Consider the following 41274-nt stretch of genomic DNA (forward strand, 5'->3'; position numbering starts at 1 on the left):
CTAAATGGTATCAATATCTTTTTAGATGATAATCAGTTAAACTTAGGAGTTTGGGCAAATGATGAGGGAGAATGGTTAAATTTTACTGTGGAAACAGGAGAAACCTATCATACAATCCTTACTTTTGATAATGGTATTCTTACGGGTTATGTTAATGATGAAAATATAGGTAGTGTTAATTTAGATTTTGATAGTATTCCTACCCACACAGCAGGTATCGGAATCGCCCAAATGAATGATGATAGTCGATTCAGTAATGACGAAAGTGCAAATGATAATGATTATTATTTTCAAGGAATTGTTGATGATGTTTATATTTATGATTATGCAGTAGAAATAAAAGATGCGATCGCATCTTGGGGTTTAGGAGAAACCTCTGGAGATGTAGCAGTAAATGAGGGGAGTATTGGCAGTGATGTTGATGGTAGTTATCAAAATAGCCCAACTTTAGGAGTTTCTGGTTTGGCTAATAATAGCGATACTGCTGTCGAGTTTGACGGAGTTGATGATGGTATTTTTATCCCTGATAATGAACAGATTAACACAGGTGGTTCTTATTCTGAACGCACTATCGAGTTATGGTTTCAAGCTAATAGTTTAGACGGAAGACAGGTTATCTATGAAGAAGGAGGCACAGCTAATGGTATCAATATCTTCTTAGATGATAATCAGTTAAACTTAGGGGTTTGGGTAAGTAGTGAAGGAGAATGGCTTAATTTTCCCGTTGAAGAAGGAGAAACCTATCATGCAATTCTCATTTTTGATAATGGTATTCTCACAGGATATGTCAATGACGAAAACATCGGCAGTGTAGAAACCGACTTCACCTCTATTCCTGCCCATAGTGGTAATATTGGTATTGCCCAAATGAATAACGATAGTCGATTCAGTAATGATGATAGTGGCGAAGATGAAGGGTTTTATTTTCAGGGTGTTATCGATGATGTATCGATTTATGATTATGCAATCAAATTCAATGCCTCATTGAAAAATCAAAAAACTTTCCTGACATATAAACTAATCAGTCAACCAACCGATACCGTTACTATTAATTTATCCTTAGATGGAAATGGAGAATTATCCACCAATACTTTAACTATTTCTCCTGATGAATGGGCAACCCCTCAAATAATAGAAGTCAACGACATCAAAACAGATTCAGTTGTTACTGCTAATTTGAGTAGCGATGATGAAAATTATGATGGTTTAAATTTAGACACTAATATTATTCTTGCCGATAATACCATCACCGAAATTAAAGTCAGCGAAGGTGAAGAAAATCAATTACCAACTTTTAACCCCATTGTCAGGTTAGCTTCTTTGGGTAGTGTAACGGAAGATAATAACCGAGTGGAAGGATTCCGTCTTAGTTTAGATAATCCCACTGATACAGATTTAACCATAACTTATCAAGTTTCTGGCACTGCTACCTCTAGTGAAGATAACGAGGATAATTATGATTATGAAGCATTGAATGGAGAAATAACAATCAAAGCAGGAGAAACAGAAGCAGTTATTGGTATTAATCAATTTGATGATAATGTGGTTGAAAATGACGAAACAATTATTGTTAGTTTAAATTCTGGGGATGGTTATGAGTTAGATAGTGACTCTCAAACTGCCACTTTAACTATTAACGATAATGACACCGCAGAAATTAATTTAGTTACCGAGTCTTTCCTTAGCAGTATTAATGTTGATGATGAATCTTTATTAAATATTCAACTCCTTTCCCTTGATGAAAATGGCAACGCTGTATTTGATGTCAAGTTAACCAGTCAACCGAGTGATACTGTTACTGTTAATTTAACCGACAGTCTTAACGAAAATTCTGATACTGTTTCTTTAACTTTTACCGTTGATAATTGGAATGTTTCTCAAAATCCTACATGGGAAGGTTTAACGGAAAATACTGATAGCAATGACTTTACCTATCAAATAGATGTTTTAACTACCAGTGATGATAGCGATTATGATAATCAAACCACAGAAATTCCCATTACTACCAGTCTTTATAATCAAAATATTGATTCTATTGTGACGGTTGAAGGAGAAGAAGGGGTAAATATTCGCTTAAGGCTTAATAGCCAACCCACCGATGATGTCACTGTTAATTTATTAGAGTCAACCATTGATGAAAGTGAAAATGAATTTTCTGCTACAAGTTTAACTTTTACTCCTGATGATTGGAATACTTATCAAACCATAACTGTCACTGGTATTGATGACGAAAGAAGCGATGGTGATATAACTTATACCCTCAGATTAAGCGGTAGCAGTGATGATAGTAACTATGATGATTTGATTGAATATCTAACCATTACTAATGAGGATATTAATGATAATCAAGTCACTGACGAGTCACCGACTGAAGATGAAGATACTTTGTTAGTTAAATTGAGTGTAATTGATGATGGAGAAATAGCAGAAGATGATGAAGATACTCCTGCACAATTATTAGTTAGTCTCGAAGATGGAGAAGTTGCACCAGAAGGGGGTTTAAATGTCCGCTATTCGGTGTTAGATTCCACTGCCACATCAGGGGTTGACTATCAACCTTTAGAATGGTTTATTGAACAAGTAGGCTCGGAAAATCCCTTTGAAGGTGTTGACGTTGGTACTTTTAGTGATTTATCCTTAATTGACATCGACAATGACGGTGATTTAGATGCTTTCATTGGTAATTCATACGGTGCGATCGAATTTTTCAAAAACTACTCTATAGAAGATACAGGATTAGCAGGGGTTGCTAACTTTGAAGAAGAAATAGACGAGGATAACCCCTTAAGTGGTTTTGATGTCGGCAGTTATAGCAGTATTGATTTTGTGGATATAGATGATGATGGGGATTTTGATGCTTTTGTCGGTAATAGTAATGGGGAAATAATTTTCTATCAAAATACGGGGGATGAATCTTCTGCTATCTTTACCCTCATTACTGGTAGTGGTAATCCTTTTGATGAAATGAGTGTCGGTGGTTATGCTGTGCCTAGTTTTGTCGATATAGACAGTGATGGTGATAAGGATGTTTTTATTGGCAATGAAGACGGCGAAATAATTTTCTATCAAAATACAGGGGATGAATCTTCTGCTATCTTTACCCTCATTACTGGTAGTGATAATCCCTTTAATGGTTTAGAATTAAGTGATCGCACTTCACTGAGTTTCATCGATATAGACGAAGATAACGACTTTGATACTTTTATTGGTAACGGCGATGGAGAGGTATTTTATTACAATAACACTGGTAACTCTGTTGAAGCGACTTATGTTGAACAGTCAGGCATTGCCAATTTATTTGTAGATGCAGAAGGAGAAACCGTAACAGACTTTGGTAGTAATATTATGCCAACATTCGGGGATATAGATGATGACGGTGATTTAGATGCCTTTTTCGGGGAAGTTTACGGTAGGGTTTTATACTATCAAAACTTTGCTAATAATGAAATTACCATTCAAGAAGGAAGTGATAGTGCTATTATTGAAGTCTATCCCATCGCCGACAATGTTGCCGAAGATGATGAAACCGTCACGGTAATTTTAAATACCAATAGCGGTTACTATTTAACTGCCGAAGAAGGTATTAGCGGTACAATTACCATAGTTGATAATGACACCCCACAGTTAATTATTACCGATTCACAAGGCAATCAAATTACTGATGATGATAGTTTCACCACTGCTGAGAATGACTCTACTACTCAAAGTTTCCTTTTATCTTTAGCTACTCAACCCACCGCCACCGTTATTGTTTATATTAATAGCAATGATGAGGGCGAAGGAGTTTTAGATACTGATACTCTTTACTTTACCACCGATAACTGGAGTCAAACTCAAGAAGTAATTTTAGCTTCCGTTGATGATGTTATTGAAGATGGAAAGATTAGCTATCAAATTGTAACTAATGCCGTCAGTGAAGATGATGTTTATGACGATATTCAAACCCAACCTATTAATATTAGCAATCAAGATGATAATGATACTGCCCAAGTAATAGTTACTCAAATAGATGAATATACTTACTCTATCGAGTTGGCAACTCAACCCCTAGGGGATGTTTTTGTCACTATGACACCAGATAATCAAATTGCTTTAAATAATCGAGATGCTGGAATCTTTCTCACTCTTACCTTTAACGAAAATAATTGGAATGATAGTCAAACAGTAGTTGTTAACGCTCAAGATGATTATGACATCGAATATAACCACAATGCAGAAATAGAATTTACTGTTAGTAGTAATGATGATGAAGTTTATAACGAAATTACTCCCCCAGAAAATATAGAGGCTTTAATCTTAGATAATGATAAACCCACCGTTAATATTACCGTTGGCGATGGAGTAGAAGAGGAAGCATCCCCCGGTTATTTCACCATTACCCTTAGCCAACCAACTCCTAACAATAATGATGGTGATACTGGTTTTGCTATTAATTATCAAATCTTAACCGATGAAAGCACAACTACTAACGGGGGTGACTATCAAGAAATTCTCGAAACGGGTGTAATTTATATTCCCGCAGGAAGCAACAGCAGTAATTTATTTATTCAACCCATTGATGATTATTTAGTAGAAGGTTTTGACATTCTGGTGACAACTGCCTATGACTCTGATAGCGGTGAGGTAAGTTTAATTATTGATGATGAAGATATTGATAGTTACACCATACCCGCAAACAATCAATTAACTTTTAGTAATGGTGTTATTGCCACTCTCCCTGACGCTATAACTCTCAGTAATCAAGAATCAAATACCGTATTTGTGAATTTATTAAATGGGGATGATATTTCTACCACCGACACCACCAGAGTTGCAGGGGAAAATCTTACCATTCAGCTATCCACAGGAGATACTTATGGGATAGATAACAACCGCAGTGAAGCTATTTTACAAATCATAGATAATGATACACCGGGGTTAAGAATAGTACAAAGAGGCGATCGCACCCAAGTAACTGAAGGCAATACAGGCATTATCCAAATATCCTTACTCAGTCAACCCACCCATGATGTAACTATTGCCTTTACTACAGATGGTGAAATTGAGGAGATTTCCAGTTTAAACTTTACTCCAGATAACTGGTATCAACTCCAGTCAATAGATATAACTGCCATTGATGAGAATATCGCAGAAACAGATAAGTTTCATTTTAGCACCCTTGAATATTTATTAACCAGTAACGATGATGACTATAATAACTTAGAAATCGCACCGCAAATACTTTACATCCAAGATAGACTCCTAGACACCGAAAACACCTATAAAGGTGTAGAATTTGCCTTAAATGCCCTACAAAAAGCCCAAGATAAACTTAGCATACCTATTTTAGGTCAATTAGAAGGAGTTGTACCCGATTTTATTGAATTATTCAAAGATGATTTAATTGAAAATATACAAACTACCAGTCAATTAACCACTTGGCAACTAGAGCAAATTTTACAAGATATTCTCAGTGATTATGGAATATCCGTTACCACAGAAATTACCGATATTGATACCACGTTTACGGTAACAGTTAGTGAGTCTTATGAAGATGTTACTTTTGAGGTTGCTGATGACTTGGGAATGTCGGCATTAGGAATGAGTTACGAAGGCACAGTTGTCGGGGATATTAGTTATGACGGCACTTTAGTATTTATTCTTGGGAAAGATGGCACATTTTATCTTGACACCGAAAACACCATCTATGATGTGGATGTGGATTTAGAATTAGAAGAATTAGAAGGCAGTGGTAGTCTAGGTTTTGTTAAAGTTGACTTTGAAGATGATCCCGATACAGAAAGTTTCTTAAGTTTAACAGGTACGGTGCAACTTACGGACGAAAATTTTGATGATGATGGATTACTTAGCCCAGAAGAATTAGCCTTAATTTCCTATACCGCCGAAAATGACACTCAAACTTTCTTTGAAGAATATACTAATTATGACTTACTCGGAGATGCTGCATTGGGTTTGTCAGCTATTGGTAGTCTCGATCGCACCATTTACTTCCCTACCTTCAATTTTGATTTATACGTTGATTTTCCTCTCTTTAATTATGCCGATGAAACAGTCTCCGCCGCCGATGAAAGTGAGTTTATTGTCGAGATTAATGACTTACAGTTAGACTTAGGTACTTATGTTAGTAATTATTTCGTTACATATTTAGATCAAATTGACAATCAATTACAACCCATTTACCCCATATTAGACACCTTTAATACTGATACAAAATTCCTCAGTTATTTAAAATTAGACGATTTATATGACTATAACGACGATGGAAAAGTATCTTTAGCAGAATTAACCTTTAAACTATTAGGGGGTAGTGGCGAAGCAGATAATCTTTTTGAGTTTTTAGATAATATTGAATATTTAATTAACCTAGTCAGACTAGGGGGAGAAGCCGTCGATAGTTATAGCCTCAATTACTATGATGGCAAAAGCACAGAAGGAGGAAACACAGGAGAAACCACCGAAGATGACGACAAAGTAGTAGAAACCTACGCCATAGATTTAGGCAGTTATGAAATTACCATTAATGCCGCCAGTGTAGAAGATGATGATACCGTAGTTGATTTTATCAGAGAACCAGACGCAGTAATCGAACAAGTTGAACAAACCGAAGAAGAAAACCTACAACCCACCGTTGACTTTATTACCGCAGTATATAACACCCCGGGTTTATCCATTCCCATCTTAGAAACCCCTGAAATAGTCGCCCAAAAATTATTATTAGGGCAAGATACAGACTTACTAATCTATGATTTTCCCGATGCAGATTTTGACGTTAACTTTGACGTTACCGAAATCGGTTTAGAGGCTTTGTTACCAGATTGGGGATTAAATGCAGTTTTAGAATTTGATTTAGGTTTGACATCTAATCTCTATTTTGCTTATGATACTGTGGGATTATCTGAATGGAGAGACTTAGGATTTTCCGACGATAACTCTATCAGAGTAGCAAACGGATTTTACCTGAGAGATTTTAACGAAGATGGAGAAGATACCAACGAATTGCAAGGGCGTTTTGGGGTTGGTATTGGCTTTGAAAATAATCTCATCGTTGCCAAAGCGAAAATGACGGGAGGTGTGCAAAGCGATGGTAACATCAAAGTCGAATTCATCGACAATGGCGAAGATACTGGCACAAATGATGGTGTTATTCGTTTCTTGGAAGTGGTAGAAAATGATTTTTCGGGGTTGCAAGAAAACTCAGAGGTAGAAGTCGAGGTAAGTGGCGAAGTTGAAGGATTTTTAAATGCAGAGGTAAAAGTTGGTGTTGATGCTGGTTTTTACGAGGTGATGGAGACAGTTTTAGATATTGACGTAGCTACTTTTCCTTTGTGGAATGTAGAAAATTATATTGCTTTAAGTGGGACAGGCTCTCAAAGTTATTTAGATAATGCTACAGTTTATTTTGATGCTAATTTTAACGGCATAATAGATAATGATGAGCCTAACACCATTACTAACCCCGATGGTAGCTATCGTTTAGATATTCCTCTGGCAATTTTCGATACAAATAATAATGGCATACTTGATATTGATGAAGGGCGTTTAGTCTTAACCGACGGTATCGACTCCTCTAGTGGTTTACCCCTCGAAATACCTTTCTTTACCCTTAGCGACGCTTCTATGGCTACTCCCTTGACTACTTTAGCAACTATCTTAGTAGAAAATGGAATAGATGTAGAATCCGCACAAAACACCATCAAACAAATCTTTGACCTACCTGAAGATATTGATTTATTCAATTATGATCCATTATTAACTATTGCTGATGGTGATGAAACGGCGAAGGAAGTTTATCTCAACCATGTCAAAATATCGGCTTTACTGCAAATGTCCGTTGATGTGGTTAACCATTTAACCATTAACCCTCCCAATGAAAGTCACATAGTTGAATATGTTGCAGAGATAATTGGCGACTTGTCAACGTTAGATTTAACTAACTCTGAAGAGATTAAGATAGAAATTCTCTCAAAATTACCCACCTTACCCCTACTCGAACATCTAAAAGATAGTATCAACCTGAATACAGTTTTCGATGTAGCCTCTCAATTATTAGCACAAACAAATCAGGAATTGAAGGAAATTGCGGAGAATACTCCCTCAGAGAGTTTAATATCAACTATTGCTCAATTAAAAGAAAAATACTATATTGACTTACCTGCCATCATTGCTGAAATTGGGGATGGAGAAAAAACCATCATCCAAACTCAAGAAATTGAAGATGTTGTGTTAACTCAGAATCAAACATACAGTCAAGATTTAAGCAGTAATTTTATTGATATTTCTATTGATGATCAAATTACCTACTCAGCCCAAAACCTACCCGATGGTTTAACACTAAGCGATACTGGTATATTGCAGGGAACTGTCACAAACTCAGCAAAAGGTGATTATGAGGTTAGTTTAACTGCCACAGATTCTGAAGGAGAAAATTTGATGACAGAATTTTCTATTTCTGTAACGGGTACGGAAGATAACCTTTTAAATACTAGCATCTATCGTTTTCGCACTGGTGAGGCAACTTATATTTATGTCGCCGAAGAAGAAAGACAGCATATATTACAAGATAAATATAATTTTGTGGAAGAAGGAGAAGCATTTAAGGTGGCATTGGAAGATAATGAAAACCTTGAACCCATTTACCGCTTCCGTAATAATGACCTTGGGGCTACTTATTTATATGTGGGAGAAGAAGAGCGTCAAAGCATCAAGCAGAATTATACAAACTTTATAGAAGAAGGTTTAGCATTTTATACTTATGGTGCGGATACACAGCAAGGGAATGATATTTATCGTTTTCAAACTCAACCCGGAGGGTATATTTTTGTCGGAGAATCGGAAAGAGAAAATATTTTACAAAGTTACTCTTATTTTATGGAGGAAGGAGTTGCTTTTGAGGTTGCCTAGGATTGCTTTAAATATTATTAAAATATTATTTTTCTTGAGTTTGATAAATCTCAAAACCAATGATTTTTGGTGCAAATGAGTTAAGCTCTGCCTAAAATTTGTTATGATTACCTAAAATCTTCAGGAAAAAAGTCCCTAATACTTTAATACCCTAAAATTTTTGCTAATGGACTATCGAAGACTGGAAAAAATAAAGCAAATTCTCCAACAAAGACAACCTGATTTAACCTTAATTACTGATAATGTCAACAACTTCCGTAACTTGTCCGCCATAATACGCAGTTGTGAAGCGGTAGGGATGATGGAAGTTCATTTAGTTAATAATCAACAAGAACAACTATACTTAATTAATAAAGTAACTGCGGGTGCAGAACGATGGTTAACACAAACTAGGCATTCTAGTATTGTGACTGGAATTAATCACTTAAAAAAAAGGGGTTTTACTATTTATGCTACTCATTTGAGCGATCGCACCTTAGATTATCGTAAAATGGATTATACAAAACCCACCGCTTTTGTTGTAGGTTCAGAAAAAAAAGGTATCAGCGAAGAAGCCTTAGAAAATGCTGACTATCATATTAGTATTCCAATGATGGGAATGACACAATCATTAAATGTTTCTGTTGCCACTGCTATTATTTTGTTTGAAGCACAAAGACAAAGAGAAGAAAAAGGGTCTTATCAACAACTAAGAATTTCCCAAGAAATTTACGAGAAAACTATTTTTGAGTGGGCTTATCCGGAAGCCGCACTCGCTTACAAAGCTAACAAAAAACCCTATCCACCACTAACAGACACTGGAGAAATCAATCGAGATTATAAATCCAGTAGAGCATCTTCTTGATGAGTTTTGATTACACAGTCAGAGGTGGCATAAGCCTTACAAGTAAGGAAAAATCCCGCCTCAATTTCCTTATCTTTAAGGAAGTCATAATCGTGATTAACGCTACCTTCAACGATTTTCGCCGTGCAACTGACACAAACACCAGCACGACAAGAGTAAGGCAAGTTAAAACCCTGTCTTTCGGCGGCATCTAAAATATACTCATCTGCATTGACTTCAATCACATTATCAATGCCTTTTTCTTCATTTATTAATCTTATTTTATAACTATTTGCCATCGCAATAACAATGATTATTTTCTTAAAACTCGATATTTTATCTTAATGCTCATTGATCCCCTAATTTCTAATTTACTTGATAATATTAAGCAATCTTTACAATATTTCACTTGATTTGAAATATACTCAACTAATTTCAATAATTTTATTAGGGTTAGACAAACCTGATTTAATGATTACTTGAGATTTTTTCACCCCGAATTGTTTCGCAATGACGGTAATTAATTCCTGATTAGCTTTACCATCGATGGGGGGCGATTTAAGGTTAACAAGCCAAGTATCATCTTCTTTTTTTTCGATGGTTTGTTTTTTCGATCGAGGTTTTACTTTCACACTAATTTTCATGGGATATACTTAGAACTTAATAGTAATATATTACTAATCGTGAATTGAACCATCTGGCATAATTGCACCATGTAAAATGGCATCATCAAAAATTGTACCTGTTATATCTGCCCCTGTTAAGTCAGCATTGATTAAAATTGCTCCTGTAAAGTCGGCATAGCTAATATCTGCATTACGGAAACTGGCAGAAGTTAAATCCGTTAAAACCTCGTCATTATCAATTCTACGACAAAGATGCGATCGACATAATTTAGCACCGTCAAAATTAGCTTTATATAATAATGCTTGAGAGAAATTTGCATAGCATAGCAGTGCATCTTTAAATATTGCTTCGGTTAAATCTGTACGATGATCATAGGAAAAACGAAAATCTGCATCAACTGCGATCGCATCTGAGAAATCAGCCTTTTGTAAATTAGCACCGCAAAACATAGTTTTAATTATATTCGCATTATGTAAATTTACTCCCTGTAAGTGAGCATTACTTAAATCTGCATCCCTTAAAATCGTTTTTGACAAATTACTATAGCTTAAATCAGTACCCCATAAAATAGCTTCACTTAAATTCGCCCCCGAAAAATTGCCGTAAGAGAAATTGCTCAATCCTAATCTTGTTTGTCGAAAATCTGCCCCCGAAAAATTAATCTCCCTTAAATCTTCTTTCAGTATCTCTCCCTCAATGAATTTGATCCCTTGAAAATCCCTTACTCCATGTTTATATTGATCTAAAATCTCTGAAATCTCAATGGTCATAATACGAAATAATATTTTCTTAATCGGCTATATTTATATATCTTACTCAGATCTTGAGCATTTATTGTACCAATTCAATTGTTACCTATTAATTCGATAGCCCACATTTGGAATTTTCTTGGTCAATTTCTTTTTTTAACTCCGAAGAAACTCCTAATATTGCATCGTGATAAAGATAGTCAAATTCCCTCTGAAAATGTTGAGCAATAAGAGGATTATAAATAACTAATAAGGTTTCATCGTTAATATTATTTGCAGAATTAGACCAGTTATGAGAGCCTGTGATTACGATATAACGGTCAACTATAGCAAATTTATGATGTAACTTATCTCCCAACGGTAAACGAGGAATGCCGACAGTTTCTAATGGTTGTCGCCAAGGATTATTATTATTCTCATAAACACATTTTCTTGAAAGGGCAACCCCCAACAAATCAAGTCCTTCACTATAGTATTGGTAAGCAAAATTAGGATCAATTAAAACCCTTATTTTTACTCCTGCTAAGGATTCTTTTTCAAGAGTATTTGCTATTTCTTGATCACTAAAAACAAATAATGCTAAATCAATAGAACTATTCGCCTTTGCTAATTCCCTAGCAATAATACCATTACTACTATTCTCCCAAAGAGTTGATCGACTATTAGGAGAAAATTTTACCACAATAGAACTACTGCCAATATTTACTATGTTTGTGCGTCTTTCGGGTTTATTTAAACCAAATAAGCTATCCTTCTTTTTTCCTACTCCATCACCCCATAAGTAGTTAAATTCTTGAGTAAAAATTTTAGCCATTTCTTGACTATTAAATACAATTAAATGATTTGTATTTCCCCTTGTTTCTTGATTATCAAAATCTCCATGAATACCACTCAGAGTGAAATTTGCTGAACCTGTAACAACTTTTTTTTGATCAATAACAACAAATTTATGGTGCATTAAACCACTGCCCTTACTGCCATCTTCTGTATCATCGATGATGGGTATATTCGCCCTTTTTAGAATTGCTAAACCATGATTATTCGGCAACTGACTTAAAGGTTTATTATAATTATTTTCCGTGACAATTCTTATTTTTACACCCTGCTTTTTTTTCTCTACAATCACCCTTGCTAATCTTGCCAAATTTAATTCTTGAATCGCTATATCAATAGTTTGATTTGCACTATTAATTTGCTCAATTAAAACTGTTTCTAAATCATCTCCAAATCTTTTAATTTTACGATAAGGTTCTTCATATTCTTTTCCCTTCGCTTGATTATGATTAAAATAAACTTGGATGCTTTCCTCTTGAGCTAAAGGTGGCAATTTAGGTGGAGAATTATGACAACCACCCAATACTATTAAGCTAAAAATTAGACCTAGGGGAAAACTAATTATTTTAAGCATTTTAACTATTGTTTATTTTCTTAAAACGCTAATCGAGATAATGTATTTTCTAACATTGAAGGAAAACGATTATAATATTTTTGATTTAATGGGGAAGGATGAGGTAGAGGATAAATAGTAACATTTTTCTGATAGGTTTTTCCTTTTTCTCCTATGGTGGATATAGTAATATTTAAGCTACTTTCATAACGAGAATCACCTTTTGACCAAAAGGCATTAAATTCATCTTTATTACTATAATATTCAAACCACTTAAAGGCTTCTGTACCTAAAGTAATTATCTGTGTCCCTTGCCAATAAATAACTAATAACTGCTCGATAAAAGGTCTAAATCTTTTTTTTACTTTCATGGCATAGGCTTTATTTTCTGGTGGTTTATAAGGTACTGTATTGGTTAAGATTAAGCGCTCTTTTATAGATGCTAATTTTTCTTCATTAATTAATTCTTCTTGGTAAATAGCCTTATAAAAACCCTGTCTTACCAATTGCCCTGCCGCTCCAATTAAAGGTTGTCCTGCTTTGACTTCATCCCTACCTAAATCCCTACCGAAAAAACAAATATTACTCTTTAAATTGCCATAATATAAAATTGGCTTAGTGGGATCTTTTTCACAATTTCTATATACAGGAATATCTATAGGAAATTCTTCTCTTTGAGCTTCTTTTTGAATTTGATCTATTAATTGTTCAATGGGTTGCATTCTTCATTTAGATTTAAGTTTTTAACAAAAATAAACAAATTTATTTAATAACTTGCAGATTTTTGATTTATTTGTATGATTTCCTATTCCCTATTCCCTTTTAATTAACCTAATAAACTTGTAAATAAGGCTTTTCCATCCACAAAACCTAATGCGGAATCACTTGCTCTTTCAGGATGGGGCATCATACCTAAAACGTTACCTTTTTTGTTAGTAATTCCTGCAATATTTTTACATGATCCGTTTGGGTTAGATTCAGAGTTTATTTCTCCGTTTTCACTGGCATAGCGAAACAATATTTGTCCGTTGTCTTCCAATTCTTGAAGGGTATCATCGTCAGCATAATAGTTACCTTCCCCGTGGGCAATGGGAAAACACACCACTTGAGATGATTGATAATTTTTTGTCCATATAGAGTTATTATGTTCTACTCTTACGGGAACTTGATCACAAATAAAGTGTAAATCTCGATTACGGATTAATGCCCCCGGTAATAAGCCTGATTCGGTTAAAACTTGGAAACCGTTGCAAATCCCCAAGACATATTTTCCTGCTTCTGCGTGTTGGACTACACTTTTCATCACTGGGGAAAAACGAGCTACAGCACCACAACGAAGATAGTCTCCGTAACTAAATCCCCCCGGAATTATAACTACATCTAAATCGTCAATATCTGTTTCTTGATGCCATACCATACGGGTAGGTTGATTTAAAATTCCTTCTGTTACCATGGCAACATCGCGATCGCAATTTGAACCAGGGAACACTATTACACCAAATTTCATTTATCTTTTTCCTCTTGATTTTATTCTTCGACGGGGATTAACTCGAAACAATAGTTTTCAATAACTGGATTAGCTAATAGTTGATCACACATAGCGTGTAATTGTTGATCCGCTTCTTCTTTATTGGCGGCAGTAATACTCAATTCTATATATTTCCCAATACGCACATTTTCCACCCCCTGATAACCTAATTGATGTAATCCAGACTCCACTGCCGTACCAGCAGTATCTAATACAGATGGTCTAAGGGTGACATAAACACGGGAATTGAATTTTTGACTCATGGATGCAGTGTGAATGAACAGTTAATATTATTACATTTTATAGCCGTTCGGGGTAAAAGTTAAAGGTTTTGAATGTAGAGGATAGGGGTTCGGAGTTGAGAAAGAGGTGTCAGGTGTCAGGTTGCAGGTTGCTGGTGTTGGGGTATTAGGGGATTAGGGTTGGTTAGTTGTTAAAACCTTCAGGAGAAGGAGGTGCGGAAGGAGTAGGAGGTTGAGAAGGCATTGTGGGGGCTGTGGGATTACTAGGGTTAGGACTGGGATAGTAGGGATTAAAACCAGAATAAGGATCAACGGTTTGAGTTGGAGCATTAGATTTACCGGGTAAAGTGGCTAAAGCAACGCGATCGCCTCCTACTTCTTTTAACATATCTAGCACCTCAATTACTTCACTATAACGAACATCTTGGGAAGCATGAAGGACCATTAAACCAGTGGGGTTAAGACTATGATAATTTTTAATAGCACTGTACAATTGTACCTGACTGACCGGTTGTTTTTCTAAATAAAGCTGACCTTGATTATCTAAACTCACCACCAAAATTTCGCGCATTTGAGGAGTACCTGTAACCGCTTTAGGCAGATTTAGGCTAATTGCTTGTTGACGAGAAAAACCCACCGCCGCCAAAATGAAAAATGTCAAAATACAAAAAATAACGTCAATCATCGGTACAATCTCAATTCTTACCTCTTGATGACTTTGAATATCCTGCCATAATTTGAAAGGTTTAGCAGGAGATTTTTGCGATTTTGTAACAACTTTATTCGGAGTTGATTCCGTGTTTTGAGTGGGTACAGACATATTTTTATCATAATGGTAAATTCATAATAATTTTAGACTTTTTTTGAAAAAATTAATCTCATTCCTTTCTCTGCTCATCTTCTTTTCTCTTTAATATCCCATCCCCCAATATCCCAAACTCAGAAAATCGATATTAGCTTAGAAGTGTTGATCCCCCCCCCTAGCAAAATATACTCCTATATAGTAAAGTGAGAAAGTGAAGAAATAAGATCAAGTTCGCAATTTATGATGAAGTTATCTCAAGCTATTGCTCAACAAATCAAGAATTGGTTTCCTGCACAAACCGTCTCTGCCCATTGTGATGGTCCTTGTGGAGTTTATGATCCTGCTTCTGCTAGAATCACCGCCGAAGCTGTACTTTCCATGACCAAAAAAATTCTTGCCTTAGATGCACCTGCACCTGGTGCTAGTCCTGCCGAAGTTGTAGCGTATAACAATACTCTTTCTCGCTATATCGCCATTAAAGAAGAACAGGCACAGAAAACCAAAGAAGATTTATTAATTTTGTGGACTGATTACTTTAAACCTGTACATTTAGAAAAATATCCTGACTTACACGATACTTTCTGGAAAGCAGCTAAATTATGTTCCGCTTGTAAAGTAGAAGTTAGTCTTCAACACGCTGAAGAATTAATGGTGGCAGTGGAAAAAATCCATAGTATGTTCTGGGCTTCTAAAGAGCGTGATGTGACTTTCTACAAAGCTAGTTAATAATTTTATCTTGATTGTAGATAAAAAATAATGCAGTCAGAAATACCCCATTGCAGTTTTATTGATTTCTTACTGCTATTGACTAAGAGGAGGCGTAGATTTAGGGTGACAGGTCTATCTATGCTTCCTTTGCTCTCTCCTGAAGAAGAAATTATTATTGACTCTTACTATTACCGTAATTTTTCTCCTCAAGTTAATGACATTGTTATAGTTGAGCATCCTTTACAACCTCAACTCAAAATAGTTAAAAGAATAACTCAAATTATTGGGGATAAATATTTTATTATTGGTGATAATCAACTTTTTAGTACTGATAGCAGACACTTTGGCTTAATTAGTCAGAGTTTGATTGTTGGTAAAGTAATCGCTCGATTTCCTTAAAGTCTTTTAAAGTTAAAGATTCGTAAAAAAATGTTAACCTAATAGAATAGAATGTTAAACCATAGTGTATAGAGCAGATTAGTAAGGAAATTATTATCAAGAAATATGGCAGGTGACTATTACGAAATACTAGGTGTTTCTCGGAATGCAAGTAAAGATGAAATCAAGTCCGCCTATCGCAAAATGGCGCGCAAATATCATCCAGATGTAAACCAAGACCCGGGAGCAGAAGAACGTTTTAAAGAAATTAGCCGTGCCTATGAGGTATTATCAGATCCTGAAACTAAGGCTCGATACGATCGCTTCGGAGAGGCAGGAGTTGGTGGTGCAGGAAGTGGCGGCGTAGGTTTTGATCCCACTGATATGGGCGGTTTTGCCGATATTTTTGAAACTTTTTTTGGTGGTGGTTTTGGCGGTGGTACAAGTACCCAAACCCGTAGACGCGGCCCGACAAGAGGAGATGACTTACGGCTTGACTTACGTTTGAAATTTAGAGAAGCAGTTTTCGGTGGTGAAAAAGAGATCAAAATCCCCCATTTAGAAACCTGTAGTAGTTGCAATGGTTCTGGGGCTAAAAAAGGTAGCAGTGCAAAAACCTGCGGAACTTGTGGCGGTACTGGTCAAGTACGTAGAGCTACTCGTACTCCCTTTGGTAGTTTTGCTCAAGTGTCAACCTGTCCTACTTGTAATGGTGAAGGACAAATTATTGAGGAGAAATGCGATTCCTGTGGTGGCCAAGGAAGAAAACAGGTTAACAAAAAATTAAAAATTACTATTCCTGCAGGGGTTGATAATGGTACTCGTTTGCGAGTGAGTTCTGAAGGGGATGCTGGTACTCGTGGAGGTCCTGCGGGAGATTTATATGTTTATTTGACGGTGGAATCTGACTCTCATTTCCGTCGTGAGGGTATTAACATCTTATCTGAGATTAGTATTAGTTATTTACAAGCAATTTTGGGCTGTAAGATAAAAGTACCTACTATTGATGGTGATTTTGAGGTGCAAATTCCTGCAGGTTTACAACCGAATACTGTTTTAACTTTAGAGGATAAAGGTGTACCAAAATTAGGTAATTCCGTCAGTCGTGGGGATCATTTATTAACAGTAAAAGTTGACATTCCTACTAAAATTAGTGGTGAGGAAAGGGAATTGTTGGAAAAATTAGCTCAAATTAAGGGTGAACATACTTCTAAGAAAGGTTTTGAGGGTTTCCTTGAAAGCATTTTTCATAAATAGCTATTTTTCCCTAAGTTAGAGAATTTGATTAGGAAAATAGTTAGTTATTAGGTTAGCAATTAGTTGAGGTATTAGGGAAAGTGTTGGGAAAGGCAAATGTATCGTGTTTCTTGTTTAGAACTTACTTTTTCTTTTTTATATGGCTCAGTTATTAGATTTACGTGGCACTCCTTGCCCGATTAATTTTATTCGTAGTAAACTACAGTTGGAAAAAATGTCTCAGGGTGAAGTTTTAGAAATTCATCTTGATGGTGGTGAACCCATTGAGCAAGTTCCTAATAGTTTATCGATGGAAGGTTATGATATTGAGGGTATTGAAGACAAGGGAGAATATTTCGTTTTATCTGTTCGTGCCTAATATGTCTGAGTTCGATGAAAAAGGTATTGAAAAATAAGGCGTTGAGAGTTATCACCGAGCAAATTTCACCAGAAAAAATAATTAAACTTAGGAAAAACTCGTATGAAATTAATTTATTCAGCTTTTTTGTTAATAACTATGACTTTTAACTACGAACCCCGAACTCCGAACTCCGTTAATGTCTATGGTTAATTCTAATTCTGCAAATATTACTGAATCTGATTTAATTCAAGGCACTGTTATCGCTTCTCAGGCTAATTTTTATCAGGTTCGTCTTGACAGTAACGAAAGTCTTTTGTGTACACGCCCCACACGGTTAAAAAAAATCGGTCAATCGGTGTTTGTAGGCGATCGCGTCTTGGTAAGATCTACTGAATTTGAAAGAGGCGCGATCGCATCTGTTTTACCTAGAGAGACAGAATTAGAACGTCCTCCCATTGCCAACGCTCAACAGATTTTGTTAGTATTTGCCCTAGAAGAACCCACTTTAGATCCAGTACAGTTAAGCCGTTTTTTAGTTAAAGCTGAATCCACAAAATTAAAACTATTACTTGGTTTAAACAAAGTTGATCTAATTTGCCCTGAAAAGCAAAAAGCATGGCAAGAAAGCCTTTCTGAGTGGGGTTATGAGCCTTATTTTTTCAGTGTGCAGACCCATCAAGGAGTACAATCTTTACAAGAAGTTTTAGCAAACAAAATTACTATCTTGGCAGGCCCTAGTGGAGTAGGTAAATCGAGTTTAACATCTTTGTTAATTCCTGAAATTGAGGTGAGGGTAGGGGAAGTGTCAGGAAAGTTGCAAAAAGGCAGACATACCACCCGTCATGTTGAGTTATTTGAGTTACCTTCTGGGGGATACATCGCAGATAGCCCCGGTTTTAATCAACCTCATTTTGATTTTAGTGTAGAATCTTTAGTTAATTATTTTCCTGAAGCAAGGGCAAGATTGGCGGAAAATACTTGTAAATTCCATAACTGCATTCATAAAGATGAGCCTGATTGTGCAGTTAAAGGAGATTGGGAACGTTATTCATATTATCTGAAATTTTTAGAAGAAGCGATCGCATTTCAACAAGCTACTGCCCATAAAAAGGATGAGGAATCCACAGTAAAAACGAAATTTAAAGCCAATGGGAAGAAATATACTGAGCCAAAGCTAGAAAGTAAGAAATATCGTCGAGTTTCTCGTAAAGTGAGTAATCAAAAATTAGAAGACTTATATAACCTTCAAAATCTCGATTCTGATGAGTTAGAGTAATTACAGAAATAAAAGAAACCATTAAAAGTTTATGACAATTGCATCTACTCAAATAAAAGGATTAACCTTAGAAGAATTTTTGCAACAAGATTATATTGATGAATCCCCTGCTTATGAATATATTGATAATCAGATAATCAGAAAACCTATGCCTAAAACTCATCATAGTCGTATTCAACTAAAATTAGCTAGTCTCATTGAATCTGCCACCTTAAAGGGAAATAAAGTCATGGCTTTTACTGAATTACGTTGTACTTTTTGCGATCGCTCCATCGTACCAGATATATTAGTCGTAGAAACAGAAAAAATTCCCCTAGATGAAGATGGAGAATTAGAGAATAATGCCATCTTTTTTAGTCCTATTTGGACTATAGAAATTTTATCACCGAGTCAAACACCAACTAGAGTAATTGATAATATTTTATTCTGTTTAGAAAACGGCCCACAATTAGGATGGTTAATTGATAGTCAAGAAAAAATAATTATGGTATTCCAACCAGAAAAACCCCTTAAAATTTATCGTCAAGATGAGACATTACCTATTATCGAAAACATTGATTTATCCATAACTCCTAACAATATATTTTCTTGGTTAAAAATAAAATAGCTTACTTTATTGCATTGAGTATGATAGATTTTGTGTCATTTTTTGGATGTCTATAAGGATAGAAAATAAAATTATTTAAAGATATGATACCAAAAGTACACTGCTCGATCTTACATTACCAAATTTTGGGTTCAAACTCAGAAGAATTAAGAATCGTCATATTTTCTCCCGATTGAGTCAGTACAAATAAACCTTGATTGTAAGCATAATTTGCCACTTCATCGGTGACAACCATCGCCGCTACTGCCCCCAATGCTCTCATATGTCGATAACGAGGCATTAATCTTTTAAATTTCTCTAACCTTTCTAAATGTTCATCCACATCCCTTTGTGTTAATTTACTTTTTACTTCCACTAATACAACCTCTGTGTCATTAACCACTAATAAATCAATTTCTAAACCCTCATCTTCTCTTTTAACGGCTACATCGGATTGTAATTCATGGACATCTATTCCTCTTTCTTGAAATAAGCCAACTGCCGAGGGGCGCACTTGCCATTCTACAAATTCTCCTAAACGATTACCCAGTTTTCCTATTTGTTGATTAACTTGTTTGATTTGGCGATCAGTTTTTTGAGATTGTTCTTTAAGAATACGCTCTGTTTCTTGAAAGCGTTTTTCTGTTTCTTTTTGGGCTTGTGCTAATTCCGCTAATAAACGCCAAACATCATCTGCGGTTGTGGTCATAAATTCTTAATTTTTCATAACTCTTTTGTTATCTGATTATAACTCAACAATAAACAGTCCCTTAAAAGATAAAACCCATTACTTTCTTTCTAAATATTTGATTTAAATCTTTTCTCTTAACTGAACATTAGGCAACCTGGATGGATAAGGTTTCAATAATATCCTCATCATTGAGAGGGATTGCTTTGCCTTGTTGTTGATATGCCTATATCATCTCATTTAAAGCATCTTATAACATAAAACGGCATTTTGTTAAGAAATAATAATTGGTTTATATGGACAAGAATTTGTTTTGCGTTTACAATAGGTCGAACTTTTTGTAATCTTGTTGCAAAAAAAAACATTTATAGTTTCATGAATCAATCAAAATGCAATTAAAATTATCTCATCGTCTCGTTACTCTTTCTTTAACCTGCTTTACGGGCGCAGTTTTTTCTCCAGAAATAAAAGCCCAAAATGTTGATATTTGAGGTGACAACTGGGGTTTCAAAAATGGAGAGCGTTACAATCGTGGCAATAGTCGTGGCGGTTGGGAAGAAACCAGCAAAGGATTCGATCTCCGTATTGAAAACTACGATAACAACACCACTACTAATCAATGGGGTAACAGAAATAGTCGTTCCCAAGATCATCAATCTGGTAACTGTGATACTGGTAACTGCTCTTATTCTAGCTCCTACAGCACTAACTCCAATAGTCACTCCCGTACTCGTAACAGACGCTGATTAACGGTACTTAAATAAAAAAGCACTAGCACTCAAGCATTATCTTTCAAACCTTACAGATTTAAAAAATACAATAATATTTACAAATGAGAACTTTTAATATATATCGCGTTGATGGTTTGGTTAAAACGCAGTCTCAGTTAAGCCTTGCTGGATCAGGTCCTGACATCTATTTCCTCGATGATGGCGACTTAGGGGTAATTGACTCATTTCACGTATATCTCAGCAATATAATGGGCGGAGATGCCGATCTGCGACTTTACAGAGACAGATTTCCTTTCGGCGAGTTTGACTCTTCTGACGAACTGGTTGCTAGTTCACTCAACAGTGGTGAGGAATCAGAAGTGGTCAAGTACTTTAATACTGCAGGAGGTAAGTATATTGCAGAGGTATCAAACTTTAGTGGTTCTGTATCAAATTATACTTTGAGCGTTGCAAGGCTTGACCCATTTGTAATGGGTGACCGGATGCAATTCGCCACCATTACGCCCACCAATAGTGTTGAAGATTCTGAAACGGTGGGTGCTCCTCGTTATGCGGTAAGTTTTTCAAATGTTACATGGGAGATAAAAAAAACTTCAGCTGGCAATATCGATGTGTCTTTGACATCCGATTATTCTGAGGCACAAATGAGAGCAAGAATTTATCAAGACACAAATAATAATGGCATTTTAGATAATCAAGACTCCATTATTACCGAAAGAAACAATACTAGGAATGCATTTATAACAATAACAGATGCTGATATTAGTCCAGACCAAAGTTTTTTTGTGATGGCAAGTCATCAAGAGCCTTCATTCTCTGGTTTTGATGTTTTACTTTCTGCCAGTTACAGCAACGATACTCCAATCAATCCAGATCCCACAAACCCCACAAATCCTACAAATCCGCAATTTGACACTCCTTTAAATCGTTTCCAAAATAGTAGTGTACCCGGTACATATTTATTTGCTGGAGAGGAAGAAAGTCAAAGCATTCGCCAAAATTTTTCTAATTTCGCAGAGGAGGGATTTGCATTTAGTGTCAGTTCACAACCCCATCAAGAGTTAATAGTCTTTAATCGTTTCCAAAATAGAAATCTACCCGGGACATATCTTTATGCGGGTGAGGAGGAAAGTAGAAGTATTCGCCAAAACTTCCCTAATTTTGTGGAAGAAGGGGTTGCATTTTATGCGTTTAGCGGTGATGCGAATCGTGGTACAGACTTTTACCGTTTCCAAAATACTCAGCAACCCGGCACTTATCTTTTTGTAGGGGAAGAGGAGAAAAATAGTATTCTGGCGAATTTCCCTCAATTTGTTTTAGAAGGTATTGCTTTCGAGGTTTTATCCTAAATCTATTTCTTAAGAGTTAAATCTTGGTGCGAGCATTGGCAGACGGAACTTCCATCACGAAGTTGAAAGATGCGTGCAGCGTAGCTGTGCCTTTGGCATCGCACTTTTTCCAGCTATGTTACACAAATCTTAACTATTTTTTTGCTCAAATTCAGATGAAGTCATATTTTCTCTTGATTGGGGCTGTAGATTGGGTAGAGGAAACGAAACCCAACTTTTATGATCTTTAGGTTAGGTTTAATTTGTGATAAAATAATGGGAATTCAATCTATAAGAATTTCATGTCATATAAAGATATTATTACTATAGAATCAGGAAAAAGAAGTGGAAAACTTTGTATTAGGGGAATGAGAATTACCGTTTATGATGTTCTTTCCTATCTCGCTTCAGGAATGACTTATGAAGAAATATTAAACGATTTTCCCTATTTAACTAAAGAAGATATTTTAGCTTGTTTAAGTTGTGCAGCCGATCGTGAACGTCAAACTCTTTTGGTGAATTAATGAAATTGCTTTTTGACCATAATTTATCACCACGTTTAGTTAATATTATTAGAATTCTCCATGAACTTAAACTAATTCGATTTTTGATTTTATTATAATTTTATTTTTACAAAACTTCATAAAACTTGATATTAGTTTTTATTTAAACTTCCACTAAATCAATATAAGTAGGATTTGGTAATGATTCCCCTTGGGCTTCGTAGGCAATAATTAAGGATTCTAAGGCTTCCTCTCCATTAGCTACTGCCTCAGTATAAGTATCTCCATGAGTACGCCATTTTTGCCCTACAAAATCGGGAAAACCCACTAAAAAACAGTTGTCTTCATCACTCCATTGAATCACCATTTGATATTTATATTTACTCATTGTTACCTCCTTTTGTTACTTCTAAAATAGCTATTTTAATTAATTTTTCTTGATATTTTTTAGCATCTGCACCGTCATTACCTGATAAAGTGATTTTTCCTAGATAGTTTTCATGTATCCAGTTAGTATGACTACCTTTACCCGGTACTTGTTTAAAACCTGCTTGGATTAAGATTTTCTTTAATTCTCTAACTTTTTTAGGCATTTACAAAATTATTACTAATTAATCGATCGAACCCTCTACGCAATATAATAGCGTGGGTTAAACATTATCAATCTCTTTTTCCCAATTAGACCAAACCTTAACTAAGGTTTAAAACTTTTTATCTAATCCTTTTGATTGACTGTGATTCGATCGAACAAATTATGACGTTTGACAGGAATTGTTATATTATCGTTAGTATAGATTGAATGATTACCACCTTCTCTTAAAAGATAAAAACCATTACCCTCTAAATATTTGATTAAATCTTTTCTCTTGACTGACATTAGGCAACCTCAATCGATAAGGTTTCAATAATATCCTCATCATTGAGAGGAATTGTTTTACCTTGTTGTTGATATGCCAATATCATCTCATTTAAAGCATCTTCTAGCAGAAAACGACATTCTCTAAGACTTTTTCCTTCTGTAATGACTTCTTGCCATTCAATTATTTGCCCCATATACCCCGAAGGAATTTTTGTATATTTAGCAGTGTATTTATATCTCATAAAATATTTTGTTTTCCAAAAAACCTAAAATAATCCCTATCTTTATCTTTTATTGACAAGGATTTTACTATAGTTTGGGTTGAACAATATCCAACCCTTTGTTAACTTAATCTAACTGGCTAATAACCCACTATGTCTTAATAATGCCTCAGTTTTCGGCTCTCTACCTCGGAATTTTTTGAATATTTCCATCGGTGATAGACTACCTCCCAAAGCTAAAACAGTATCACGGAAACGTTGCCCAACGGTTTTCACTTCCTCTTCATTCTCTAAACCCACTTCCTCAAAAGCAGAAAACGCATCCGCACTCAAAACTTCCGCCCATTTATAGCTATAGTATCCCGCCGCATAACCTCCTGCGAAAATATGCCCAAAGCTACACAAGAATCTGTCTTCTGGTAACGGTTTCATCACCGTCGTTGTCTCAGAGATGCGATCGCGCAATTCATGGGGAGTTTCGCCACTATTCGGTTGATAACGGGAATGTAACTCTAAATCAATGATACTGAAATGTAATTGACGTAACATTGCAGAGCCACTCATATAATTTTTAGAGGCAACTAACTTATCGTAATAGTGAGAAGGCAGAGTTTCCCCCGTTTCATAGTGTTTAGCCATACCAAAGAGGGTATTTTTCTCCAAACACCAATTTTCCATAAACTGACTAGGTAACTCCACCGCATCCCATTCCACATTATTAATACCTGCCGCACCGGGGTAATCAATAACCGTTAACATATGTTGTAAACCATGCCCAAACTCATGGAAAAGGGTTTCCACATCCGCAAAAGTCATCAAACTAGGTTTACCATCCACTGGAGGAGTTTGATTACAGGTTAAATAAGCCACAGGTAAACGATTAACCACCTTGCCATTAACTTCAAATTTTGCCCTACCCAAACAGTCATCCATCCACGCGCCTCCCCGTTTCTCTGCAGGGCGAGAATAAGCATCTAAATAGAAATGGGCGATAACCTCATTATGATCATTGCTGACTTGAAAATATTGCACATCCTCATGCCAAATAGGGGCTTCTCCATTAGCCGGGGTGATAGTGACACTGAAAATCCGTTTTGCTAACCCAAATAAACCATCTAATACTTGATTTAAGGGGAAATAGGGGCGTAATTCTTCCTCAGTGAAGTTAAATAACTTTTCTCTCTGTTTTTCTGCCCAATAACTCACATCCCAGGGTTGTAAATCATCAGTATTAGCAAATTCTTTTAATTGGGCTAACTCCTGTTTTGCACTGTCAAAACTAACAACTCTCAATTCTTCCAAGAGTTTTTCCACAGACTCCACATCGTCAGCCATCTTTTTGGCAAGACTCACTCCAGCATAGTTATCGTAACCCAAAAGATTAGCTAATTCAAGACGCAAACTCAAAATTTTATCAATGAGAGGATTATTGTCATATTCTCCTCCTCCTGCTCGACTAATAAAAGCCCGATAGACTTTTTCCCTTAAATCCCTTCTTTCACTGAATTTGAGGAAGGGTACATAACTAGGATAATCTAAGGTTATCACCCAAGGACCGTTTTCGGCGGTAGCATTTTCTTCCCCTTCATTTTTGGCGGTTTGAGCGGCCAGACTGAGTAAACTAGGAGGCAATCCTGCTATTTCTTCGGATGTAGTTAGCTTTAACTTAAAGGCTTTAGTGGCATCGAGGACATTATTAGAGAAATTAGTGGATAATTGGGCTAATTCTAGTTGAATTTCATTAAAACGCTCTTTTTTCTCTCCTTCTAAGGCAACTCCCGACAATTCTGCTTCTTTAATGGCTGATTCGACAATTCTTTTTTGAGCGGAGTCTAAGCTATCCCATTGTTGAGAATCTCTGAGGGCAACGAATCCTTTATATATCGGCTGACTTTGGGCGACTCGATTGGCAAATTGTACTAATTCTGGTTGCACTGCTTCATAAGCCTCTCGCAATTCGGGGCTATTTTTCACCCCCATTAAATGCCCAATTATACCCCAAGTCCAACGCAATCTTTCTTCTATCAGGTTAAGGGGAATCACTAACCCTTCCCATGTGGGTTGAAGGTTATTTTCCAATTCCTGCACTTGGCTTTCTAATTCAGGTAAAAGCTGTTTAACCGCAGGTACAATATGCTCTGGTTTAATGTCGGGAAAAGAAGGTAATCCTTCGCCTTTGAGTAAGGGATTATGATTGCTCATGAAATTATATGATTTCTAATTTTTTGCTAATTAAGATTCTTATTTCTATTATTAACAAATATTAACTGTGTTTCGCTGATGTCTTTGGCTTTTGCTCTTTCGCACATGGGTGATGTAGAATGTACCAGAGTTGTAAATTAAATTTTAAATAGACTTTTCCACTAAATTAATTATTTATGGCAGGACATAGTAAATGGGCAAATATTAAACGGCAAAAAGCCAGAGTTGATGCCAAAAAGGGTAAGACTTTCACTCAACTTTCAAGGGCTATAATTGTAGCGGCTCGTAATGGTATTCCTGACCCTGATGGTAATTTTCAGTTGCGCACGGCTATAGAGAAGGCAAAATCGGCGGGGATTCCCAATGAAAATATTGAAAGAGCGATCGCAAAAGGAGCGGGGACATATAATGATGATAGTATCTTAGAGGAAATTAGATATGAAGGTTACGGTATTGGTGGGGTAGCAGTATTAATTGAAGCCTTAACAGATAATCGGAATCGCACGGCGGCGGATATTCGTGCCGCTTTTAGTAAAAATGGCGGTAATTTAGGGGAAACAGGTTGCGTTAGTTGGATGTTTGAACAAAAGGGAGTAATTGTTATTGAGGGGGAATTGGAAGAAGATAATTTATTAGAAGTTTGTTTAAATGCTGATGCCCAAAGCTATGAAATAATTAACGACGAAGATTATCAAGGGGCGGAAATTTTTACTTCGGTGGAAACTTTAGAACAAGTTAACTCTTTTTTTCAAAATCAAGGGTTTAATGTTAAAGAAACGGAATTGCGTTGGATACCAAATAATTATATAGAGATTAACGATCCAGAACAAACTAAATTTTTACTGCGTTTGATGGATGCTTTAGAGTCTTTGGATGATGTGCAGAATGTAACTGCTAATTTTGATATTCTCGACTAGAAATGAAGCAAAGAGTAAGGGTAATTAACAATTAGTAATTAGTAACTTCAGCACTTTATCCCTCTTTTGTCAAACTCCGCAAACATTTGCAATTTCTGGATTCTGGAACTATTGTATATTAAGTGATTGAACGAATATTTAATAGTATGAAATCGCTCAAAACTTTAAATTAAGAAATTTAACCATGTAGTATATTTTGAGCCTTAGTTACCAAGCCATTTGAAAATATTTAATAATAGTTAAAATCGGAAACTGAGAAAAGAGGGATAATAGCATTATTTTTCATCAAGGGATGATGTTTTTTCTGGGCATGGTCTCGGTTAATCTTCTTAGTCATGAAAAGTAAGAAAAATCAAATACTCTTAAATAGTAGAATTGATAAGGTTTTGAGCTATTTATTAAGTTTTATTGGCAAGGTATTAACTTTTTGCTCATTTATTTAACTTCTAGCTAATAGAGTTAGAATGAATCAATTTCAATACCCCCAACTTCTAATTCTGATATTAACCTATTCTTAACCGATTATTTCTTCATAACAATATATAATTATGGAAGTATATGAACATTTACTATATCAATACGACTACTTAATCAAACTTTTAAGACAAAGTAGTTACAAAAAAATTATATCCAATACTAAATCTATATAATAATTACCTAATATGAATAACTTATCTTCCTCTGACTTTTACGAGGACGTGGTTTTAAGGGCGGAAAACGTTGACGTTTACTATGGTTCTCATAAGGCTGTAGCTGGGGTTAATTTGGATATACCCAAGAATAATGCGATCGCATTTATTGGTCCTTCAGGATGCGGAAAAAGTACAATTTTACGTTGTTTCAACCGCATGAATGACCTTGTAGCTAGTGCGAGAATTAAGGGAAGAATTACCTTTAAAGATAAAGATATTTATGGCAAAAATATTGACCCCGTATTGGTTAGAAGTAGAATTGGAATGGTATTTCAAAAGCCCAATCCCTTTCCGAAATCTATCTATGAAAATATTGCATGGGGTGCTAGAATCAACGGTTATAAAGGGAACATGAATGACTTAGTTGAAGAGTCATTACGCAAAGCGGCTTTATGGGATGAAGTCAAAGATAAACTGCGTCAAAGTGGTTTAGCCCTTTCAGGAGGACAACAACAGCGTTTATGTATTGCCAGAACTATTGCTCTACAACCAGAAGTAATCTTGATGGATGAACCTTGTTCTGCTCTTGATCCCATTTCTACCCTAAAAGTAGAGGAATCTATTCACGAATTAAAAAGAAATTTTACCATTGTCATCGTTACCCATAATATGCAACAGGCTTCAAGGGTTTCAGACTATACAGCTTTTTTTAATGCTAGGAGTGTGGAAGGAGGTAGTGGTAAGCTAGGATATTTAGTAGAGTATGATCAGACGGAAAAAATATTCCAAAATCCTGCGGAAGAAGCCACTCAGGAATATGTTAGTGGGCGTTTTGGTTAATAATAACTAAGATTAGGCAAAATTATAGAATCAATTATTAATTTGAAGGTGTCAGGTATCGGGCTTCAGGTGTCAGATAAAAAATATTGGCTTATTGATTTTCTTACTTTTCATACCTCTAATGTGAATGAGATATATACGGTTAAATCCCAAGGGCAATCCTGAATTTGCTTCGTAGTACGCATCTTAAACCATCTCACCATTTTTTATATTTCCTGTAGTTATTAATAAAAGTTTATAAGGTTTTTTCCTAAGAATAAATGAATCTAAAAAATCTTTGTCTTTAGTAACAACAATATATTGATATTGACAAGAAAGTTCATTAATTTCCTCATCTTGGGTTGTATTTTGTTTTGGTAAATCAAGGGTGTGGATTGCCTCTTGCTTTAAATCAAGAAAAAGAGAGACTAATTTTTTTGGTAATTGAGCATCTATTAGAAATTTCATTATTTAATCAAAGATATACTTTTTACCTGCGTTAATTTGGTGGCAAAAGATAAAACGGCTAAAATATCTTCTAATTCTAAATCTTCGTAGTCTAGCAAAATTTCTTCTGTTGTCATCCCCGCACTTAATAATTACAAAATCATTTCCACAGGATAACGTAAGCCTCTGATACAAGGTTTACTATGACAAATATAAGGATCGATCATGATACGTTCTATGGATTCCATTTTCTACTTATTAGTAAACTCTAACATCATTTCATTATATCTGATGCGGCTCGATCGCACACCACACCCTCATAAGCACGCTCGCACCCCTTAACGACATCAACATTACTTCATAAGAACGATCACACCTTCAACCATATCAAAATTACTTCATAAGCTCGATCCCGAAGGGATCTGCTGCGCAGCGCGAACCCTTAACCACATCAACATTACTTCATAATAAGTGCGATCGCAACAGTAGGAATTATATTGAGAATTAAGAACATAATTTTAATAATTCATTATTAATAAAAACCTGATAATTGATTCCTTGTTTTTCCGCTTCATTTTTTGCCCAAGCAATAATTTTTGGGTTTATTTTTAAAGATACTAATTCATAATCATCATCCTTCGATAGTACAATATATTCATCGCCAAATTGTTTCTGAATGGCAATTTTTGCCTGATTAACTTCTTCTGGTGTAATTCTTCGAGCTTTAGCAAAAGGAAACTCAGTATTATTGCTCATATTGTCTTCTCTCATTTTTCGTTGCTGATCTGGCACTAATAATTCTTATTTTATCATTTCTGATAGTATAAACCACAATTAAAAGACGACCTTTATAAGACTCCCCGATAATCCACTCTCTTTCTTCTTGCCAAGAATATTCAGGATCGGGAGCGATTAATGCTAAAGTATCCATCCATACTGTACTTGCTTCCTCAAAAGAAATTCCGTGTTTTTTGATGTTGATTTCGTATTTATTCTTATCCCATTCAAATTCCAAGTCTCTCACACACTTCCTCTAAGTATATTTTTAGATTTTTCAAATTCTAATCTGTTTTAATGAATTATACCTTATCAAAGGCGATCGCACCCTTAACCAATCAACATTACCTTATAAGAGCGATCGCACTCTGAATTCTCTATTTAACTTAAGGAACAACTTGAACTGCACCAAACTGACTAAAATGATGATCAAAAGCAAATGCTTTTACAATTCCTAGCTTTTCCATGACGATTTTACTGCTACAGTCGGTAAAACTCCACTCTTTATCGGCAAAACGAGAGAAAATTTCCCATGTCGATCGTATATCGTCTTCAGTTAAATAGTATATTTGTGTTAATTTCCCTGAAAAAAAAGCCTCTCCTAAAACGATCGATCTTGTCAACTCTCCTCTTGCTCTTAATAACGTCAAAGTTTCATCGATTACATAATCTGTAGTTAATAGGAATTCTTGATTATTTTTTAACCATGCCATAGCTTTTTTATATTGTTTATCCGATGGCACTACACTAGCAAACCATGCTCCCGTATCGACAAAAATCATGTTATTTAAGAATATAATATTGAATCGTGATCAACCCCTGAAAAATCATTGGTTTTTCCTTGTAAGGGCAGTTGGGCAATTCCCTGTAATATATCCACAGGATCATTTTTCTCTAATTCGGTGTCGAGGGGGATAATGATTACTTTTACCGTTGTCCCATCTTTGATATTGACATCTTCTGATAATTTCAGTATTCCTTTTTCATAAATAGCTTGTACTGCCATATCTCGACTAATAACTGTTATTTCCTTTAATTATAGAATATAAAAATATTTTAATAGGAGCGATCGCACCTTCAACCACACCAACATTACCTTATAAGCTCGATCGCACCTTAAACTATATCAACATTACCTAATAAGAGCGATCGAACCCCCAACCATATCAACATTACTAAGCAACCTCAGCTAAAAGTCTTACAGTAGGTATATCTGATTTAGTCGGTTGACGAAAATAACTCATAGGTAGCGTCACAACCGCTCTTGTATTTCCTAACAAATCAAAAAATTCTACACTGTAACCAGTTTCTAAACCACTAACATTATGTATATCTACCACTGTGCCAATATCACCAGCAAATAAATCATCTTCGACTATATCTTTTAATAAAATTACATCAGAATAAAGAGCAAAATTCATACTATTTAAAACCTCCAATTTTTATTCAGGAATCATCGTAATTAATCGAGGAATTTCTGTACCTTTGTCAATTTGCCATACACTTTTCATCAATAAGGGCTTGTGAATAGGAGTAAGTATTTCTGATATTATTTCGCATCTTATGCCATAGGATGTTTCTTTGATTATAGAAACTTCTGCATTGAGATGAAACTTGCGAATATCTGACTCTAATTGTTGCCAATTTTCAGGAGAATAGCCATAATTAAGCAACATTTTTGCTTTTGAACCTCCCCTTTTGTGATTGATATTCAATAAATAATCGATTATTTTCGATTTTTCAATGATAGCTCGATCGAAATTAGGAATCTGCATTATACTTCACTCCCAATTAGTTTCATTATTCAATTATATCTGATGGAAGAACGATCGCACCCTTAAACCATATCAACATTACCTCATAAGCTCGATCGCACCCTTAACCACATCAACATTACTTCAGAAGAGCGATCGCACCCTTAACCACATCAACATTACTTCAGAAGAGCGATCGCACCTTCAACCACATCAACATTACTCTATAAGCACGATCACAATTAATGATACAATGTCAAAAAAGCAATTTTGAGAGAGGTTTAAACTTAATTGCCAACATCTAAACAAAAAGATACAGCGATTTTTGTTTGTCAATTATTATCAAATCTTTATCAACCAATTAATTTATTTCGTTATGATAAAAGATTAAAGATCATTTATATTCTCGCTGGTGTAAATGATGGTATCGAAATTACTATTAACCAAGATGGCTTGTGGAGTTTTGAATCATGAAACAAGAGTTATTAACAATGAGTAATCAAGAGTTACGTAAATATTTATCTACCCATCGTCAAGATGAAACTGCTTTTAGTGAAGCCTTAGAAGTGTTAATGAGCCGTAAAAAAGATGCTGTCAAATATCCTGCCATTTCCGAGAATAATTATCAAGAATTACAAGATATTTTTAAAAGTAAATTAAATAGTAATTAATAGTACGATCGCACCCTTAACCATATCAACATTACTTCAGAAAAGCGATCGCACCCCTTAACCATATCAATATTACCTTATAAGAGCGATCTCACCTCTTAACCACATCAACATTACCCCATAAGCACGATCGCACCTCTTAACTAATCAACATTACTCTATAAGCACGATCGCACCCTCAACCACCCTCAACCATATCAAAATTAAGACCTAAGCCTGATTGCACCTCAATTTTAACGATCTAAAGAATATAAAAGGATACCAGAGATCAATACTATTCCTCCTATTTCAATCTTATTACTTTGTTCCTTCATTAAACTCAAATTACTCACACGTGAACCATCTCCCGTTGATACGCTGGTATCCATGTTATTCCCAGAAATAATCATAATTCCGCCTATAACCATTAGAATAATACCAATTTTCTTTTTTGGACTTGTTTCAGAGGATTTTTGTTGCAAGTTATTTGATTCATTATTGCTACATTCAGTAATTTTGGGATCAAAACTTTTATATTCTTCAATTTTAATACTTAAAGTTTCTGGCGAATCCCATAAATATATGATTATGTCATCGCCTATTTGTTTTGTTTTTTTTACATTTACTGCTTTTGTGCCTATTATCTTGGCAACTTTAACCCGATCAATCCACATAGGTAAAAATTTTCACTTTCAAAAGATTAATGCTTGTCTAATTAATATGCAATTGTTTTTTGCAATAGAGTTTTACAACAATTATAAACTCTATTTATAATTCAATTGCATAATTTTGATAACAGACAACTACTTTAAATCAGCGATCGCACCTTTTGCCATATTCGCAATAGCCTGATCTGTAGCCTTTGGTAACTGATAATAATTACCTCCAGCCTGTTTCGCCAACTCCTTACCGAAGCCAGTAGAAACAAACTTCTTCTCCGTGTCGATAACCAGCAATTTCATGCCCATAGCACGGATTTTTGTGGCAATATCCAACAATTCCGCCTTAATATCGGGTTTTTCCCCTTCCTCAAGGGTTTCCCCCAACGATCGCGCCAAAGGAATATTCCCCCGTCCGTCCGTAATCGCCACAATGACAACCTGTCCAATATCCCCCGACATCTGCGCATTTACCCCCACATGAACCGCCTGAGTTAAAGCATGGGATAAAGGCGAACCACCACCGCAAGGCAGAGTTTCCAAACGGGTACGGGCTAAAGTAATGGAACGAGTAGGAGGCAACAATACGTCCGCCTGTTCACCTCGGAAGGGAATTAATGCCACCTGATCCCGATTTTCGTAGGCTTCCGTTAATAACCGCATTACCGCACCCTTTGCCGACTGCATCCGATTAAGTGCCATCGATCCCGAAGCATCCACCACAAAGACGATTAAAGCCCCTGCTTTCCTTGCGAGGCGTTTTGACCTCAAATCACTCTGTTCCACGATCACACGGCGATTAGGATACCGTTCACGGCGACTTTTTTGGTAGGGTGCAGCCGCCCTCAAAGTAGCATCAACGGCGATACGTCTTACTTTCCCTTTCGGTAACATGGGTTTAATATAGCGTCCTCGATCATCCGTGAAAATGAGGTTACGAGCGCCAGATTTACCCTGTCTTTGCATCTGTTGGGCAAAATACAACACACTGGGATCTAAAATCACCCCTTCCACATCAAAAACGAACTCCTCTGGAATTTGCGGAGTCTCATTCTGTTCCTGATTTTCATTGTCTTTTTTATCCTCTTCTTGGGAATCATCCTGATCTTGATCTTCCCCTTCATCCTCCCCTTGATCTTGGGGTTGTGGTGGTGGGGGAGGTGGAGGAGGTTGCATTTGCTCATCTGGTGGTGTTTGAATCAGGGTTGAGCGTGGCACAATCACCAATTCCACTGCTTTACGCAGATCATCGGCACTGACGTTATTGCGTCCATCCAATGCCGCCGATGCCATAGCTACCCTGACAGCGAAAATCTCCGCACGATGCCCTTCCACTGCCCCTCGGATGGCTTCCTGCACCAAATATTTTACTTGCTCTTGGGTGATGTTGACTTCCTTAATCCACTCCCTCGCAAGGATAATTTCGGTTTTCAGTGCGTCCATATCCTCATTGTAATGCTCAAGGAATTTCATGGGGGAGGAAGCGTAATCGATGACTTGATCCACCGCTTGGACTCTTTCATCTAACGCCAATACACCATCAGCACTAAGAGCGATCGCAATTCGGTCTAATAAATGTTCTCGCAATGCCCCTTCTTCGGGGTTGTAGGTAGCGATGAGTAAAGGTTTGCATGGATGCGCAAAACTGATGCCTTCCCGTTCGATTTGGTTTTTACCATCGGTTAAGACGGTTAACAGTTGATTGGCGATTTGGTCATCTAACAAGTTAATTTCATCGATATATAAAACCCCACGATGTGCCTGTGCCAACAAACCTGGCTGAAATACGGGTTCACCACGCTTAACGGACTCTTCCACATCCACCGAACCCAAAAGCCTATCTTCCGTAGTACCTAAAGGGATTTGCACGAAGGGGGCGGGTATTACTTCCGTGGGGATTTCTTCTCTAGGGGTGTTGCCATACATTTCGAGGGTTTCACTATCCCAATCTTCTCGATTATCGGGATCACAGTTGAAACGACTATCTTTGATTACTTCAATGGGAGGCAATAGGGCATGGATTCCCCTAGCCATAACGGATTTTGCTGTACCCCGCTTCCCTGCGATCGCAACTCCCCCCAATTGAGGATCAACGGCGGCGAGGAGAAGGGCGGTTTTTATAGCTTGTTGTCCAATAACCGCAGTTAATGGAAAGTTTGTATTAATAGTTTTTAGTGTTGGCATTAATATAGTGATTATTATAAATGCAATGTGAATCAAACCTATATTTTACCGTACATTGACAATGGAACTTAATTTGAAGTGATTAGTGGAAAATGCGATCGCCCTATTTGTCAAATAAAGAGATAATAGATGAACTTTTTGTAAAAATAGACGGTCTAAAAATATAGCAACCACGATATTAAATAAATAACTGACTGATTATTTTTATCTATAGGGCGCTTATTAACAAAATACTTGTATTTTTATGGAGGGTTTTAATTATGAATAATTTAATTCGTCATTCCTTGATTTTTGTTACTCTGGCAGGTTTTGGTTTTACTGGTAATGCTTCTGCTTCTAATTATGAACAGAATCCTAATGTAAATTCCCACTTAAACATTTCTACCCAATCTCGTCAAATTATTGCTCAAAAGAGATGGGGTGATGATGATAAAGAATATAAGGGAGAAAAATTAATCGAAAGATTGAACTTAACTACTGAACAAAGAAACCAAATGACTCAGATACGCAATAAGTATCAACCTCAGTTTAATAGTTTAAGGGAACAAATTCGCACTCAAAGAAATACTCTTAGTCAAATGATGCGTAATAATCAAAGTGAGTCTCAATTGCGATCGCAACATCAAAAAATAGTTACCCTAGATCAACAAATTCACAATTTGAGATTTGAAAGTATGTTAGAAATGAGGGCAGTATTAACCCCTGAACAAAGACAAGAATGGGCAAACATGATGGCAGACAGAAAGGTGTCTCGTCAAGGGCAAAATCGCTAAATTCTCTCAAGAAGCTACACAAAAGTCAAAAAATATCCTAAGATCGACCCATAATAGGTTAAGATTCTTAACAAAGAAAATTCTAAAATAAAATAAAGAAAAACTTAAGGAGGATATTTATGGCTTTAGTCCCCATGCGGTTATTGTTAGACCACGCCGCCGAGAATGATTACGGTATCCCTGCATTTAACGTTAATAACTTAGAGCAAATCTTGTCCATTATGGATGCGGCGAATGAAACCGATAGCCCCGTTATCTTACAGGCTTCTCGTGGTGCTCGTTCTTATGCTGGAGAAAATTTCCTCCGTCATTTAATCTTAGCGGCTGTGGAAACCTATCCTCATATTCCTGTTGCTATGCACCAAGACCATGGTAATAGCCCTGCAACTTGTTATAGTGCTATTCGTAATGGTTTCACCAGCGTAATGATGGATGGTTCTTTACAAGAAGATGCTAAAACTCCTTCTAGCTTCGACTATAACGTTAGTGTTACCGCAGAAGTTGTTAAAGTTGCTCACTCCGTTGGTGCAAGTGTTGAAGGTGAATTAGGTTGCTTAGGTTCTCTCGAAACTGGTATGGGTGAAGCGGAAGACGGTCACGGTTTTGAAGGTAAATTAGATCATTCTCAACTTTTAACTGATCCTGATGAAGCCGTTGAATTCGTAGAACGTACTCAAGTTGACGCTTTAGCTGTTGCTATCGGTACTAGCCATGGTGCGTACAAATTTACCCGTAAACCTACTGGTGAAATCTTAGCTATTAGCCGTATTGAAGAAATCCACGCTAAATTACCTAACACTCATTTAGTAATGCACGGTTCTTCTTCTGTACCTCAAGAATGGTTAGAAATGATTAACCAATATGGTGGTCAAATTCGTGAAACCTATGGTGTACCTGTGGAAGAAATCCAAAAAGGTATTAAGAGTGGTGTTCGCAAAGTAAACATTGATACTGACAACCGTTTAGCTATTACCGCCGCTATTCGTGAAGCTGCTGCTAAAGATCCTTCTAACTTCGATCCTCGTCACTTCATGAAACCTTCTATGAAGTATATGAAACAAGTTTGTGCAGATCGTTATCAACAATTCTGGACTGCTGGTAATGCTAGTAAAATCAAGCAAATCAGCTTAGATGAATTTGCCGCTAAATATGCTAAAGGTGAATTATCTGCTAAAACCACCGTTGCAGTTTAATTTCTTTGTTAACTAAATAGTCTGGCGAATATAAATACCCCTTACCTCTTTTGGTGAGGGGACTTTTTTGTCCCATTGAATAGCAATGGAAAGCAGGAAACATTAATCTGCTGTCAATTATTTTTATTCTTCAGGCTCAATTAATGATCTATACTCTTGTACAGAAAGGGTGTTTTCTAGTTCATCATCGGGGTCATCTAGTCTTACTTTGATTAACCATCCTTCTCCGTAAGGATCATCTGCGATCGCTTCTGGAGATTCAATTAACATCTCATTACGATCTATTACTGTACCTGCTACGGGAGCATAAATTTCCGAAACAGCTTTGACTGATTCAATTGTACCTATATTATCCTCAACTTCGATCGCATCTCCTAATTCGGGTAATTCTAGGAATACAATATCTCCCAACTCCTCAATCGCAAACGCTGTAATACCGATGGTGGCAATTTCCCCGTCAAGACGCACATATTCGTGAGAATCGAGGTATCTTAAATCTTCTGGATATTCTAAGGTCATACTTGATAATTTTATTGAGTAATTAAATTAAAGGTATATAGTTTCATTATTGATGAAAATTGGACAATGTCAAGATAATTAAGAATTAATAATTTGGATTTGCTTAAAGAGTTTTTGATTGGGTAGGTTTCGGGTGTTAGGTATCAGGTATCAGGTGAAATGTTTATAAATTGAAATGTTTAATCTAAGGGAAATTTTTTGTAAATAGATTTTGTCAATAGACATTTGCAAGAAGTTTGCTACAAGAGTTAATTGTGATGATTTCGTTATAATAATTGATTTTTTTTAACTAGATTGATGTCTAATACAATTGATAAACTTAGTAAAAAATAGCTATAAAAGAAGAACAATAATTAGGAAAAAATAAGAAAAAAATTAACTTTTCAACAATGAAATATTAGATTTAATAAATACCTAAAAATAATTAATGAATAATAAATTTCTCTTAATGTTTGTTCGTTTTAACTCCTAAATCAGAACTACGAACTCCTAACTCTTGTTGAGAATGGGAAATTTCCCAACTATGGCCATATCTTAACGCTAAACCAAAACCAAGACCTCCGAAGCTGAAAATAATAGTAGTTGACAATATTAAATACTTAAAAATAGTCAAGTATTTTTGTGGCTGAGAATGATTATTGCTCTTTTTTACGGCCTTATTTTTAATTGATTTTTGAGTAGTATTAATTAACTCTAAATTGGGAGAAACGGATTTTTGATGAGAAGATATGGCAATTTTATTGGCTATTTTCCCTATAGTCATTTTTTTCACTCACTCACTAAAATTTTGCTTTTACCAAACTAAATTTATCTGCATTTTTGATGAAACAAAAGACAAAAAATTTAATTATTAGTTCCTAATTCCTAATTATTAATTGGGTAATTTTTTAAAACAAAGTTTTCAGCTTCTGTTTGACTTTTAATTTTGCCATCCAAATATAAAGCCTGTACTTTATTTAAAATTTCTTTATATATTTTACTTGGCTTATAACCTAGTTTTTGTAAATCTTTACCATCTAAAGGAGATTTTACTTTACTCCAGTGCATTAAATAATTCCAAATAGTACGTCTAATTGGTTGACTATTTTTAACAGCAATGAGTAAAAGGGTAATAGATTGATAATTTGCTAAAAATTCTACCTTTTCACTTATATTTTGACAAGTGGGTAGATAATGTTTTATTTTTTCGTTATTTTCACTTAAATGAGACAATCTTTGAATACTCTCTTTCGGTAACTCTAAGTTATTGGCGACGATTACTCCTTCTGGAAAACTAGAGAGGATGATTTCTAAACGTAATAACCATGAAGATACGGAAGGGTTATAGCTATCTGCATGATAATACTTTAGCCAACGATCTAAACAACGTATTTGCCACCATAAATTTGATGTAATTTGACAATTACGATGAAGACAACGCAAAGCCCCTACTTCTTGTAAGAGTTTTAAGGCGGGTTGCCAATATTGTGCCTGAAGAATATAAGTTAATTCGGCTTTGAGACGGGTTGTTAGGGCTGGGATAGAATTTTTTTCTAAGGATACTCTTTCAAATACACCACTATTGACGGCATAATTAATATATTCTCTGGTTTGGGTTTCAATCTCGAAATTTAACCTTACTGCAAAGCGCACCGCTCGATAAATTCTGGTAGGATCTTCTATAAAGCTATTAGGATGTAATACTCTAATAAAGTGCGATCGCACATCCTCCACACCACCGAAAAAGTCTAATAATTCTCCTTGATGGGGTTGAGTCAAACGCACAGCTAAAGCATTGATAGTAAAATCTCGACGGTATAAATCTTGGCGAATTGAGCTTGATTCTACTTCAGGATTAGCCGCAGGATAAGGATAAAACTCCGTGCGCGCGGTGGCAATATCTAGCCATAATGAACCTAATTGGGGATCTTTATGCCATAATAGAGCCGCAGTCTGGAATTGTCCATGAATACTAAGACGACACTGAGGGTAAATGGCTTGTAAGGCTTCGGCTAATTTAACCCCCGCTTCGGGAGTAGTTGCCCGATGAAAACCATCCACTACTAAATCAATATCCTGTAGATTAAGAGTGGCATCATTATCCGTTAACAATAAATCCCTTACTCCTCCTCCCACCAAATATAAATGCCATCCCTGTTGTTGGGCATAAGTTGCCGTTTGTTGTAGCAATTTCCAGATAGGGGGGTGTAATTTTTTCTCCAAAGAAGGCAATAAACAAGACACAAGGGGAAGATTATTACTGGAATTGGGATGAGAATTAAGCCTAGCCGAGTGAAGATGCCGTAAAACGTCAGTGCGTGTCACAATACCTATTAACTGGCCATTTTCCATCACGGGCAACCTACCAATATCATTTTTAACCATCAATTCTTCTATCTCAGATAAAGCTGTTTCAGGGTTTATTACTTGCAAATTTTTTGTCATATAACCCTTAACAGGGGCATGGGAAAAACCGTGATGTAAAGCTAAATCGATGTCACGGCGAGAAATAATCCCCACTAATTCTTTTTCCTTATTAACTACTACTAAGCCAGAATGTCCATAACGGAGTAAGATTCTTTGAGCTTCCTCAATGGTGGTGTAAGGGCGAATAGTACGTACAGGATAAGCCATTAAATCCCTTGCGGTGAGGGGAGAAGGTATCTGATTTTTGATTTGTGTCAGTAATTGTTCAATAATATCGAGAGGATTTGGACAACGTAAGGTAAAGGATGCGGCACTACTATGGCCTCCTCCAGTAAAACCAGTAAATATTTGAGCTAAATTAACAGATTCTAAGCTACTCCTACCGATAATAGTCAACTTTCCTTGTTTTTGTTTCTCTACATTATGCCCGTAATAATGCCCAAATAGTAAAACATCCGTTTCTACTAAATCAATAATGCGACTGGTGAGATTAGACAAACCAGGAATAAAGTGGGGAGTTTCTACTAATAACCAACTGATAGTATAGCCATTAACTATTAAGGTTTGAATGCTTTTGAGGGCATGGGGTAACAGTTTTCTTAAGGGAGGGGCAAGACTAGGCTCAACATATTCCCCTAATGTGCGAATATTGACATCTTGAGTCATCAACCAAGCTAAAGCTAAAGCATCCCTAGGAGTGGTTTGTTCAAAAGTCAATGAACCAGTATCCACATGAATACCCAATGCCATTGCGGTGGCTTCTACTGAGTTTAAACGAATAGATTTTTGTTGCAAAAGTTCACAAATAATTGTGGAACAAGATCCGACTTTTTCTATATACTTAAGAAAATTATCCGCACCAATCTGTTCATTTTCTTCATGATGGTCATAAATTGTCACGGATTGGACATTATCTAACTCTAACCATTCTACTGCTTTACCGATGCGATCGCTCCTTTGAGTATCTACCATAAAAAGATGACGAATTAGAGCAGGATTAACAGAGCGAAATTCCATCAAAGCTAACTCATCTCGATGGAGTGCCAGAAATTTACGCACGGAAGGATGAGCCCCTCCTGTCAAAACTATTTTTGCACCGGGGTGTAATTTAGTTAATCCCACTGCCGCCCCAAGAGCATCAAAATCAGCAGTTTGATGACATAAAATTAAATCCACAATAAATATATTTGAATCCCTAGCAGGTATGAATAAAAGTTTAAATTATTTACTGTTAATTAACAAAGGTCATACATTCAAAAACCTTGATTTGTCGTAAAAAAAGAACCTTAAGCATTATCAAGAATCTTATATCGCTGATTGCCTATGTTTCTATATAGTTATATTTTTATACTCCTTCAAATAAAAGAGTTATAATCGAAAAATAAAAAGATAGGACAATCAAGAT

Annotated in this window: 44 protein-coding genes and 1 pseudogene (1 of these 45 only partly in view); 17 read left to right on the top strand and 28 right to left on the bottom strand. The window is 35.9% G+C overall.

Annotated elements, in window-relative coordinates:
• Together Dongsha4_RS18400 and trmH are read left to right on the top strand one after the other, a co-directional pair.
• Positions 1-8901, top strand: the 3' portion of a protein-coding gene (locus Dongsha4_RS18400; protein WP_330203720.1) for an FG-GAP-like repeat-containing protein. It extends 2532 nt beyond the left edge of the window; the window shows 8901 of its 11433 coding nt (coding positions 2533-11433); the start codon falls outside the window, past its left edge; the stop codon is at positions 8899-8901.
• Positions 8902-9067: 166 nt separating this feature from the next.
• Complete coding sequence (trmH, locus tag Dongsha4_RS18405; protein ID WP_330203721.1) at positions 9068-9745, top strand: tRNA (guanosine(18)-2'-O)-methyltransferase TrmH; 678 nt, start codon at positions 9068-9070, stop codon at positions 9743-9745.
• Here the strand turns inward: trmH and Dongsha4_RS18410 are convergent.
• From Dongsha4_RS18410 to Dongsha4_RS18445, 8 genes are all read right to left on the bottom strand, one after another.
• Positions 9718-10023: a 2Fe-2S iron-sulfur cluster-binding protein gene (locus Dongsha4_RS18410; protein ID WP_330203722.1), complete on the bottom strand. Its 306-nt coding sequence runs from the start codon at positions 10021-10023 to the stop codon at positions 9718-9720. The genes trmH and Dongsha4_RS18410 overlap by 28 nt on opposite strands.
• Positions 10024-10149: 126 nt before the next feature.
• The gene (locus tag Dongsha4_RS18415) at positions 10150-10368 is read right to left on the bottom strand and encodes a DUF167 domain-containing protein (RefSeq protein ID WP_330203723.1); all 219 of its coding nucleotides are present in this window, start codon (positions 10366-10368) and stop codon (positions 10150-10152) included.
• Between the two features lie 33 nt (positions 10369-10401).
• Complete coding sequence (gene hetL, locus Dongsha4_RS18420; RefSeq protein ID WP_330203724.1) at positions 10402-11121, bottom strand: heterocyst differentiation pentapeptide repeat protein HetL; 720 nt, start codon at positions 11119-11121, stop codon at positions 10402-10404.
• Between the two features lie 88 nt (positions 11122-11209).
• Positions 11210-12508, bottom strand: a complete 1299-nt coding sequence (locus Dongsha4_RS18425; RefSeq protein ID WP_330203725.1) for a phospholipase D-like domain-containing protein — start codon at positions 12506-12508, stop codon at positions 11210-11212.
• Between the two features lie 20 nt (positions 12509-12528).
• Complete coding sequence (locus Dongsha4_RS18430; RefSeq protein ID WP_330203726.1) at positions 12529-13209, bottom strand: uracil-DNA glycosylase family protein; 681 nt, start codon at positions 13207-13209, stop codon at positions 12529-12531.
• A 104-nt stretch (positions 13210-13313) separates the two neighbouring features.
• The gene (gene purQ / locus Dongsha4_RS18435) at positions 13314-13994 is read right to left on the bottom strand and encodes a phosphoribosylformylglycinamidine synthase subunit PurQ (RefSeq protein WP_330203727.1); all 681 of its coding nucleotides are present in this window, start codon (positions 13992-13994) and stop codon (positions 13314-13316) included.
• Positions 13995-14014: 20 nt separating this feature from the next.
• The gene (gene purS / locus Dongsha4_RS18440) at positions 14015-14278 is read right to left on the bottom strand and encodes a phosphoribosylformylglycinamidine synthase subunit PurS (RefSeq protein WP_015220033.1); all 264 of its coding nucleotides are present in this window, start codon (positions 14276-14278) and stop codon (positions 14015-14017) included.
• Positions 14279-14441: 163 nt separating this feature from the next.
• On the bottom strand, positions 14442-15077 hold the full coding sequence (locus tag Dongsha4_RS18445; protein WP_330203728.1) for a biopolymer transporter ExbD: 636 nt from the start codon (positions 15075-15077) through the stop codon (positions 14442-14444).
• A gap of 225 nt (positions 15078-15302) precedes the next feature.
• Here Dongsha4_RS18445 and sodN point away from each other — a divergent pair, with 225 nt between their 5' ends.
• The 6 genes from sodN (at position 15303) to Dongsha4_RS18475 (ending at position 19628) form a co-directional block, all read left to right on the top strand.
• Positions 15303-15788, top strand: a complete 486-nt coding sequence (sodN, locus tag Dongsha4_RS18450) for a superoxide dismutase, Ni (RefSeq protein WP_330203729.1) — start codon at positions 15303-15305, stop codon at positions 15786-15788.
• Positions 15789-15893: 105 nt separating this feature from the next.
• On the top strand, positions 15894-16169 hold the full coding sequence (sodX, locus tag Dongsha4_RS18455) for a nickel-type superoxide dismutase maturation protease (protein ID WP_330203730.1): 276 nt from the start codon (positions 15894-15896) through the stop codon (positions 16167-16169).
• A 105-nt stretch (positions 16170-16274) separates the two neighbouring features.
• Complete coding sequence (gene dnaJ, locus Dongsha4_RS18460) at positions 16275-17405, top strand: molecular chaperone DnaJ (protein WP_330203731.1); 1131 nt, start codon at positions 16275-16277, stop codon at positions 17403-17405.
• A gap of 139 nt (positions 17406-17544) precedes the next feature.
• Complete coding sequence (locus tag Dongsha4_RS18465; protein ID WP_330203732.1) at positions 17545-17763, top strand: sulfurtransferase TusA family protein; 219 nt, start codon at positions 17545-17547, stop codon at positions 17761-17763.
• A gap of 184 nt (positions 17764-17947) precedes the next feature.
• The gene (gene rsgA, locus Dongsha4_RS18470) at positions 17948-19021 is read left to right on the top strand and encodes a small ribosomal subunit biogenesis GTPase RsgA (RefSeq protein WP_330203733.1); all 1074 of its coding nucleotides are present in this window, start codon (positions 17948-17950) and stop codon (positions 19019-19021) included.
• Positions 19022-19052: 31 nt separating this feature from the next.
• Positions 19053-19628: a Uma2 family endonuclease gene (locus tag Dongsha4_RS18475; RefSeq protein ID WP_330203734.1), complete on the top strand. Its 576-nt coding sequence runs from the start codon at positions 19053-19055 to the stop codon at positions 19626-19628.
• A gap of 115 nt (positions 19629-19743) precedes the next feature.
• On the opposite strand, the gene Dongsha4_RS18480 is transcribed toward Dongsha4_RS18475, so the two are convergent.
• Positions 19744-20316 (bottom strand): hypothetical protein, encoded by a 573-nt coding sequence (locus Dongsha4_RS18480; protein WP_330203735.1) that lies wholly within the window; start codon positions 20314-20316, stop codon positions 19744-19746.
• 456 nt (positions 20317-20772) lie between these two features.
• On the opposite strand from Dongsha4_RS18480, the gene Dongsha4_RS18485 reads away from it, so the two are divergent.
• The 3 genes from Dongsha4_RS18485 (at position 20773) to Dongsha4_RS18495 (ending at position 22878) form a co-directional block, all read left to right on the top strand.
• On the top strand, positions 20773-21045 hold the full coding sequence (locus Dongsha4_RS18485; protein ID WP_330203736.1) for a hypothetical protein: 273 nt from the start codon (positions 20773-20775) through the stop codon (positions 21043-21045).
• Positions 21046-21385: 340 nt separating this feature from the next.
• Positions 21386-22375, top strand: a complete 990-nt coding sequence (locus Dongsha4_RS18490; RefSeq protein ID WP_330203737.1) for a hypothetical protein — start codon at positions 21386-21388, stop codon at positions 22373-22375.
• A gap of 281 nt (positions 22376-22656) precedes the next feature.
• On the top strand, positions 22657-22878 hold the full coding sequence (locus Dongsha4_RS18495; protein ID WP_330203738.1) for a DUF433 domain-containing protein: 222 nt from the start codon (positions 22657-22659) through the stop codon (positions 22876-22878).
• A 142-nt stretch (positions 22879-23020) separates the two neighbouring features.
• On the opposite strand, the gene Dongsha4_RS18500 is transcribed toward Dongsha4_RS18495, so the two are convergent.
• The 5 genes from Dongsha4_RS18500 to Dongsha4_RS18520 all read right to left on the bottom strand — a co-directional run bounded on the left by Dongsha4_RS18500 (position 23021) and on the right by Dongsha4_RS18520 (position 26139).
• Entirely contained in the window at positions 23021-23245 is a 225-nt protein-coding gene (locus Dongsha4_RS18500) for a type II toxin-antitoxin system HicB family antitoxin (protein ID WP_330203739.1), read from the bottom strand.
• A complete protein-coding gene (locus tag Dongsha4_RS18505; protein ID WP_330203740.1) occupies positions 23238-23450 on the bottom strand; it encodes a type II toxin-antitoxin system HicA family toxin in 213 nt (70 codons plus the stop codon). Before Dongsha4_RS18505 ends, Dongsha4_RS18500 begins: the two co-directional genes overlap by 8 nt.
• A 122-nt stretch (positions 23451-23572) precedes the next feature.
• Entirely contained in the window at positions 23573-23734 is a 162-nt protein-coding gene (locus Dongsha4_RS18510; RefSeq protein ID WP_330203741.1) for a type II toxin-antitoxin system HicA family toxin, read from the bottom strand.
• Positions 23734-23958, bottom strand: coding sequence for a type II toxin-antitoxin system HicB family antitoxin (locus tag Dongsha4_RS18515; RefSeq protein WP_015221085.1), 225 nt, complete (start codon positions 23956-23958; stop codon positions 23734-23736). The genes Dongsha4_RS18510 and Dongsha4_RS18515 overlap by 1 nt, the downstream gene beginning before the upstream one ends.
• 111 nt (positions 23959-24069) lie before the next feature.
• Positions 24070-26139, bottom strand: a complete 2070-nt coding sequence (locus Dongsha4_RS18520) for a M3 family metallopeptidase (protein WP_330203742.1) — start codon at positions 26137-26139, stop codon at positions 24070-24072.
• 176 nt (positions 26140-26315) lie between these two features.
• On the opposite strand from Dongsha4_RS18520, the gene Dongsha4_RS18525 reads away from it, so the two are divergent.
• A complete protein-coding gene (locus Dongsha4_RS18525; RefSeq protein ID WP_330203743.1) occupies positions 26316-27056 on the top strand; it encodes a YebC/PmpR family DNA-binding transcriptional regulator in 741 nt (246 codons plus the stop codon).
• A gap of 662 nt (positions 27057-27718) precedes the next feature.
• Positions 27719-28528, top strand: coding sequence for a phosphate ABC transporter ATP-binding protein PstB (pstB, locus tag Dongsha4_RS18530; RefSeq protein WP_330203744.1), 810 nt, complete (start codon positions 27719-27721; stop codon positions 28526-28528).
• Between the two features lie 186 nt (positions 28529-28714).
• Here pstB and Dongsha4_RS18535 read toward each other — a convergent pair whose 3' ends face one another.
• From Dongsha4_RS18535 to Dongsha4_RS18570, 8 genes and pseudogenes are all read right to left on the bottom strand, one after another.
• Positions 28715-28975, bottom strand: a complete 261-nt coding sequence (locus Dongsha4_RS18535; RefSeq protein WP_330203745.1) for a DUF5615 family PIN-like protein — start codon at positions 28973-28975, stop codon at positions 28715-28717.
• Positions 28975-29202: pseudogene (locus Dongsha4_RS18540) on the bottom strand (DUF433 domain-containing protein). Before Dongsha4_RS18540 ends, Dongsha4_RS18535 begins: the two are co-directional and overlap by 1 nt.
• 256 nt (positions 29203-29458) lie before the next feature.
• Entirely contained in the window at positions 29459-29710 is a 252-nt protein-coding gene (locus tag Dongsha4_RS18545; RefSeq protein ID WP_330203746.1) for an AT hook motif protein, read from the bottom strand.
• Positions 29700-29969, bottom strand: a complete 270-nt coding sequence (locus tag Dongsha4_RS18550) for a BrnT family toxin (protein WP_330205472.1) — start codon at positions 29967-29969, stop codon at positions 29700-29702. The genes Dongsha4_RS18545 and Dongsha4_RS18550 overlap by 11 nt, the downstream gene beginning before the upstream one ends.
• 148 nt (positions 29970-30117) lie before the next feature.
• Positions 30118-30513 carry a type II toxin-antitoxin system VapC family toxin gene (locus Dongsha4_RS18555; RefSeq protein ID WP_330203747.1) on the bottom strand — a complete coding sequence of 132 codons (396 nt, stop codon included), beginning with the start codon at positions 30511-30513 and terminating at the stop codon, positions 30118-30120.
• Positions 30514-30518: 5 nt separating this feature from the next.
• Positions 30519-30737 carry an antitoxin family protein gene (locus Dongsha4_RS18560; protein WP_330203748.1) on the bottom strand — a complete coding sequence of 73 codons (219 nt, stop codon included), beginning with the start codon at positions 30735-30737 and terminating at the stop codon, positions 30519-30521.
• Positions 30738-30906: 169 nt separating this feature from the next.
• Positions 30907-31152 (bottom strand): DUF4926 domain-containing protein, encoded by a 246-nt coding sequence (locus Dongsha4_RS18565; protein ID WP_330203749.1) that lies wholly within the window; start codon positions 31150-31152, stop codon positions 30907-30909.
• 21 nt (positions 31153-31173) lie between these two features.
• Positions 31174-31506 (bottom strand): DUF6883 domain-containing protein, encoded by a 333-nt coding sequence (locus Dongsha4_RS18570; protein ID WP_330203750.1) that lies wholly within the window; start codon positions 31504-31506, stop codon positions 31174-31176.
• A 270-nt stretch (positions 31507-31776) separates the two neighbouring features.
• On the opposite strand from Dongsha4_RS18570, the gene Dongsha4_RS18575 reads away from it, so the two are divergent.
• Positions 31777-31959 carry a DUF6888 family protein gene (locus tag Dongsha4_RS18575; RefSeq protein WP_330203751.1) on the top strand — a complete coding sequence of 61 codons (183 nt, stop codon included), beginning with the start codon at positions 31777-31779 and terminating at the stop codon, positions 31957-31959.
• On the top strand, positions 31956-32156 hold the full coding sequence (locus Dongsha4_RS18580; protein WP_330203752.1) for a DUF6887 family protein: 201 nt from the start codon (positions 31956-31958) through the stop codon (positions 32154-32156). Before Dongsha4_RS18575 ends, Dongsha4_RS18580 begins: the two co-directional genes overlap by 4 nt.
• 233 nt (positions 32157-32389) lie before the next feature.
• Here the strand turns inward: Dongsha4_RS18580 and Dongsha4_RS18585 are convergent, their stop codons facing one another.
• From Dongsha4_RS18585 to Dongsha4_RS18595, 3 genes are all read right to left on the bottom strand, one after another.
• On the bottom strand, positions 32390-32809 hold the full coding sequence (locus tag Dongsha4_RS18585; protein WP_330203753.1) for a hypothetical protein: 420 nt from the start codon (positions 32807-32809) through the stop codon (positions 32390-32392).
• Between the two features lie 129 nt (positions 32810-32938).
• On the bottom strand, positions 32939-34978 hold the full coding sequence (gene bchD / locus Dongsha4_RS18590; RefSeq protein ID WP_330203754.1) for a magnesium chelatase ATPase subunit D: 2040 nt from the start codon (positions 34976-34978) through the stop codon (positions 32939-32941).
• Positions 34979-35023: 45 nt separating this feature from the next.
• Positions 35024-35152 carry a hypothetical protein gene (locus tag Dongsha4_RS18595; RefSeq protein ID WP_330203755.1) on the bottom strand — a complete coding sequence of 43 codons (129 nt, stop codon included), beginning with the start codon at positions 35150-35152 and terminating at the stop codon, positions 35024-35026.
• 86 nt (positions 35153-35238) lie between these two features.
• Here Dongsha4_RS18595 and Dongsha4_RS18600 point away from each other — a divergent pair, with 86 nt between their 5' ends.
• Together Dongsha4_RS18600 and fba are read left to right on the top strand one after the other, a co-directional pair.
• Positions 35239-35751, top strand: coding sequence for a Spy/CpxP family protein refolding chaperone (locus Dongsha4_RS18600; protein ID WP_330203756.1), 513 nt, complete (start codon positions 35239-35241; stop codon positions 35749-35751).
• A 119-nt stretch (positions 35752-35870) separates the two neighbouring features.
• Positions 35871-36944, top strand: coding sequence for a class II fructose-bisphosphate aldolase (gene fba / locus Dongsha4_RS18605; protein WP_330203757.1), 1074 nt, complete (start codon positions 35871-35873; stop codon positions 36942-36944).
• 123 nt (positions 36945-37067) lie between these two features.
• On the opposite strand, the gene gcvH is transcribed toward fba, so the two are convergent.
• The 3 genes from gcvH to Dongsha4_RS18620 all read right to left on the bottom strand — a co-directional run bounded on the left by gcvH (position 37068) and on the right by Dongsha4_RS18620 (position 41045).
• Positions 37068-37463 (bottom strand): glycine cleavage system protein GcvH, encoded by a 396-nt coding sequence (gene gcvH / locus Dongsha4_RS18610; RefSeq protein WP_330203758.1) that lies wholly within the window; start codon positions 37461-37463, stop codon positions 37068-37070.
• A gap of 445 nt (positions 37464-37908) precedes the next feature.
• Complete coding sequence (locus Dongsha4_RS18615) at positions 37909-38226, bottom strand: hypothetical protein (protein ID WP_330203759.1); 318 nt, start codon at positions 38224-38226, stop codon at positions 37909-37911.
• 101 nt (positions 38227-38327) lie between these two features.
• The gene (locus tag Dongsha4_RS18620) at positions 38328-41045 is read right to left on the bottom strand and encodes a CBS domain-containing protein (protein ID WP_330203760.1); all 2718 of its coding nucleotides are present in this window, start codon (positions 41043-41045) and stop codon (positions 38328-38330) included.
• Positions 41046-41274: the final 229 nt, after the last annotated feature.

Origin of the sequence: Cyanobacterium sp. Dongsha4 (assembly GCF_036345015.1) — a bacterium.
Classification (GTDB): Bacteria; Cyanobacteriota; Cyanobacteriia; order Cyanobacteriales; family Cyanobacteriaceae; genus PCC-10605.

Excerpts from the sequence above, each read along its gene's own strand:
- trmH (WP_330203721.1), top strand. The coding sequence starts at position 9,068 with ATGGACTATCGAAGACTGGAAAAAATAAAGCAAATTCTCCAACAAAGA.
- Dongsha4_RS18410 (WP_330203722.1), bottom strand. The coding sequence starts at position 10,023 with ATGGCAAATAGTTATAAAATAAGATTAATAAATGAAGAAAAAGGCATT.
- Dongsha4_RS18415 (WP_330203723.1), bottom strand. The coding sequence starts at position 10,368 with ATGAAAATTAGTGTGAAAGTAAAACCTCGATCGAAAAAACAAACCATC.
- hetL (WP_330203724.1), bottom strand. The coding sequence starts at position 11,121 with ATGACCATTGAGATTTCAGAGATTTTAGATCAATATAAACATGGAGTA.
- Dongsha4_RS18425 (WP_330203725.1), bottom strand. The coding sequence starts at position 12,508 with ATGCTTAAAATAATTAGTTTTCCCCTAGGTCTAATTTTTAGCTTAATA.
- Dongsha4_RS18430 (WP_330203726.1), bottom strand. The coding sequence starts at position 13,209 with ATGCAACCCATTGAACAATTAATAGATCAAATTCAAAAAGAAGCTCAA.
- purQ (WP_330203727.1), bottom strand. The coding sequence starts at position 13,994 with ATGAAATTTGGTGTAATAGTGTTCCCTGGTTCAAATTGCGATCGCGAT.
- purS (WP_015220033.1), bottom strand. The coding sequence starts at position 14,278 with ATGAGTCAAAAATTCAATTCCCGTGTTTATGTCACCCTTAGACCATCT.
- Dongsha4_RS18445 (WP_330203728.1), bottom strand. The coding sequence starts at position 15,077 with ATGTCTGTACCCACTCAAAACACGGAATCAACTCCGAATAAAGTTGTT.
- sodN (WP_330203729.1), top strand. The coding sequence starts at position 15,303 with ATGATGAAGTTATCTCAAGCTATTGCTCAACAAATCAAGAATTGGTTT.
- dnaJ (WP_330203731.1), top strand. The coding sequence starts at position 16,275 with ATGGCAGGTGACTATTACGAAATACTAGGTGTTTCTCGGAATGCAAGT.
- Dongsha4_RS18465 (WP_330203732.1), top strand. The coding sequence starts at position 17,545 with ATGGCTCAGTTATTAGATTTACGTGGCACTCCTTGCCCGATTAATTTT.
- rsgA (WP_330203733.1), top strand. The coding sequence starts at position 17,948 with ATGGTTAATTCTAATTCTGCAAATATTACTGAATCTGATTTAATTCAA.
- Dongsha4_RS18475 (WP_330203734.1), top strand. The coding sequence starts at position 19,053 with ATGACAATTGCATCTACTCAAATAAAAGGATTAACCTTAGAAGAATTT.
- Dongsha4_RS18480 (WP_330203735.1), bottom strand. The coding sequence starts at position 20,316 with ATGACCACAACCGCAGATGATGTTTGGCGTTTATTAGCGGAATTAGCA.
- Dongsha4_RS18485 (WP_330203736.1), top strand. The coding sequence starts at position 20,773 with ATGTTGATATTTGAGGTGACAACTGGGGTTTCAAAAATGGAGAGCGTT.
- Dongsha4_RS18495 (WP_330203738.1), top strand. The coding sequence starts at position 22,657 with ATGTCATATAAAGATATTATTACTATAGAATCAGGAAAAAGAAGTGGA.
- Dongsha4_RS18500 (WP_330203739.1), bottom strand. The coding sequence starts at position 23,245 with ATGAGTAAATATAAATATCAAATGGTGATTCAATGGAGTGATGAAGAC.
- Dongsha4_RS18505 (WP_330203740.1), bottom strand. The coding sequence starts at position 23,450 with ATGCCTAAAAAAGTTAGAGAATTAAAGAAAATCTTAATCCAAGCAGGT.
- Dongsha4_RS18510 (WP_330203741.1), bottom strand. The coding sequence starts at position 23,734 with ATGTCAGTCAAGAGAAAAGATTTAATCAAATATTTAGAGGGTAATGGT.
- Dongsha4_RS18515 (WP_015221085.1), bottom strand. The coding sequence starts at position 23,958 with ATGAGATATAAATACACTGCTAAATATACAAAAATTCCTTCGGGGTAT.
- Dongsha4_RS18520 (WP_330203742.1), bottom strand. The coding sequence starts at position 26,139 with ATGAGCAATCATAATCCCTTACTCAAAGGCGAAGGATTACCTTCTTTT.
- Dongsha4_RS18525 (WP_330203743.1), top strand. The coding sequence starts at position 26,316 with ATGGCAGGACATAGTAAATGGGCAAATATTAAACGGCAAAAAGCCAGA.
- pstB (WP_330203744.1), top strand. The coding sequence starts at position 27,719 with ATGAATAACTTATCTTCCTCTGACTTTTACGAGGACGTGGTTTTAAGG.
- Dongsha4_RS18535 (WP_330203745.1), bottom strand. The coding sequence starts at position 28,975 with ATGAAATTTCTAATAGATGCTCAATTACCAAAAAAATTAGTCTCTCTT.
- Dongsha4_RS18545 (WP_330203746.1), bottom strand. The coding sequence starts at position 29,710 with ATGAGCAATAATACTGAGTTTCCTTTTGCTAAAGCTCGAAGAATTACA.
- Dongsha4_RS18555 (WP_330203747.1), bottom strand. The coding sequence starts at position 30,513 with ATGATTTTTGTCGATACGGGAGCATGGTTTGCTAGTGTAGTGCCATCG.
- Dongsha4_RS18560 (WP_330203748.1), bottom strand. The coding sequence starts at position 30,737 with ATGGCAGTACAAGCTATTTATGAAAAAGGAATACTGAAATTATCAGAA.
- Dongsha4_RS18565 (WP_330203749.1), bottom strand. The coding sequence starts at position 31,152 with ATGAATTTTGCTCTTTATTCTGATGTAATTTTATTAAAAGATATAGTC.
- Dongsha4_RS18570 (WP_330203750.1), bottom strand. The coding sequence starts at position 31,506 with ATGCAGATTCCTAATTTCGATCGAGCTATCATTGAAAAATCGAAAATA.
- Dongsha4_RS18580 (WP_330203752.1), top strand. The coding sequence starts at position 31,956 with ATGAAACAAGAGTTATTAACAATGAGTAATCAAGAGTTACGTAAATAT.
- Dongsha4_RS18585 (WP_330203753.1), bottom strand. The coding sequence starts at position 32,809 with ATGTGGATTGATCGGGTTAAAGTTGCCAAGATAATAGGCACAAAAGCA.
- bchD (WP_330203754.1), bottom strand. The coding sequence starts at position 34,978 with ATGCCAACACTAAAAACTATTAATACAAACTTTCCATTAACTGCGGTT.
- Dongsha4_RS18600 (WP_330203756.1), top strand. The coding sequence starts at position 35,239 with ATGAATAATTTAATTCGTCATTCCTTGATTTTTGTTACTCTGGCAGGT.
- fba (WP_330203757.1), top strand. The coding sequence starts at position 35,871 with ATGGCTTTAGTCCCCATGCGGTTATTGTTAGACCACGCCGCCGAGAAT.
- gcvH (WP_330203758.1), bottom strand. The coding sequence starts at position 37,463 with ATGACCTTAGAATATCCAGAAGATTTAAGATACCTCGATTCTCACGAA.
- Dongsha4_RS18615 (WP_330203759.1), bottom strand. The coding sequence starts at position 38,226 with ATGACTATAGGGAAAATAGCCAATAAAATTGCCATATCTTCTCATCAA.